The sequence below is a fragment of the Dechloromonas denitrificans genome, assembly GCF_001551835.1.
GTDB lineage: Bacteria > Pseudomonadota > Gammaproteobacteria > Burkholderiales > Rhodocyclaceae > Azonexus > Azonexus denitrificans.
In genome coordinates this window covers 164,705-220,271 of the sequence record NZ_LODL01000010.1, presented here as the reverse complement: position 1 = coordinate 220,271, position 55,567 = coordinate 164,705, and the positions used below count along the sequence as shown (strand labels likewise).

General features: G+C 59.6%; 59 protein-coding genes (1 of these 59 only partly in view). 37 read left to right on the top strand and 22 right to left on the bottom strand.

Going from position 1 to position 55,567, the window contains the following annotated elements; genetic code table 11:
- The 3 genes in view from AT959_RS05305 to AT959_RS05295 are tightly spaced (at most 31 nt apart) and all read right to left on the bottom strand, a layout consistent with a single transcriptional unit that may run on beyond the window.
- On the bottom strand, positions 1-764 hold the 5' portion of the coding sequence (locus AT959_RS05305) for a ferredoxin--NADP reductase (protein WP_066881341.1). The gene continues 13 nt to the left of window position 1, outside the view; 764 of the gene's 777 nt are visible here — the first part of the coding sequence; the start codon lies at positions 762-764; its stop codon lies beyond the left edge, outside the window.
- 31 nt (positions 765-795) lie between these two features.
- Complete coding sequence (locus AT959_RS05300; protein WP_066881339.1) at positions 796-1,482, bottom strand: response regulator; 687 nt, start codon at positions 1,480-1,482, stop codon at positions 796-798.
- Positions 1,482-2,969 (bottom strand): DUF4118 domain-containing protein, encoded by a 1,488-nt coding sequence (locus AT959_RS05295; RefSeq protein WP_083518222.1) that lies wholly within the window; start codon positions 2,967-2,969, stop codon positions 1,482-1,484. The genes AT959_RS05300 and AT959_RS05295 overlap by 1 nt, the downstream gene beginning before the upstream one ends.
- Positions 2,970-3,089: 120 nt before the next feature.
- Here AT959_RS05295 and AT959_RS05290 point away from each other — a divergent pair, with 120 nt between their 5' ends.
- The 4 genes from AT959_RS05290 to AT959_RS05280 all read left to right on the top strand — a co-directional run bounded on the left by AT959_RS05290 (position 3,090) and on the right by AT959_RS05280 (position 4,752).
- Positions 3,090-3,464 carry a hypothetical protein gene (locus AT959_RS05290; RefSeq protein ID WP_066881337.1) on the top strand — a complete coding sequence of 125 codons (375 nt, stop codon included), beginning with the start codon at positions 3,090-3,092 and terminating at the stop codon, positions 3,462-3,464.
- A gap of 160 nt (positions 3,465-3,624) precedes the next feature.
- Complete coding sequence (locus tag AT959_RS21010) at positions 3,625-3,786, top strand: hypothetical protein (RefSeq protein ID WP_157651215.1); 162 nt, start codon at positions 3,625-3,627, stop codon at positions 3,784-3,786.
- 126 nt (positions 3,787-3,912) lie between these two features.
- Positions 3,913-4,338 carry a flagellar basal body L-ring protein FlgH gene (locus AT959_RS05285; protein ID WP_066881335.1) on the top strand — a complete coding sequence of 142 codons (426 nt, stop codon included), beginning with the start codon at positions 3,913-3,915 and terminating at the stop codon, positions 4,336-4,338.
- A 96-nt stretch (positions 4,339-4,434) separates the two neighbouring features.
- Positions 4,435-4,752 carry a hypothetical protein gene (locus AT959_RS05280; RefSeq protein WP_066881333.1) on the top strand — a complete coding sequence of 106 codons (318 nt, stop codon included), beginning with the start codon at positions 4,435-4,437 and terminating at the stop codon, positions 4,750-4,752.
- A 33-nt stretch (positions 4,753-4,785) separates the two neighbouring features.
- Here AT959_RS05280 and AT959_RS20780 read toward each other — a convergent pair whose 3' ends face one another.
- Both AT959_RS20780 and AT959_RS21980 read right to left on the bottom strand, forming a co-directional pair.
- Positions 4,786-5,733 carry an aminotransferase-like domain-containing protein gene (locus AT959_RS20780; protein ID WP_276203670.1) on the bottom strand — a complete coding sequence of 316 codons (948 nt, stop codon included), beginning with the start codon at positions 5,731-5,733 and terminating at the stop codon, positions 4,786-4,788.
- A complete protein-coding gene (locus tag AT959_RS21980) occupies positions 5,648-6,256 on the bottom strand; it encodes a GntR family transcriptional regulator (protein WP_088178942.1) in 609 nt (202 codons plus the stop codon). Before AT959_RS21980 ends, AT959_RS20780 begins: the two co-directional genes overlap by 86 nt.
- A gap of 121 nt (positions 6,257-6,377) precedes the next feature.
- Between AT959_RS21980 and AT959_RS05270 the strand changes: the two genes are divergently transcribed.
- The gene (locus tag AT959_RS05270; protein ID WP_066881331.1) at positions 6,378-6,827 is read left to right on the top strand and encodes a carboxymuconolactone decarboxylase family protein; all 450 of its coding nucleotides are present in this window, start codon (positions 6,378-6,380) and stop codon (positions 6,825-6,827) included.
- Between the two features lie 369 nt (positions 6,828-7,196).
- Here the strand turns inward: AT959_RS05270 and AT959_RS21750 are convergent, their stop codons facing one another.
- Complete coding sequence (locus AT959_RS21750) at positions 7,197-7,481, bottom strand: hypothetical protein (protein WP_240481733.1); 285 nt, start codon at positions 7,479-7,481, stop codon at positions 7,197-7,199.
- A 27-nt stretch (positions 7,482-7,508) separates the two neighbouring features.
- Here AT959_RS21750 and AT959_RS05265 point away from each other — a divergent pair, with 27 nt between their 5' ends.
- From AT959_RS05265 to AT959_RS05250, 4 genes are read left to right on the top strand one after another with little or no spacing between them, the layout of a single operon-like run.
- The gene (locus tag AT959_RS05265; RefSeq protein ID WP_240481732.1) at positions 7,509-9,092 is read left to right on the top strand and encodes a secretin and TonB N-terminal domain-containing protein; all 1,584 of its coding nucleotides are present in this window, start codon (positions 7,509-7,511) and stop codon (positions 9,090-9,092) included.
- Entirely contained in the window at positions 9,092-9,571 is a 480-nt protein-coding gene (locus AT959_RS05260) for a type II secretion system protein (protein ID WP_066881327.1), read from the top strand. The genes AT959_RS05265 and AT959_RS05260 overlap by 1 nt, the downstream gene beginning before the upstream one ends.
- A 2-nt stretch (positions 9,572-9,573) precedes the next feature.
- The gene (locus AT959_RS05255) at positions 9,574-9,948 is read left to right on the top strand and encodes a type II secretion system protein (protein ID WP_066881325.1); all 375 of its coding nucleotides are present in this window, start codon (positions 9,574-9,576) and stop codon (positions 9,946-9,948) included.
- A gap of 26 nt (positions 9,949-9,974) precedes the next feature.
- On the top strand, positions 9,975-10,466 hold the full coding sequence (locus AT959_RS05250; RefSeq protein WP_066881323.1) for a type II secretion system protein: 492 nt from the start codon (positions 9,975-9,977) through the stop codon (positions 10,464-10,466).
- On the opposite strand, the gene AT959_RS05245 is transcribed toward AT959_RS05250, so the two are convergent.
- Positions 10,441-11,064, bottom strand: a complete 624-nt coding sequence (locus tag AT959_RS05245) for a lytic transglycosylase domain-containing protein (protein WP_066881321.1) — start codon at positions 11,062-11,064, stop codon at positions 10,441-10,443. The two genes, AT959_RS05250 and AT959_RS05245, sit on opposite strands and share 26 nt — an antisense overlap.
- A gap of 113 nt (positions 11,065-11,177) precedes the next feature.
- On the opposite strand from AT959_RS05245, the gene gspG reads away from it, so the two are divergent.
- The 8 genes from gspG to AT959_RS05205 all read left to right on the top strand — a co-directional run bounded on the left by gspG (position 11,178) and on the right by AT959_RS05205 (position 17,450).
- Entirely contained in the window at positions 11,178-11,612 is a 435-nt protein-coding gene (gene gspG, locus AT959_RS05240; RefSeq protein ID WP_066881319.1) for a type II secretion system major pseudopilin GspG, read from the top strand.
- Entirely contained in the window at positions 11,609-12,805 is a 1,197-nt protein-coding gene (locus AT959_RS05235) for a type II secretion system F family protein (RefSeq protein ID WP_240481730.1), read from the top strand. The genes gspG and AT959_RS05235 overlap by 4 nt, the downstream gene beginning before the upstream one ends.
- Positions 12,802-14,490 carry a GspE/PulE family protein gene (locus AT959_RS05230; RefSeq protein WP_066881315.1) on the top strand — a complete coding sequence of 563 codons (1,689 nt, stop codon included), beginning with the start codon at positions 12,802-12,804 and terminating at the stop codon, positions 14,488-14,490. Before AT959_RS05235 ends, AT959_RS05230 begins: the two co-directional genes overlap by 4 nt.
- The gene (locus AT959_RS05225; RefSeq protein ID WP_066881313.1) at positions 14,471-15,229 is read left to right on the top strand and encodes a hypothetical protein; all 759 of its coding nucleotides are present in this window, start codon (positions 14,471-14,473) and stop codon (positions 15,227-15,229) included. The genes AT959_RS05230 and AT959_RS05225 overlap by 20 nt, the downstream gene beginning before the upstream one ends.
- A complete protein-coding gene (locus AT959_RS05220; RefSeq protein ID WP_066881311.1) occupies positions 15,222-15,746 on the top strand; it encodes a PilN domain-containing protein in 525 nt (174 codons plus the stop codon). The genes AT959_RS05225 and AT959_RS05220 overlap by 8 nt, the downstream gene beginning before the upstream one ends.
- Positions 15,728-16,291, top strand: a complete 564-nt coding sequence (locus tag AT959_RS05215) for a hypothetical protein (protein WP_066881309.1) — start codon at positions 15,728-15,730, stop codon at positions 16,289-16,291. Before AT959_RS05220 ends, AT959_RS05215 begins: the two co-directional genes overlap by 19 nt.
- A complete protein-coding gene (locus tag AT959_RS05210; protein ID WP_066881307.1) occupies positions 16,288-16,782 on the top strand; it encodes a hypothetical protein in 495 nt (164 codons plus the stop codon). Before AT959_RS05215 ends, AT959_RS05210 begins: the two co-directional genes overlap by 4 nt.
- Before the next feature lie 101 nt (positions 16,783-16,883).
- The gene (locus AT959_RS05205) at positions 16,884-17,450 is read left to right on the top strand and encodes a phasin family protein (RefSeq protein WP_066881305.1); all 567 of its coding nucleotides are present in this window, start codon (positions 16,884-16,886) and stop codon (positions 17,448-17,450) included.
- An 89-nt stretch (positions 17,451-17,539) separates the two neighbouring features.
- Here the strand turns inward: AT959_RS05205 and AT959_RS05200 are convergent, their stop codons facing one another.
- Positions 17,540-18,265, bottom strand: coding sequence for a hypothetical protein (locus AT959_RS05200; protein WP_157651213.1), 726 nt, complete (start codon positions 18,263-18,265; stop codon positions 17,540-17,542).
- 91 nt (positions 18,266-18,356) lie between these two features.
- On the bottom strand, positions 18,357-19,904 hold the full coding sequence (locus AT959_RS05195) for an alkaline phosphatase (RefSeq protein WP_066881301.1): 1,548 nt from the start codon (positions 19,902-19,904) through the stop codon (positions 18,357-18,359).
- Between the two features lie 131 nt (positions 19,905-20,035).
- Between AT959_RS05195 and AT959_RS05190 the strand changes: the two genes are divergently transcribed.
- The 6 genes from AT959_RS05190 (at position 20,036) to AT959_RS05165 (ending at position 26,571) form a co-directional block, all read left to right on the top strand.
- A complete protein-coding gene (locus AT959_RS05190) occupies positions 20,036-21,472 on the top strand; it encodes a choice-of-anchor I family protein (RefSeq protein ID WP_157651212.1) in 1,437 nt (478 codons plus the stop codon).
- A 165-nt stretch (positions 21,473-21,637) separates the two neighbouring features.
- Positions 21,638-22,645 (top strand): sulfate ABC transporter substrate-binding protein, encoded by a 1,008-nt coding sequence (locus AT959_RS05185; RefSeq protein ID WP_066881299.1) that lies wholly within the window; start codon positions 21,638-21,640, stop codon positions 22,643-22,645.
- 161 nt (positions 22,646-22,806) lie between these two features.
- The gene (gene cysT, locus AT959_RS05180; protein ID WP_083518220.1) at positions 22,807-23,643 is read left to right on the top strand and encodes a sulfate ABC transporter permease subunit CysT; all 837 of its coding nucleotides are present in this window, start codon (positions 22,807-22,809) and stop codon (positions 23,641-23,643) included.
- 1 nt (position 23,644) lies between these two features.
- The gene (gene cysW, locus AT959_RS05175) at positions 23,645-24,541 is read left to right on the top strand and encodes a sulfate ABC transporter permease subunit CysW (RefSeq protein ID WP_066881295.1); all 897 of its coding nucleotides are present in this window, start codon (positions 23,645-23,647) and stop codon (positions 24,539-24,541) included.
- A complete protein-coding gene (locus AT959_RS05170) occupies positions 24,538-25,608 on the top strand; it encodes a sulfate/molybdate ABC transporter ATP-binding protein (RefSeq protein WP_066881293.1) in 1,071 nt (356 codons plus the stop codon). The genes cysW and AT959_RS05170 overlap by 4 nt, the downstream gene beginning before the upstream one ends.
- Before the next feature lie 24 nt (positions 25,609-25,632).
- Complete coding sequence (locus AT959_RS05165) at positions 25,633-26,571, top strand: CysB family HTH-type transcriptional regulator (protein ID WP_066881288.1); 939 nt, start codon at positions 25,633-25,635, stop codon at positions 26,569-26,571.
- A gap of 19 nt (positions 26,572-26,590) precedes the next feature.
- Here the strand turns inward: AT959_RS05165 and AT959_RS21565 are convergent, their stop codons facing one another.
- Complete coding sequence (locus AT959_RS21565) at positions 26,591-28,414, bottom strand: DNA translocase FtsK (RefSeq protein ID WP_240481728.1); 1,824 nt, start codon at positions 28,412-28,414, stop codon at positions 26,591-26,593.
- 1,126 nt (positions 28,415-29,540) lie between these two features.
- The gene (locus tag AT959_RS21005) at positions 29,541-29,894 is read right to left on the bottom strand and encodes a hypothetical protein (protein ID WP_157651211.1); all 354 of its coding nucleotides are present in this window, start codon (positions 29,892-29,894) and stop codon (positions 29,541-29,543) included.
- A 153-nt stretch (positions 29,895-30,047) separates the two neighbouring features.
- On the opposite strand from AT959_RS21005, the gene AT959_RS05155 reads away from it, so the two are divergent.
- From AT959_RS05155 to AT959_RS05140, 4 genes are all read left to right on the top strand, one after another.
- Positions 30,048-30,722 (top strand): hypothetical protein, encoded by a 675-nt coding sequence (locus AT959_RS05155; protein WP_066881286.1) that lies wholly within the window; start codon positions 30,048-30,050, stop codon positions 30,720-30,722.
- Positions 30,719-30,970 carry a hypothetical protein gene (locus tag AT959_RS05150; RefSeq protein WP_066881284.1) on the top strand — a complete coding sequence of 84 codons (252 nt, stop codon included), beginning with the start codon at positions 30,719-30,721 and terminating at the stop codon, positions 30,968-30,970. Before AT959_RS05155 ends, AT959_RS05150 begins: the two co-directional genes overlap by 4 nt.
- Complete coding sequence (locus tag AT959_RS05145) at positions 30,967-32,586, top strand: replication endonuclease (RefSeq protein WP_066881282.1); 1,620 nt, start codon at positions 30,967-30,969, stop codon at positions 32,584-32,586. Before AT959_RS05150 ends, AT959_RS05145 begins: the two co-directional genes overlap by 4 nt.
- A 96-nt stretch (positions 32,587-32,682) precedes the next feature.
- Positions 32,683-33,219, top strand: coding sequence for a hypothetical protein (locus tag AT959_RS05140; protein WP_066881280.1), 537 nt, complete (start codon positions 32,683-32,685; stop codon positions 33,217-33,219).
- A gap of 249 nt (positions 33,220-33,468) precedes the next feature.
- On the opposite strand, the gene AT959_RS05135 is transcribed toward AT959_RS05140, so the two are convergent.
- The 10 genes from AT959_RS05135 to AT959_RS05095 form a co-directional block, all read right to left on the bottom strand.
- Positions 33,469-34,545: a DNA-binding protein gene (locus AT959_RS05135; RefSeq protein WP_066881278.1), complete on the bottom strand. Its 1,077-nt coding sequence runs from the start codon at positions 34,543-34,545 to the stop codon at positions 33,469-33,471.
- A 427-nt stretch (positions 34,546-34,972) separates the two neighbouring features.
- On the bottom strand, positions 34,973-35,398 hold the full coding sequence (locus tag AT959_RS05130; protein WP_066881276.1) for a hypothetical protein: 426 nt from the start codon (positions 35,396-35,398) through the stop codon (positions 34,973-34,975).
- Between the two features lie 28 nt (positions 35,399-35,426).
- Positions 35,427-36,371: a cation diffusion facilitator family transporter gene (locus AT959_RS05125; RefSeq protein WP_066881275.1), complete on the bottom strand. Its 945-nt coding sequence runs from the start codon at positions 36,369-36,371 to the stop codon at positions 35,427-35,429.
- Complete coding sequence (locus AT959_RS05120; protein ID WP_066881272.1) at positions 36,368-36,583, bottom strand: hypothetical protein; 216 nt, start codon at positions 36,581-36,583, stop codon at positions 36,368-36,370. The genes AT959_RS05125 and AT959_RS05120 overlap by 4 nt, the downstream gene beginning before the upstream one ends.
- Before the next feature lie 18 nt (positions 36,584-36,601).
- Positions 36,602-36,907, bottom strand: coding sequence for a zinc ribbon domain-containing protein (locus tag AT959_RS22090; RefSeq protein WP_083518218.1), 306 nt, complete (start codon positions 36,905-36,907; stop codon positions 36,602-36,604).
- An 86-nt stretch (positions 36,908-36,993) separates the two neighbouring features.
- A complete protein-coding gene (locus tag AT959_RS05115; protein WP_066881270.1) occupies positions 36,994-40,176 on the bottom strand; it encodes a CusA/CzcA family heavy metal efflux RND transporter in 3,183 nt (1,060 codons plus the stop codon).
- Positions 40,177-40,192: 16 nt separating this feature from the next.
- Positions 40,193-41,797, bottom strand: a complete 1,605-nt coding sequence (locus tag AT959_RS05110) for an efflux RND transporter periplasmic adaptor subunit (protein ID WP_066881268.1) — start codon at positions 41,795-41,797, stop codon at positions 40,193-40,195.
- Positions 41,798-41,806: 9 nt separating this feature from the next.
- Positions 41,807-43,129, bottom strand: coding sequence for a TolC family protein (locus tag AT959_RS05105; RefSeq protein WP_066881266.1), 1,323 nt, complete (start codon positions 43,127-43,129; stop codon positions 41,807-41,809).
- Positions 43,130-43,254: 125 nt separating this feature from the next.
- Positions 43,255-43,599: a cation efflux protein, CzcI family gene (czcI, locus tag AT959_RS20335; RefSeq protein WP_083518217.1), complete on the bottom strand. Its 345-nt coding sequence runs from the start codon at positions 43,597-43,599 to the stop codon at positions 43,255-43,257.
- A gap of 136 nt (positions 43,600-43,735) precedes the next feature.
- Positions 43,736-44,113, bottom strand: a complete 378-nt coding sequence (locus tag AT959_RS05095) for a hypothetical protein (RefSeq protein ID WP_066881261.1) — start codon at positions 44,111-44,113, stop codon at positions 43,736-43,738.
- Positions 44,114-44,258: 145 nt separating this feature from the next.
- Between AT959_RS05095 and AT959_RS05090 the strand changes: the two genes are divergently transcribed.
- Together AT959_RS05090 and AT959_RS05085 are read left to right on the top strand one after the other, a co-directional pair.
- On the top strand, positions 44,259-44,942 hold the full coding sequence (locus tag AT959_RS05090; RefSeq protein WP_066881259.1) for a heavy metal response regulator transcription factor: 684 nt from the start codon (positions 44,259-44,261) through the stop codon (positions 44,940-44,942).
- Between the two features lie 11 nt (positions 44,943-44,953).
- Complete coding sequence (locus AT959_RS05085; protein WP_066881257.1) at positions 44,954-46,270, top strand: heavy metal sensor histidine kinase; 1,317 nt, start codon at positions 44,954-44,956, stop codon at positions 46,268-46,270.
- A 36-nt stretch (positions 46,271-46,306) separates the two neighbouring features.
- On the opposite strand, the gene AT959_RS05080 is transcribed toward AT959_RS05085, so the two are convergent.
- Positions 46,307-48,547 (bottom strand): heavy metal translocating P-type ATPase, encoded by a 2,241-nt coding sequence (locus AT959_RS05080; RefSeq protein WP_083518215.1) that lies wholly within the window; start codon positions 48,545-48,547, stop codon positions 46,307-46,309.
- A gap of 88 nt (positions 48,548-48,635) precedes the next feature.
- Here AT959_RS05080 and AT959_RS05075 point away from each other — a divergent pair, with 88 nt between their 5' ends.
- The 8 genes from AT959_RS05075 to AT959_RS21560 form a co-directional block, all read left to right on the top strand.
- Positions 48,636-48,971 carry a YnfA family protein gene (locus AT959_RS05075; RefSeq protein ID WP_066881253.1) on the top strand — a complete coding sequence of 112 codons (336 nt, stop codon included), beginning with the start codon at positions 48,636-48,638 and terminating at the stop codon, positions 48,969-48,971.
- 11 nt (positions 48,972-48,982) lie between these two features.
- On the top strand, positions 48,983-49,453 hold the full coding sequence (cadR, locus tag AT959_RS05070; RefSeq protein ID WP_066881732.1) for a Cd(II)/Pb(II)-responsive transcriptional regulator: 471 nt from the start codon (positions 48,983-48,985) through the stop codon (positions 49,451-49,453).
- Positions 49,450-50,733: a site-specific integrase gene (locus AT959_RS05065; RefSeq protein ID WP_083518214.1), complete on the top strand. Its 1,284-nt coding sequence runs from the start codon at positions 49,450-49,452 to the stop codon at positions 50,731-50,733. Before cadR ends, AT959_RS05065 begins: the two co-directional genes overlap by 4 nt.
- Positions 50,734-50,739: 6 nt before the next feature.
- Positions 50,740-53,739: a Tn3 family transposase gene (locus AT959_RS05060; protein WP_066881251.1), complete on the top strand. Its 3,000-nt coding sequence runs from the start codon at positions 50,740-50,742 to the stop codon at positions 53,737-53,739.
- Positions 53,740-53,858: 119 nt separating this feature from the next.
- Positions 53,859-54,356, top strand: a complete 498-nt coding sequence (locus AT959_RS05055) for a lysozyme (RefSeq protein ID WP_205629833.1) — start codon at positions 53,859-53,861, stop codon at positions 54,354-54,356.
- The gene (locus AT959_RS21000; protein ID WP_338032494.1) at positions 54,263-54,508 is read left to right on the top strand and encodes a hypothetical protein; all 246 of its coding nucleotides are present in this window, start codon (positions 54,263-54,265) and stop codon (positions 54,506-54,508) included. The genes AT959_RS05055 and AT959_RS21000 overlap by 94 nt, the downstream gene beginning before the upstream one ends.
- Complete coding sequence (locus AT959_RS05050; RefSeq protein ID WP_066881249.1) at positions 54,505-55,176, top strand: tail fiber protein; 672 nt, start codon at positions 54,505-54,507, stop codon at positions 55,174-55,176. The genes AT959_RS21000 and AT959_RS05050 overlap by 4 nt, the downstream gene beginning before the upstream one ends.
- Positions 55,177-55,179: 3 nt before the next feature.
- On the top strand, positions 55,180-55,567 hold a 388-nt coding region (locus tag AT959_RS21560), incomplete at its 3' end, for a hypothetical protein (protein ID WP_205629832.1).

The window sequence follows — 55,567 nt, the reverse complement described above, 5'->3', positions numbered from 1 at the left end:
AAGGCCCGTTCAATAACGTAATCGCCCATTTCGCCGATGCGGTGCGATATCTCGAAGCCAAAGCCATCCAGCATCGACGATATTTCCTTGAGCATGGCCGGACTGCCGCAGATCATGCCGCGGTCGGTCGCCGGATCAAGCGGTTCAATGCCGAGATCGGAAAAGAGCTTGCCGGACATGATCAGGTCGGTCTGCCGGCCTTCATTGCGGAAAGGCTCGCGCGTCACGGTCGGGTAATAAATCAGCTGTTCGCGGATCATCTCGCCCAGATACTCATGGTCCCGGAGGTCTTCCTCGATGTAGTCATGGTAGGCCAGCTCGTTGGTCCAGCGCACGCCATGAATCAGGATGATTTTCTCGAAGCGTTCGTAGGTTTCCGGTTCGTGGATCAGGCTCATGAAGGGTGCCAGGCCCGTGCCCGTGGCAAACATGAACAGGCGCTTGCCGGGCTTGAGGTCGCGGAGAACCAGCGTCCCGGTCGGCTTGCGGCTGATCAGCACGGGATCGCCCACTTTCAGGTGTTGCAGGCGCGAGGTCAGCGGGCCGTTTTCGACCTTGATGCTAAAGAATTCGAGATGCTCTTCATGGCTGGCGCTGGCAATGCTGTAGGCCCGCGTCAGCGGGCGACCGTCGACTTCGAGGCCAATCATCACGAACTGGCCGCTGGTGAAGCGCAGGCTGGTACCGCGCGTGCAACGGAAGCTGAACAGGGTGTCGTTCCAGTGATGAACGGACAAAACGGTTTCGGTGGAATAGGCGCTCATAGGGATATCTAAAGGGATGGGGAAAAAATGATCAGGGTTGAAAACGATAGCCCACACCAATCTCGGTGAGGATGTGGCGGGGCTGAGCCGGGTTGTCTTCGATCTTCTGGCGCAGGTGGCCGACGTAGACCCGCAGGTACTGATGGTTTTCGACCGCCTGGCCGCCCCATACCTGGCTCAGCAGGTGACGATGGGTCAGGACCCGGCCCGGATTGGCGGCCAGGAAGGCGAGAAGACGATATTCGATCTGGGTCAGGTGAATGGCGACGCCGGCGCGGGTAACCACGCGATTGACGCAGTCGATCAGGTAGTCACCAAAGAGCAGTGTGGGGAGCGATGCCTGTTGGTCGGGTTGCCGCCGTCGCAACAGGGCACGAACACGGGCGAGCAATTCGGCAATGCCGAAGGGCTTGGTCAGGTAGTCATCGGCCCCGGCATCCAGGGCATCAACCTTGCTGCCTTCTTCGCTACGGGCGGAGAGGACGAGAATCGGCGTGGTTGACCAGGCACGGTAGTCGCGGACGAAATCTACGCCATCCCGGTCCGGCAAGCCCAGATCGAGGACGAGCAGGTCAGGCTGGCGGGTGGCCGCCTGGACGGCGGCATGACTGGCGGTGCCCGCTTCGCACACATTGAATCCTTCGCACTGGAGGGCCATGGCGACGGCTTCGCGAATTTGCTGCTCGTCTTCGACAATCAGGATGGTTTCCATATCCATCAGGCTGGCCCATCCATCTGTTCAAAACAAGGGGGATTTCCAAGGGGCAGTCGAACCCGGAAACAGCTACCGCAGCCATCGCGATTGCGGGCCGTGATCGTTCCGCCGTGCGCTTCGACGATGGTCTTGGCGATCGAGAGGCCGAGACCGATGCCGGGAATTTCCGATTCCGTTTTGCCACGCTGGAACAATTCGAACAAGGTCTCGGTGTTTTCCGACGAGATTCCTGTTCCCGAGTCGCAGATGGCGATTTCCATCTCTTCATCGACGCGCTTGAACAGCATTTCAACGGGCGTATCGGCCGGCGAGTATTTGATCGCATTCTCCACCAGGTTCCAGAGCACGCGTTCAATCAGCACGGCATCAATATTGATCGGCGGCAGGTCCTTGGCCAGATCGACCGTAACCGCCCGGTTTTTCCACTGCGTAGCGACCTGCTGCAAGGTTGCGCCAATCACCTCTTCAACCGGCTGCCAGGCCAGATTGAGTTGAAACTTGCCGGCACTGAGCTTGGCCATCTCGAGCAGATTGGTCATCTGCTGGCTGATCGAAACGGCCTGGTTGCGGATCGCTTCCAGCGTTTGCTGCTGCTTGTCGGCCGGAACCTTCCCCAGGGCGATCGTTTCGGCCATCCCGACCAGCGCGGTGAGCGGCGTCCGCAAATCGTGCGATAGCGCTGAGAGTATGGAACTGCGCAAGGCCTCTGCCGCGTGCTTGATCTCGGTTTGGCGAGCTTTCTCGACAAAATACGAACGCTCCAGGGCGACGGCAACGATCGAGGCGACGGTTTCAATATGCTCGACCGCATCCTGCGAGCCTAGCGTGGAAGACTCGACTTCGAATCCGAGCACACCTTGACTGCTACTGGCAGCGGCCAGCGGAATCAGGGCATAGAACCTTCCTTGACTAGTCGGGCGGGACAGAAGTTCATGTCGTTCGATGCATTGTTTGAGCAAGGCCGGCGAAGCCGGCCCGGAGGCAGACTCAAAATCTGCGGGGAAATAGACACGGATCTGGCGAGCCCCAAATGATGCAGCCAGGAATTGCGTCGCCAATTCGATGACCACGTCCGGGGTTGTCGCTCCGGCCAATTCCTGGGTCAGTTCATACAGCTTCGTACTTTCGACCGACTTGCGGCTGGTAAAGTCGGCATGCTGCTTCAGCCTGGAGGTCAGGTGGCTGACGATGAGCGCCACAACGAGCATGATGATGGCGGCCAGCAGGTACTGTCCTTCGGTAATGGCCAGGGAGAAATGGGGCGGTACAAAGAAGTAGGCGTAGCACAAGGATGCCATCAAAGCCGTCACCACGGCCGGGCCACGACCGAAACTGACCGCCATCACGACTACCGCCAAGACATAGAGCAGCGCCACATTCGAAAGGTCAACCAGATTGCGCAGTGGACTGATCAACAGGCTACCGAGGCATGTTCCCAGAACGCCCCAAAAGTAACCAATCGCCTGGCTGGATTGCTGCAAAAATCTCATAGCCCCGGATGCTATGAAACCGGGTATAAAAATGCCATCAAAAGAATGCGCTCACCCAGCGAAAACCACCCCGGGATGCCATTTGGGATATTATGGAGTGTCAACAACCGAGGAGCTCACATGATCGTTCGCAAAATTGCAGTAACCTGCTTGTGTCTGGTCGCCTTGCCGGTGTTCGCCGCAGCCGCCTTGCCGCCGAAGATGGCTGGCATCCAGCAAACCAAGGATGGCGCCAGCAACAAAGTGGAAGCCGAGTTGATCCAGATGCAAGGCAGTGAGATGGCCAAGCTGAAGGTGACCTTCAACGATGCTTGCACCCGTTCGGGGGAAAGCCTTGCCAACTTCAAGGGTGGCGTCTGGCAGTTCGTCATCCCGGGCAACGCCAAGTGCGAAGAGGTTTCCGTCCAGTTGCGGCCGGTCGAGGGCAAGAATCGTCTGGAAGGCGAGTTCAGGTCGGGCATGAAGGGTGGCACGATCTATTTCGAGTGGAAATAATCCGGCGACCGCAATCCGATCAAACGCCCCGCGCTTCGCCAGGGGCGTTTTTGTTTCCGGCCGACGCGCCCTTGCCTGGAAACATCTAATTGTCGAACTGAACGAATCTTGATCATGTCGAATTAGAGGTAGTAAAGCAGTGAGTCGATAGGAGAAAGCCGTGCTTCAAACCATTCTCGATAACCGCCTTCTTCTTGCTGCCATCGTTCTGCTTTTCTTGCTGGTGGTGCCGGCGCTGATCATGTGTGGCGGCAAACTGCGCAATTCAGCACGCCCGGATCGGCGAAAAAACCGAAGAATCGGCGTCGACCGCAGGGCTTGAGCGCTTCCCGAGGCGACATGCTTGTCGTGCTGATCGAGGAGAGCATTCTTGCCGAGAGCTTCATGAAGCTTGCTCAAGCATTGACGCTTTACAATGAAATCCGTTCGTTTTCCGGGAAATTTCAAGATGAAACATCCTTCGCTACTGATCCAGGCTGCCTTGTGCATGGCACTGGCGTCCTGTTCCAGTTCTCCGCCAGCGCCGCAGGCGAGCGCGCCCCAGCCTTCGGAAGCGCCCATTTCTCACCGCAACGGCCAGCTTGACCTCGCCTTGGCCAGTGGCAACTACAGTTGCGAACTCGGCAAGAGCGTCAAGGTCGAGCGCGAGTACCGGGAACAGGTGAATTACCGCATCCAGCTCGGCTGGAATGGCCGGAGTTACCAGCTTGAGCGCGACAACTCCTTCTCTGGATTACCGCGCTTCAAGGACAAGGCCGGCAAGATGGTCTGGGTCGATCTGCCGTGGAAAGGCCTGCTTCTGGATGGCAAGACCAGCAAGCCGCTGGCCAATGATTGTCGTATGCCCGGCTCGGCAACACCGCCCGCCGCCTGATTCCAATTGCAAAAGCAAAAAGCCGACGAAAGCATCGGCCGGCATACATGGATGTAACAGTTCAAGTTTCATCGCTCTCGGGAGGCAAGGATCGCCATGCGTTCGACCGTTCTGCTGCTGGGCCTGGTTTCGACGGCATCGCTGTCGGGGTGCGTCACCGTTAACGATATGTATCTGGCCGACGGCTCGATCGGTCACAAGATTACTTGCGATGGCAGGGGGCGCAGCATCGACACCTGTTTTGAAAAGGCTGCTGAGTTATGTGGCGCCCATGGTTTCGAAACCGTTACCCGCGAGGGGCTGTCGACCGGCCGTTCAATCGAGAAAGGCAGTACGGACCCGAATTCCGGCGCCTTCAGCACCCGCAATATTCTGGTCCGTTGCAATGACCAACGGCCCATGCCGCGCTATTGACCAGGCCGGCGACGCAGTCCGGAAGAATGCTCGCTATCTGAGACAGCGCTCCAGGGCTTGGCCCATGGCGGCGACGCCAGCGCGAATGGCGGTGCCGTCAAAGGCCGAAAAGCCCAGCACCAGCCCGGGCGCCGGCATTTGGTTCACCCGATAGAACGATAGCGGCCGGGCTTCTATTCCCTGGCTGGCCAGGTATCTGGTGACCTCAAGATCGTTGGCCTGCGCCGGAAGGAAAGCGGTCGCATCCAGCCCTGTCGTGATCGGGGGCACCGAGACAAGGCCCTGGAGCTGGATTTGACACGCCTGCTGGAAGATTTCCGCCCGCTCCCCGTAGAGCAGGCGCATGTGGCGCAGATGGCGGGCGAAATGCCCTTCGGCAATGAATAGCGACAGCACTTCCTGTTGAAACATCGAGATATGCCGGCAAGTCACCGAAATGGCCGAAGCAAAGGCGTCTACCAGAGAATCCGGCACCACGAGGTAGGCCAGTCGCAGGGAAGGGTAGAGCAGTTTGCTGAAGGTGCCCATGTAGATCACCCGATCGCCCTGATCCAGGCTTTTCAGGGCTGACAGAGGCGTGCCCTTGAAACGGTATTCGCTGTCGTAATCGTCTTCGATGATGGTTGCGTTACAGGCTTCCGCCCAGGCGAGCAGGGCCAGGCGACGTTCGATCGACATAACGCCGCCGAGGGGCGACTGGTGGGCGGCAGTGACGTAGGCCAGACGCATGTCGGGGGTCACCGGCAAGGCGGGCTCCGTCTTCATGCCGCAGTTGTCCACGGCCACGCCGATCACCTTGGCGCCGGTCAGCCCGAAGACATGACTGGCCCCGGGATAACCGGGGTCTTCGACCAATACCGAGTCGCCCGGATCGAGCAGCAGTCGAGCGCACAGGTCAAGACCCTGTTGGGCGCTGCCCAGGATCATGACTTGCTCGGCGCGGCAGACGATCCGCTGGGAATAGCGGAGATGATCGGCAATAGCCTGTCTTAGCGAGCGGAGGCCGGTTGCCTCGCCGTAACCCATCGCTACTGGATCGGTGGCTTTGCTGCAGCTTGTGCCAGATGGCAACGGGAAACGCATGAAGGTCCGGTTGATTGGCGCGAAAGGTACGCAACGGCGTGGCCGCCTCAAACACGGGGAAGGGACTGGCGGCGAGCCGCTCGCCCTGTACGGAAAGGCGCGTTTGGCCGAGGGGTGAGGCTTTCGCCGCGGGCTTCTCCTGTCCCCGGTCGGCGGCGGGCAGGGCGCAGGCAACCGTGGTGCCGCTCCCCGCGGTTCCGGCGAGGTAGCCTTCTGCAGCCAGTTGCTCGTAGACCGATAGCACGCTTCCTCGCGAGATGCCTTGCTGCCTGGCCAGTTCGCGCGTTGAGGGCAGGCGTTGCCCCGCCTTGATCCGCCCCGAAAGGATCGAGGCCCGCAGTTCGGCATAGAGCCATCGTTGCAGCGTACTGCCAATCGGCCGGGGGCCGATGCCGAGTTCAAGTTCTTGCGCGCGTCGCATCGCTATTGCTCAATAGTGGACTAATAAATTACACGATAAATGGACATGGCAATCCTACCACTCGTTCAGTAGTATCAATCAGCCCGGCGCGGGCCATCACCTACGTAACAAAGGATTAAAAATGGAACAGCGATTCGATGTAAGCAAACTCATTCCCGACGGCTACAAGGCCATGTACGGGGTCCACACATATGTTCAGAATTCCGGGATGGATCTTGGTTTGCTTGAATTGATCAGGCTGCGGATTTCGCAAATCAACGGCTGTGCCTTCTGTGTCGCCATGCACGTCCCGCTGGGGCGCAAGTTCGGTCTCAGCGAGCATCAGATTCATCTGCTAGCCACCTGGAAGGAAGCCCCCGTCTTCAGTGCGAAAGAGCGCGCTGCACTGGCTTGGGCCGAGGCGGTCACGGTGCTGGTAAGCCAGGATGTGCCGGATGCCATCTATGCGGCGTTGCAGTCGCACTTTAGCGCGGAAGAAATCGCCAAACTGACCTTTTGCATCGCCGAAATCAATGCCTGGAACCGTTTGATGGTGGCATCGCGGACGCCGCCGGCAATCGCCGACGCCTGATCAGGAGGCGGGCGGGAGAGCCGCTTGGTTCGCCCGCTTATTCACATTTCCTGTGGATAAGCCTGGGAGTATGACTGGAGTAGTTGTGCTAATGCCTTGTCGGAGAAGGGATTTGCGTCGCCCGCCTAATAAGCGGGCGTTTTCTTTGACGGCATGCCCCGGTTACTGCCGCAACTAGATCTGCTCGGAAGTGCCGCCATCGGTGAAGTACAGGCTGCCCCAAGTAATAGCTCTGTAACCCATTTTTCATAGTATCGGCTGTTTGGTGTCTTCCCTGAAACGCGAATGCGATCTCAAGCCGCTATATATTTGCCACCTGCTTATAGCCTTGTAATACCGCTTGTTCTGTTGGCCGGTTGTGCCAATCAGTCATTTCTCGATGGTATTGCAGCAATCGGTGATGGACGGCGGGATGAAGGCGTCGCCCGACTGGAACAGGCCGCTCGCGAAAAGCCGCGCGATGCCGAGATCAAGGCCGCCCTGATCAACAACAAGTCTGCTGCCATTAACGATCACCTGACCGAGGCCGATGCGCTGCGCGCGCGCGGCCAGTTCGATACGGCCGAATCTGTCTATCGGCGCGTACTGGCATTCGATGGGCGCAATACGCGTGCCCTTCAGGGGATTGAACAAATTGCCGTCGACCGTCGCCATTTCTCGTTACTGGCCCAGGCTGAGCAGATGCTGGCCAAGAACGACCTGCTGGGGGCCGAGCGCTTGGTGCGTACCGTGCGGGCGCAAAGTCCACGCAATGGCGAGGCACTTCGCTTGCAGACCGCCATCGACCATCGGCGTGCCGACGAGTCGGGCGGCATCGCCTCGGAGGCGACGCGGGCGGCATTGAGCAAGCCGGTGACGCTGGAGTTCCGCGATGCCTCGCTGAAATCGGTCTTCGAGGTCCTGTCTCGTTCTTCCGGGCTGAATTTCGTTTTCGACAAGGATGTCAGGGGCGATCTGAAGGTCACCATTTTTGTGCGCAACAGCCCGCTCGAAGACATCCTGCGCCTGATTCTCGGCACCAACCAACTGGAAAAACGGCAACTCAACGACAACAGTTTCCTGATCTACCCGAATACACCGGCCAAGGCCAGGGAGTATCAGGAACTGGTTGTGCGCAATTTCTATCTGGCCAATACCGACGTCAAGCAGGCACAGACGCTGGTCAAGACAGTCGCCAAGAGCAAGGATGTGTTTGCCGACGAGAAGCTGAACCTGCTGATCGTCAAGGATACGCCGGAAGCCATGCGCCTGATTGAACGCCTGATCGACTCGCTCGATCTGGCCGAGCCGGAGGTGATGCTGGAAGTCGAGGTGCTGGAAGTCAGCCGTAGTCGGCTCAACGAGTTCGGCGTCGACTGGCCGGATTCGATCGGCTACGGCTTGTTGCAGGATTCTTTGACCACCACAACGGCGACGGCCGCCGGCTATACGACAACGACGACGCCGGGCGGCACCTTGGCCAGCGGCTACGTCAATCTGCGCAACCGCTCCGCCTTGACCAGCTTTGTCGCCAACCCTGCCTTGACGCTGAACCTGAAGGGGCAGAACTCGGACACCAACGTGCTGGCCAACCCGCGCATCCGGGTCAAGAACCGCGAAAAAGCCAAGATCCATATCGGCGACAAGCTGCCGGTATTCACCACTACGGCCACCGCCAATGTCGGCGTCTCGGCCTCGGTCAATTATCTCGATGTCGGCCTCAAGCTCGATGTCGAGCCGAATGTAACCCTCGATGACGAGGTGTCGATCAAGGTCGGGCTGGAAGTGAGCAGCGTCATCAAGGAAATCACCGGCCCCTCCAATTCGCTGGCCTATCAGGTCGGCACGCGTAGTGCCAGCACCAGCCTGCGCCTGAAGAATGGCGAAACCCAGGTACTGGCCGGCCTGATCAGCGACGAGGAGCGCAAGGCGACCAACCATCTGCCAGGCCTTGGCGAGATCCCGGTGCTTGGCCGTGCTTTCGGCAGCCACAAGGACACCTCGACCAAGACAGAAATCATCCTCCTCATCACGCCGCGTATCGTCCGCAACATCCATCGTCCGGACTACGCTCAGCCGACCATTGCATCGGGCACCGAGGCGGCGGTCGGGGCGGCGCCGTTGACCGTACGCAGTCAGGGCGGCCGTGCCTTGAGCATGAGCGGGCGGGGTGGTAGCGGCCCCGCTCCGGTGCAGGCAAATACCAGCGACAGCGAAGCTCCGCCGGAGGCCGATGATCCGCCGGTGCAAGTCGGTCAGCCGAATGCCGCGCCGAAAGGGGAGTAATGAAACCGCTGGCTAGGCGCGGTTTTACCCTGGTCGAACTGGTGGTCACCGTGGCCATCGTCGGAATTCTTGCGCTGGCGGCAACGCCGTTACTGGAGACAACGGTGCGTCGTCAGCAAGAGAGTGAGTTGCGTGCTGCACTGCGCGAGATTCGCGGCGCGATCGATGCTTACCGGCGGGCCGCCGACGATGGAAAAATTGCCCGGAAGATCGATGAAAGCGGCTATCCGGCCCGGCTGGAGGACTTGTACCAGGGCGTCGAGAACCGCCAGGACCCCGGCAAGGGCAAGCTCTACTTCCTGCGCCGCCTGCCACGCGACCCCTTCAATCGAGACGCCGGCCTGAGCCCCGCCCAGACCTGGGGCAAGCGCAGTTACGCCAGCCCGCCCGAAGCGCCGCGCGAGGGGGCTGACGTCTTCGACGTCTATTCCCTGTCCGAAGCGCGCGGCGCCAACGGCGTGCCTTACCGGGAATGGTGAGCATGGGCCGGCGCGGTTTCACCTTGATCGAACTGCTCGTGGTCATGGCGGTGATCGCCACGCTGCTGACCATCGCCGTGCCGCGTTATTTTCAGCACCTCGACCGGGCCAGGGAGGCGACCTTGCGCGAGTCGCTGGCCGTGATGCGCGATGCCATCGACAAGTTTCGCGCCGATACCGGCCACTATCCGGAAAGCCTCGACGATCTGGTCAATCGGCGCTATCTGCGGCGGGTGCCGCCGGACCCGATCACCGAGCGCAGCGATAGCTGGGTGCTGGTCAGCCCGCCCGACGAACCGGGGCAGCGCAAGGTCTGGGATGTGCAGAGCGGTGCCGAGGGGCTGGGGAGCGATGGCAGCGAGTACCGGGCGTGGTAGCTGATTGCTGCGGTCAACGCCGAAAAATGGCCAAAAATCAAATCGGCGTCACCTACCTTGGCTTGCTCTTTACCGTAGCCCTCGGCAGCATCGCGCTGGCCGGGACCGGTACCTTGTGGCAGATGGAAAGCCGGCGCGACAAGGAAAAGGAATTGCTGTTCATCGGCGAGGAATACCGTCGTGCGATCGCCAGCTATTACGATAATTCACCCGGCGATCCGCAGTATCCGGCCCGTCTGGCCGATCTTGCCCACGATCCGCGTTTCCCGATGCCGGTGCGCCATTTGCGCCGGCTGTACAGCGATCCGATGAGTGCCGACGGGCAATGGCATCTGATCAGTCGCCAGGGTCGGATCGTCGGAGTCGCCAGCCGCTCGCTGCAGGCACCGATCAAGATCGGTGATTTTCCCGCCGAGCAGTCGGATTTCGAAGGCGCCTGCCGTTATGCCGACTGGCAGTTTGTGCACAAGGGCGGGGCCAGCCGGCGCCGCATTACCGTGGACGAGGACGAGCCTTGATTCTGTCGTAATGGGCGAGAACGAGCGGTACGTAGCGCTGGGTCTCGCCGTAGGGCGGTATCCGGCGGCCGTGACGCAGCACCGCGTTTTCGCCGGCGTTGTAGGCGGCCAGCGCCAGTTCTACGTTGTTGTCGAACATGGCCAGCAGATCGCGCAGGTAGTGGGCGCCGGCACGGATGTTACCCGCCGGATCGTCGGCCCGGTTCAGGCCGTAGCGGCGGGCGGTGGCGGGCATCAACTGCATCAAACCGGTCGCGCCCTTGGGCGAAACGACGCGTTCCCGGTAGCCGGATTCGACTGAAATGACGGCATGCAACAATGCCGCATCGACCCCGCTGCTGCGGCTGGCGGCATGGATTTCCTGATGGAAGGGACGCTGCTCGAAGGGCAGGGCGAAGACGCCGCGCGGGAAGCGCAGGCCAGCCGTCGCCGGAGCCAGACGGTCGCGCAGGAGCAGTCGATAGCGCGGGTCGTCCGGTACGTTACTGAAGCGCTCGATGCCATCGTCGCCAACGTAGCCGTAGATGCTCCCGTTGGCAGTTGCCGACAGCGGGGCGAGCAGGGACAGCAGCAGGAGAGCAAGGTGGGGCAGGGGCATGGAAACGCTAGATTAAGGGGGCTGTGTTACAGCTTCTTGAACATGCCAGTGTCACTGCCTTGTAATGTGAGCGCCATAACATCGCTTGTCTTGTCCATGCTCCAGCACACCCCGTGGCATCTTCCTTCCGTTCGCAACTTCTTGGTCTCCAGCGTGGTTTCACGCTGCTCGAACTGCTCGTCGTGATGGTCATCATCGGCTTGCTGGCCGGCTATGTCGGGCCGAAGTACTTCGCCCAGATCGGCAAGTCCGAAGTGAAGGCGGCGCGTGCCCAGATCGATGCGCTGGAAAAGGCGCTCGATCACTACCGTCTTGATGTCGGGCGCTATCCGAACGGCGAGCAGGGCCTGGCGGCGCTGAACAAGCGGCCGGCCAGCGAAAGCCGGTGGAAAGGCCCCTATCTGCGCAAGGAAGTGCCGGCCGATCCGTGGGGCGGCGCCTACCAGTATGTGCAGCCCGGCGAGCATGGCGAGTTCGACCTTTTTTCACTGGGCAAGGACGGCAAGCCTGGCGGCGAAGGTGAGGCTGCCGATATCGGCAACTGGTGAGCATCGCCCGAATGGAATTCGATGTGGTCGCCGTCCTGCCCGGGCAAAAGCTCAGTCGCTTGCGCGTTGCGGCCGACAGTGCGGCAGCCTTGCTGCAGGCACCGGCGCTGCAAGGGGCGGTAATCATTTCTTCCGTGGCAGTTGGCCGGATCGCCGGTCAGCGCGTCGGAAAATTCCAGTTGCCGATGTTCACCAGGCAGTTGCTCTCTTTGCTTGAAGCAGGGCTGAATGTCGTCGAGGGGCTGGAGACGCTGGCCGAACAGGATCAGGGCGGTGCCTTCGGTGAGGTGCTGAATGGCCTGCTGGCGTCGCTGCGCCAGGGTTTGTCGCTATCACTGGCGCTCCAGCGCTATCCGGCGATTTTTCCGGAACTCTACATCGCTACCGTCAAGGCCAGCGAACGGACGGGGGGCATGCCGGAGGCCTTGCGCCGCTACATCGCCTTCGATGAAAAATTGCGTGAATTGAAAAAGAAACTGCTCGGCGCGGCGATCTATCCGATCCTGTTACTGATCGTCGGCGGCCTGGTTACCTTTTTCCTGCTCGGCTTTGTCGTGCCACGCTTTGCGCTGGTCTTTGCCGACAGTGGCCGGCAACCGGAGGGACTGTCGGCGCTGTTGTTCATATGGGGCGGTTTCGTCAACCAGCACGCGGCCGGTCTGCTCGTTGGCTGTGCGCTGGCGACCGGGACAATGAGCGGCCTGCTCTCGCTGCCTGCCGTTCGGGCGGGGCTGGGCCGCCTGCTGTGGCGTTTGCCCGCCCTCGGCGAACGCCTGCGCATTGTTTACCTTGCTCGTTTCTACCGCACGGTCGGCATGCTGTTGCGGGCCGGCATCCCGCTCCGCTCCAGCCTGCTGATGATTGGCGATCTTCTGCCCGGGGCGCTGCGTGCCGGGCTGATGCAGACGGTCGGCGATATCGAGCAGGGTCTGGCTTTTTCCGATGCGGCGCAACGCGGTGGCTTGAGTACACCGATCGCCCGGCGGATGATCGCCGTCGGCGAAAAAAGCGGCCAATTGGGTGCCATGCTGGAGTCGATTGCCGCTTTCTACGATGAGGAGATCGGTCGTCTGGTCGAGACCTTCAGTCGTCTGTTCGAGCCGCTGCTGATGGCTGGCATAGGCGTTGTGATTGGCGGCATCGTGTTGCTTCTGTACATGCCGATCTTCGAACTGGCCGGAAATTTCCAATGAACTCGCCCAGCGATCTGATGCGGCGTGATGCCTTGCTCGCCACGGCCCGCCAACTGGCGGCCAGTGGTGGATTGCCGGCTGTTCTTTGCGGGTTGCAGGCCGAACATGGAATGGACGAAAGCACGGCGGCCGAACTCGCCGCCACCGCTTTTGGGATCCAGGCCGTACGACTGGGCGACTTGCCGGAGCAGGCGCTGGCGTTATCACTGGCCTCGTTCGCTGATTATGTGCGACGCCAGGTGTTGCTCCTCGAGGTCGATGAGGGCTGCCTTGCCGTTACCGCCAATCCCTTTGACGCCGGCTTGCGCGACTGGCTGGAAGGTCTGCTGCCGCTGGCCTGTCGGGTTGATTGGCGGCTCGCGCCGAATTCGGTGGTCACGGCCTACCTGGCCCGCGAAGAGGCGCGGGTCCGCACCCTGGATGCCGGTTTCTCCAGCGCTTCAGTCGTCGCCATCAGCGAAGGTGGTGGCGAGAAGCTGTCGTTGCAGAGCATTGCCGAGGAGGGCAGCACCATCGTCCGTCTGCTGCGGTCGACGCTGCACGACGGCCTGAAATCAGGGGCCAGCGACATTCATATAGAGGCAGGCCAGCGCGGGCTGAGCATTAAATACCGCATCGACGGCGTGCTCAACTTCGCCAGCGCCATCGATGGCAGCGATACCGCCGAACAACTGATTTCGCGCATCAAGGTGCTCTCCGAACTCGACATCGCCGAACGTCGGGTGCCGCAGGATGGTCGTTTCAAGGTCAATTGGCAGGAGCGCGAGATCGACATCCGGGTGTCGATCATGCCCTGCATCTGGGGCGAGGATGCCGTGCTGCGCGTGCTCGACAAGCAGGCCCTGAGCGACCGTCTGGAAGGCTTGCGCCTCGACGTGATGGGCTTCGACGGCGACACCATGCACCGTATCCGCCGCCTGTCGGCCGAACCCTACGGCATGCTGCTGGTCACCGGGCCGACCGGCAGCGGCAAGACGACGACGCTCTACGCCGCGTTGTCCGAGATCAACCGGGGCGAAGACAAGATCATCACCATCGAGGACCCGGTCGAGTACCAGCTGCCCGGTGTGCTGCAAATACCGGTGAACGAGAAGAAGGGCCTCAGTTTCGCGCGTGGTCTGCGTTCCATTTTGCGCCACGACCCGGACAAGATCATGGTCGGCGAAATCCGCGATCCGGAAACGGCGCAGATCGCCGTGCAGGCAGCGCTGACTGGCCACCTGGTGTTCACCACGGTGCACGCCAACAATGTTTTCGATGTGATCGGCCGCTTTCTGCACATGCAGGTCGATCCCTACAACCTGGTCTCGGCCCTGAATGGCGTCGTTGCGCAGCGCCTGATCCGCGTGCTGTGCCCGGCCTGTGCCGTGCCGAGCGCACCGGAAGCCGGGCAGTTGGCCGATGCTGAAATCGACATCCGGCCCGGCGAGGACTGGCTGTTCAGGAGGGCCGTTGGCTGTGGCACCTGTCGCGGCACCGGCTATCGTGGTCGGCGGGCGATTGCCGAGTTGCTGGCGCTCGATGACGAAATCCGCGAACTGATTCTCGCCCGGGCCCCGATCCGCCAGTTGAAGGAGGCGGCCCGGCGCGGCGGCACCCACTCGCTGCGCGAATCGGCGCTGGATCTGGTGAAGGCCGGTGTGACCAGTCTCGAGGAAGCGAACCGTGTCACCTTCGTGGCTTGATAACCTGACCCTGTTCATCCATCCGGCCGGCGTGAGGCTTGAGCGCCGGGGCTGGCGCGGAGCGAGCCAAACCTATGCGACGACGGCTCCGCTGCCGAGCGCCGAGCAGGCTTCGTGGCAGCCGGCCTTGGCCGAGGCCCAGGTGCAGCTGGCCAGCCATGCCCGTCCGGGAAGCTGCCTGCGCGTAGTGCTTGCCGACCAGTTCGTGCGCTATGCCGTGTTGCCGTGGAGCGAAACGGTCGTCGGTCAACAGGCCCGGCTGGCGATGGCCCGCGCCTTGTTGCGTCACAGCCTGGGGGAGGCTGCCGAGCGGCTCGATATCGCACTCGACCGTGCCGTCTTCGGCAGCAACGGGGTGGCGGCCGGCCTGCCGCAGGCATTGCTCCTGGCTTTGCGCCAGGCCGCCAAAGCCGCGAAGTTGCGCCTGACCAGCATCCAGCCGCGCCTCAATGTCGAACTGGCAGCCTGTCGGGACACCCTGAACGATGGCTATATCGTGCTGCCGGATGACGGCTGGCTGACCCTGCTTGGCGTTCATCAGGGAAGCCCCTGCCTGCTGCGCAACCATCGTTCCGCCGAGCCAGCAAGCGATGAACTGCCGGGCCTGCTGGCCACCGAATCGTCGGCGGTCGAGATCAAAAAACTGCAGGTCTTCAGCCAGCAGCAATGGCCGCCGACCTTGGGCGACTGGCAGGTCGAATGTCGCCTGCCGATGTTTGCCGGGGTGGCGCATGCGTGACCTGGACCTGGACTTTCAGCCGCGCCGCGCTGGATTGTTGCCGGTAGTCCTGCTGCTGACCGGCATCCTGCTCGCGGCCGATGCGTGGCTCGATGCCCATCGTCTTGGCCAGCGGCAAGACGAAGTTGAGGCGCAGTTGCGCCAGGCGCAGCGGCGGGCCGACCGCTTGGTGCGCGATGGCAAGACAGCATCCGGGCCGGTCCTGAACGCTGAGCAGGACAAGGCACTGCGGCAGACTGCAGCCGCCATCGCCATTGACTGGGAAGCGCTCTATCGCCATATCGATCAGGCCACCCAGGAAGATGTGGCCTTGCTCGCCATCGTGCCCAATACGGCTGGAAAAACGCTGCAGATTACCGGTGAGGCGCGCAACCTGCCGGCCGCCCTGGCCTTTGTCGAAGCCCTGCGCCGGCCACCGCTGGCCCAGGCCACTTTGTTGTCCCACAAGATCAAGACCGAAGACGGGCAGCGTCCGGTCGTCTTTGAAATCAGCGCAACATGGAAGCTCGCGCTTTGAATGGCCTGCTGGCGCGCGCCCGCTTTGCCCTGGCCAATCCGAATTGGCTGCTGCTGGCCGGCAGCCTGCTTTTGCTGCTGGCCGCCACGGGACATCTGCTTCTGCTGCCTGGGCGAGAAACCGCCATCGAAGCCGGCGAAGGGCGCTTGGCCGCGCTTGAGCGAAGCACCCGGCGCCTGCAGATCGAACGTCAAACTGCCCCGGAGCAGGGGCAGCCGCATTTGCTCGAACGCTTTCCCGACGCGAGCCGTCTGCCGGGCGAAGTGGGGCGGCTGCTCAATCTGGCCGAAAGTGGCGGCTTGCAATTCAGTGCAGCCGAATACCGCTTGGTTGCGGGCAAAGAAAAACTGCTTGACCGCTATGTGGTGAGCCTGCCGCTACAGGGGGGCTACAGTGAAATCCGCCAGTTCCTGCTCGGCTTGCGGGACGAGTTTCCGAACCTGGCGATCGAGGATGTCAGCCTGCGTCGCGACACCATTGGTGCCAGCGAAGTTGAGGTGCAGTTGCGTCTGGTTATCTTCATCCGTCGGGTGGACGTGCTGTGAGGCCGCGCCAGCGCTGGGCCATCCTCGGCACGCTGCTCGCCGTGACGCTGGGGGCTGGGCTATTGCTCGAGGATGAAGAAGGGGTTGTTCCTGCCATCGAGGCGGCAACCCGACAGCGCCCGCTCGACGTCGAGCCCGTGGCGCAGCCAATGCTCGAACCCTTGGCCAAAATACCCAACCCGGAGGGCATGGCTGGCGAGGAAGCTGGACCAGCCATCGATCCTTTCCGGCGCAAGAGCTGGTATGTCGCGCCACCGCCGCCACCGCCAGCCAAGCCCAAGGCGCCGCCATTGCCTTTCCAGTACCTCGGACAGTTGCATGAAGATGGCGAGCAGCGTGTTTTCATCAACCATCAGGGGCGGCATCTGGTCATCAAGGCGGGCGATGTCATTGGCGGGATGTACGTGGTGGAAACGCTAACCGCCGGACAGGTTGTCTTCGTCTATCTGCCGCTTGGGGAAAAACAAACCCTGCCGACTGGCGTGCTGTAGGTGTTGAGGCTGGCTGGAGCCGCAGCGTGGCTTTGCAATAACCGTGTAATGCAGGATGAGTAAGGTGTTTGCTGGACCAACCCACCGAGCGGAGAACCTGCATGATGAATGCCGATAAAGTGATTGCGACCCACAAGGCCCAACTGTCTGCATTGCACGAGATGACCAGCAAGGCGCTGGTGACTGTCGAGAAAATCGCCCAGTTGAATCTGGACACCTCGAAGAACTCCCTGGCGCGCCATCACGAGCACACCCACTCGCTGCTCAGCAGCAAGGACATCAAGGAGCTGTCGAAGCTGCACAACAATGCCCTGCACGACCTGGCGGAGAAGGCTGCCGCCTACAATCATGACCTGTTCGGGATCGCCGTTGGCCTTGGCAACGAATTCGGCGAATTGATCGAAGCGCAGATGGCTGACGCGCAAAAGCAGTTCGTCGCCGCTGTCGAAGCAACGATGAAGAACGTGCCGCAGGGAGCCGAGCCGGTCATGGACGTCGTCAAGAGCGCGCTGACCACGGCCAACGAGGCGATGGATTCGGTGCAGAACGTCGTCAAGCAAGCCACCGAATCAGCCCAGGCCCAACTGATCGCTTTGTCCGAGAACACCGTCAAGGCGGCCAAAGCCAGTAAGGCCAAGGCAGAGAAATCGGTCGACCAGGCCGCCTGATTTAGTTGATCAGAAACCGTCAGGCCCGGCGGCATCATCACCGCCGGGCCTGTTTTCATTGATGGCGGGCGGCAAGCCCGGATGGGCGCTCAGTGCGCGTGGTGATGACCGTCCTGCTGCATGACGCGGGCGACGAAGGGATCGCTTTCCATGTCGCCAAAGTCGGATGCATCGATCTTGCCGTAGCTGGCGATGCGTTCATCGGTGGCACGCGGCCAGGTGGCCGGGGCCTCAGTGTGGATTTCCTTCAGGCTGAGTTCCATGCGTTGCTGCGGGCCGATGATCTGCAGGCGTGCCGGCAAGCGGGCCTGTTCCAGCCACCACAACTCGATCTTCTGACCATTCAGGATGCCGCTGTAGCGCACAGCCCTCTGGCCGAACTGCATCCTGCTCGGGCCGCGCTTCAGCGAGTCGAGCAACTCGGGTGAAACGACCGAAGCCAGCTTGACCCAGTCGGGCTCGGCATTGCGCGTGCGAATCTCGCCCGGCGTGTATTCGACGACGCGCTGATCGCGGTGGAAAACGCGACGGTAGCTGTAATCGTTCTTGCCCTGACGCTCCCAGATATTGTTCTGGCCGGTGGCCAGGTCGGCGGTCTCGACCGCATCCGCATCGCGCCACAGATACCACTCGGTCCGCAGCTTGTTGTTGCTCAGATCGAAGCGGGCAGCCAGTGGCTTGAGCGGCTGGCCGGCGGTGGACGATGCGCTGTCCGCCGGTTGATGTCCGTGATGCGCTTCATGGGCTTGGGCAGTGGCCATCACGCTCAGGCCCAGGCCCAGGCAGCCCAAAATCACTGTTTTTTTCAAGTTCACCGCAGCATCCTCTATAAACGCAGCGAGCGCCCCGCCGGGCGCTCATGTTTGAAGCCCCGGGCAGCCGACTGAGGGCCGCCCGGGACAACGGTCAGAAGCCGAAGGCTTCCTTCATCACGTGGTAGATCCAGTTCTGTTCCATGCTGCCGCGAACCAGGTAGGACTTCGGGCCGGTCGCGTAAATGGCAACATCTTCACCGGCGTGGGTTTCCGAACCCATCGGCACGACGGCTTGCTGCAGGTAGTTCAGGGCCGTGGTATCGATGCTGCTCAGGTCGTTGCTGCGCGGATTGCTGGCAGCGCCCGGGCCATTCTGGTAACCCAGCGTGGTGTAGGGCATGCCGTCGCCAGCCTTGGTCGGTGCCGTCGGCGAGCCGTCCACCGCCGGCACTTCCTTGCTCATGCCGAGGATGTCGTTGCCGCGATGCGGGTAGCCGGCGATGGTGAACACGTGGCTGTGGTCGGCGGTGACGATGATCAGCGTGTCGCGCGGGTCGGTCATCTCGTAGGCCTTCTTGATCGCCTTGGCGAACTCGACGGTGTCGAGCAGTGCGCGCTTGGCATTGCCGGCGTGGTGGGCGTGGTCGATACGGCCAGCCTCGACGTGCAGGAAGAAGCCGCGTTTGTTGTTGTCGAGCATGTCGATGGCCTTGGCGGTCATCTCGGTCAGCGACGGTTCCTTGGCGGTGTCGTTGGTGCGGTCAGCCTCGTACTCCATGTGCGAGCGCTCGAAGAGGCCGAGCAGGTGGCTGGTGTTGGTCGGGGTGGCGGCATCGAAGCCGGCCTGGTCGAAGACGAACTTGGCATTGGCACCGCGCGTGCCGACCCATTCGGCGGTCAGGTCGCGGCCATCGGTCCGCAGGCCCTTCTTGGTGGTGTCTTCCGGGTCGAACTGGGTGTTGTGGCGGAAGTATTCGCGGCCACCGCCCAAGGCGACTTTCAGGCTCTTGGCTACGGTCGGCGATACTTCGATCAATTGGCGGGCAATGTCCTTGACCGGGTTGGCCACGCCGGCGCAGGCAGCGGTAACCTGACCGTTGTGCTCCCAGTCGCGGACGGCGGTGTGGGCGTAGGTGGCAGCCGGGGTGGCATGGGTGATGCGGGCGGTGGAGACGACACCGGTCGCCTTGCCGGCGGCAGCAGCCTGCTCAAGGATGGTCGGCAGGCTGTTGGCGGCAATCTTGGCGGCATCGCATTCGCCACGGGCGGTCAGGTGGTTGACCGAGAGCATGCCCTCACGGGCCTTGTAGCCGGTGACCATGGCGGTCATCGTCGGGGCGGAGTCCGATGTCTGCTGGTCCCAGGAGTAGGTCTTGGAGAGGGCCAGGTTGGGGAAGTTTTCGAAGGACAGGCGATTTTCCTCGCCCGGCTTGCCATTCAATTGGCCTTCCAGAATGCGGGCGGCGGTCACGGTCGAGATGCCCATGCCGTCACCAACGAACAGGATGACGTTCTTGGCGTGGCGATGGTTGTCGACGATCCGTTCGCTGTGGCGGATGAAGTGATGGCCCTGCTTGTACCAGTCCTGGACCGACTCCGGCCCCTGGACGACGGGTTCGGCAGCGAAGACGGGCAGGGTGCCGGCGGAAATGACGAGGGCAACGGCCGAAGCAATGGCCTTGCGAGTAAGGTTCTGCATTGACGGGACTCCTTGTTGGGGTTGGGTGCTGTCGGTGCCGCAACGCCGGGCTGGTTTTTTATTGCCCCGCTTGTATTAGCGGGTGTCATCGTAGCCAGGGAATATTGCATCCGCATGTCACGAAAATTTCAGTGTCATTGGCTCAGCTGGCCTTGCTCGCCGTGCTGCTGCCGACCACCCTTCTCGCCGACAACCCGCATATTGGCTTCAGCAAGCAATGGACTTACAAACATGGCGTGACCGCCGGCCAGGTTTCGGAAATTCCCGCTTTCGACAAGCGGACGAATACGCTCTGGGTAGCAGGTGTGGTCGGCGTCGATGTGCTTGATGCCAGGACCGGCACGCTGCTCAAACATATTGATACGAGTGCCTATGGTTCGGTGAACAGTGTCGCTATCAAGCATGGCTTGGCCGCCTTCGCCGTCGAATCAACAAACCGTACCAGCCCGGGTGTCGTGCTCTTCTACGATACCAGGAGCCGTGTGCCAAGCGCCGGCATCAATACGGTCGAGGTGGGCGCGTTGCCCGACATGCTGACCTTTACCCCGGATGGCTCACGTCTGCTGGTAGCGAACGAGGCGACGCCGAGCGTCTATGGCGCCCGCATCGGAACGACTATTCCCTATGTCTATGGCACTTCTGGCAACGACCCGGCGGGCAGCGTCAGCATCATTGACGTGGCCTCGCGCAGCGTCGTTGCTACGGCAGGCTTTAACGGCGTGGCGACCTCGGGGGCCAATCTGCGCTTAACGACCGGCATGGACTTCGAGCCTGAGTACATCGCCGTCAATGAAGACGGCACCAAGGCTTTCGTCACCCTGCAGGAAGCCAATGGCATGGCCGTGCTCGACCTGACGACCAACGAATTCACTCAGCTTATCGGTCTTGGCGCCAAGGATTTCAGCCTGCCAGGCAATCAGATCGATCCGCTCAACGAAGGCACGGTTTCCTTCGCTTCGCACAAGGTCAAGGGCCTCTACATGCCGGATGGCATCGCTGCCTACGAGTGGAAGGGCAAGACCTATCTGGTGATGGCCAACGAAGGTGACTTCCGGGAGGACGACAAGGATCGTTCCGCCGCCAGCACCTTTGGCGCCGTTGCACCGCTCGACAAACTTCGTGTTTCCAACGCCGATTCCTCGGCGAGTGAACTCTATGCGGCGGGCGCCCGTTCCTTCTCGATTCGCGACGAAGCGGGCCGGCTGGTCTACGATAGCGGTGACATTCTCGACAAGAAGGCGGCCGAACTCGGCATCTATGATGACGGACGCAGCCGCGACAAGGGGGTGGAACCGGAAGGTGTCGCACTACTTGATATCGGTGGCCGTACCTATGCCTTTATCGGCCTCGAGCGCACAACGAAAAGCGCAGTCGCCGTGTTCGACGTCACAGTCCCGCACAAGGCCTCCTACGTCGACATGATCGTTACGGATGGCGATGTCGCCCCCGAGGGATTGAGCGCTTTCCATTATCGCGGCGAGTTCTATCTGGCTATCGCCAACGAGGTATCCAATACCACGTCGCTTTATCGAATCGATCGCCTTTCCGCTCACCACCATAAACGCTGAAAGATAAACACCGATCGTTTCATCTCAATTCCAGCAGCCGTTTAACTACATACGAATGAGTTATTGCCCAACCGACCTATAAGCAAATAAAAAATCATTCGTTCTGGGTCTGGACAGGCCTCCCTAGACTCCGCTTCACCCTAATTTGGATAAGCGGAGTTCCCCATGAAGCTAAAAACCGTCGTTTCCAGCCTGCTGGCTGCATCGGTCCTGGCCGGCAACGTGCTGGCTGCCGATATTTCCCTGCTCAACGTCTCCTACGATCCGACGCGCGAGCTGTATCAGGATTTCAACGCAGCTTTCGCCAAATACTGGAAGGCGAAGACCGGCGACAACGTCACCATCAACCAGTCACACGGTGGTTCCGGCAAGCAGGCGCGCGGCATCATCGACGGCCTGGAAGCCGACGTCGCCACCCTGGCGCTGGCCTACGACATTGATGCGCTGGCCGACAAGGCGCTGATTCCGCAGGACTGGCAGAAGCGTCTGCCGAACAATGCGTCGCCCTATACCTCGACCATCGTTTTCCTGGTCCGCAAGGGCAACCCGAAGGGCATCAAGGACTGGAACGACCTGGTCAAGCCGGACGTCGCCATCATCACGCCGAACCCGAAGACCTCGGGCGGCGCCCGCTGGAACTACCTGGCGGCCTGGGCCTACGCCCTCGAACAGCCGGGTGGTAACGAAACGAAGGCGAAGGAGTTCATCGGCCAGATCTTCAAGAACGTCAAGGTGCTCGACTCCGGTGCCCGCGGGGCGACCACGACCTTTGTCGAACGCGGTATCGGCGACGTGCTGCTGGCCTGGGAAAACGAAGCCTACCTGTCGCTCAAGGAACTCGGTGACAAGTTCGAGATCGTCACGCCGTCGCTGTCCATCCTCGCCGAGCCGCCGATCACCGTCGTCGACAAGACCGTCGACAAGCACGGCACCCGCAAGGTAGCCCAGGCCTATCTGGAGTACCTGTACTCGGCCGAAGGCCAGGAAATTGCCGCCCGCAATTTCTACCGGCCGCAGGATGCGAAGATCGCCGCGAAATACGCCAAGCAGTTCGCCAAGACCCGGCTGGTGACGATCGATAAATCCTTCGGCGGCTGGCGCAACGCCCAAAAGGTTCACTTCTCCGACGGCGGTGTCTTCGACCAGATCTACGTGCCGAGCGGCAAGCGCTAAGCGTCTTTGCGCGCAGGGCAGGGCGGGGTGCAGTTGCGGCCCCGCCTTTCTTTATTCAAAAAATGCATTTCTATTTATGAATTAAGTATTTCTACTTATAAACCGGGATTCATAAACTGGCCGCCAACTGCTGCAACGCAGCAAAATTCAGGGAAGGCATCATGGCAATACGCAAGCGTTTCAGTCCGCTGCCAGGTTTTGGCCTGTCGCTGGGCTACACCATTTTCTATCTGTCGCTGATCGTGCTGATTCCGCTCAGCGCGGTCGGCGCCAAGACCATCGGCATGGGCTGGGAGGCATTCTGGGCCGCGGTCAGCAATCCTCGGGTCGTCGCTTCCTATGAACTCAGTTTCGGGGCGTCGCTGCTGGCAGCTGCGGTCAACGTCGTTTTCGGCCTGATTTTCGCCTGGGTGCTGGTCCGCTACCGTTTCCCCGGCAAAGGCCTGGTCGATGCCTTGGTCGACCTGCCTTTCGCGCTACCGACCGCCGTCGCCGGCATCGCCCTGGCCACGATCTACGCCGAGAACGGCCCGGTCGGCAGCTTGCTCAAGCCGCATGGCATCGAAGTCGCCTACAACCCGAACGGCGTGCTGCTCGCCCTGATCTTCATCGGCTTGCCGTTCGTCGTGCGTACCGTGCAGCCGGTGCTGGCCGACCTAGAAAAGGAAGTCGAGGAAGCCGCGGCCGGCCTCGGTGCCTCGCGCTGGCAGACCTTCGTCAAGGTCATCCTGCCCCACGTTTTGCCGGCGCTGCTGACCGGTTTTGCGATGGCCTTCGCCCGGGCCGTCGGCGAGTACGGTTCGGTCATCTTCATTGCCGGCAACGTGCCGATGGTGTCCGAGATCACGCCGCTGATGATCATCACCAAGCTCGAACAATACGACTATGCCGGCGCCACCGCGGTCGCTTCGGTGATGCTGATCTTTTCCTTCGTCCTGTTGCTGATCATCAATGGCCTGCAGGGCTGGATGCAAAACCGTTACTCGAAGGGAGCCTGAGATGTCGGCCACTATCGCTCTGCAACACGGCGCGCTCGAACGCTACGAAACGCCCAGCACGCGCGAACCGCAATGGATCAAGCTGCTGCTGATCGGTATCGCGCTGAGCTTTTTCACCGTCTTTCTGCTGTTCCCGCTGGTCGCCGTCTTCGTCGAGGCTTTCCGCAAAGGCTGGGGGACTTATCTCGCCGCGCTGTCGAGCCACGACGCCCTGGCCGCTATCCGGCTGACGCTGCTGACGGCCGCGATCGCGGTCCCGCTCAACCTCTTCTTCGGCGTCTCGGCCGCCTGGGCCATCGCCAAGTTCGAGTTCCCGGGGAAGCGCCTGTTGATCACGCTGATCGACCTGCCGTTCTCGGTCTCGCCGGTCATTTCCGGGCTGATCTACGTGCTGCTGTTCGGGGCCCAGGGCTGGTTCGGTGAGTGGTTTGCGGCGCACGACATCAAGATCCTCTTCGCCGTGCCGGGCATCGTGCTGGCCACCATTTTCGTGACTTTTCCCTTCGTCGCCCGCGAACTGATTCCGCTGATGGAAGCCCAGGGCTCCGAAGAGGAAGAGGCGGCGGTCGTACTCGGTGCCAGCGGCTGGCAAGTCTTCTGGCACACGACGCTGCCCAATATCAAATGGGGCCTGCTCTATGGCGTGATTCTCTGCAATGCCCGGGCGATGGGCGAGTTTGGTGCCGTCTCAGTGGTTTCCGGACATATCCGCGGCATGACCAACACCATGCCGCTGCATGTCGAGATTCTCTACAACGAATACAACTACGCCGCGGCCTTCGCCGTCGCCTCGCTGCTGGCGCTGCTCGCCATCGTCACGCTGGGCCTGAAGACGCTGGTCGAACGCCAATCCCACAAACAGAAAACCGAATCCCTGGCCCTGGAGAACGCATCATGAGCATCGCGATCCGTAACATCAGCAAGCACTTCGGCGCCTTCCACGCGCTTGACGACGTATCCATCGACATCCCGTCCGGCGAACTGGTTGCACTGCTCGGGCCGTCCGGCTGCGGCAAGACGACCTTGCTGCGGATCATCGCCGGCCTCGAATTCGCCGACTCCGGGCGCATCCTGCTCGAGGGTGACGATGCTTCCGGGCGCCACGTCCGCGAGCGTAACGTTGGCTTCGTCTTCCAGCATTACGCGCTGTTCCGTCACATGACGGTCTTCGAAAACGTCGCCTTCGGCCTGCGCGTCAAACCGCGCAAGTATCGCCCGAACGAGAACGAAATCCGGAAACGGGTCAGCCGCCTGCTCGAACTGGTGCAACTCGGCTGGCTAGCCGACCGTTATCCGTCCCAGCTCTCCGGCGGCCAGCGCCAGCGGATCGCGCTGGCCCGCGCCCTGGCGGTCGAGCCGAAAGTGCTGCTGCTCGACGAGCCGTTCGGGGCGCTCGATGCCAAGGTCCGCAAAGAACTGCGCCGCTGGTTGCGCCAGTTGCATGACGAGATCCATGTCACCAGCGTTTTCGTCACGCATGACCAGGAGGAAGCGCTCGAGGTTTCGGACAGTATCGTCGTCATGAACAAGGGCAGGGTGGAGCAGATCGGCTCGCCCGACCAGGTTTACGACCATCCGGCAACGCCTTTCGTCGCCAGCTTCCTCGGCTCGGTCAATCTGTTTCATGGCCGCGTCGAAGACGGCCACCTGCATGTCGGCGAGCATGCGCTGGCAGTCGGTGCAGGGCATGCGGCAACGGAGCAGGCGGTCGGTTTCGTTCGGCCGCACGAGTTCGACCTGTTGCCGGCGAATGCGCCGGGCACCGGCTTGCCGGGCAAGATCCTGCGCATCATCGCTATCGGTCCGCTGGCCCAGGTCGAACTGGCCCGGCCGAACGGCGAATTGCTCGAGGTGGCAATCCTGCGCGACACCCTCAGCGTGCTCGGGCTGCGCGAAGGCGACGAGGTGTCGCTGCGCCCGAGGAATATCCGGGTTTTCCAAAATAACGAACGACTGGCCGCTTAAGACGGCCGCGATGGAGAGAACACCATGAACTTCCAGCAACTCAGAATCATCCGTGAAACGGTCCGCCAGGATTTCAACCTGACCGAAGTCGCCAACGCGCTGTACACCTCGCAACCCGGGGTCAGCAAACACATCAAGGATCTTGAGGACGAACTCGGCATCGAAATTTTCGTTCGCCGCGGCAAGCGGCTGCTCGGCCTGACCGAACCGGGCAAGGAACTGGTCGGCGTCGTCGAGCGCATCCTGCTCGACACCCAGAACCTGCGCCGCATCGCCGACCAGTTCGCCAGCCGTGAAACCGGCCATTTCGTCGTCGCCACGACGCACACCCAGGCCCGCTATGCGCTGCCGAAGATCATCCAGTGGTTCAAGGCCGATTATCCGAAGGTCCATCTCACGCTCTTGCAGGGCAGTCCGCGCGAAATCGCCGAACTGGTCGAAACCGGCCAGGCCGACGTCGGGATCGCCACCGAAGCGCTGGAAGGCGTGCCGGAGCTGGTTTCCTTCCCGTTCTATTCCTGGCACCACGCGATCATCGTGCCGCAGGGGCATCCACTTCTATCGGTCGAAAAGGTCACCCTGGAAATCCTTGCCGAATATCCGATCATCACGTACCACGAAGGCTTTACCGGTCGGGCCCATGTCGATAAGGCATTTTCCGAGGCGGCCATCGTTCCCGATATCGTTTTGTCGGCCATCGATGCCGACGTGATCAAGACCTATGTCAGCCTCGGCCTGGGCGTCGGGGTCGTCGCTTCAGTGGCCTACGACAAGGAACAGGACCGCAACCTGGAATTGATCCCGGTTCCCGACCTGTTTCCCTCCAATACCACGCGCATTGCCGTTCGCCGGGGGACATATTTGCGCAGCTATGCCCACGCCTTCATCGAAAAGGTTTGCCCGGACGTGGGCGAGGAAAGCATCAAGTCAGCACTGAAGTCGCAAAATGGGGGGGATGCATAGAGAAGCCTTTAAAACATCTTCAATGGCTCGGCACGAGCACGGTTCGGCTACCGTTACTTTCCATCGGGCTAACGAGACCGGCCACTTCCATTTGCTCGACCAGGCGGGCGGCGCGGTTGTAGCCAATGCGAAGATGGCGCTGGACGAGCGAGATCGAGGCACGGCGTGACTCGATGACAATCGCCACCGCCTGATCGTAAAGCGGGTCGCTTTCCTCGACATTGCTGGCACCGCCAGCTTCCGCTTCGCTGCCATCCGGGGCGCCGAGTACGGCATCGATGTAATCGGGAGCGCCGTATTGTTTCAGGTGTTCAGCCAGCGCATGCACCTCGTCATCGGCGACGAAGGCTCCGTGCACCCGTTGCGGATAGCCCGTACCCGGCGGCAGGTAAAGCATGTCCCCTTGACCAAGCAGGGTTTCAGCGCCCATTTGGTCGAGGATGGTCCGACTGTCGACCTTGGAGGAGACCTGGAAGGCAATCCGTGTCGGAATATTCGCTTTGATCAGTCCCGTGATGACATCCACCGAGGGGCGTTGCGTGGCGAGAATCAAGTGGATGCCGGCCGCGCGGGCTTTCTGCGCAAGGCGAGCGATCAGTTCCTCGATTTTCTTGCCGGCGACCATCATGAGGTCGGCAAACTCATCGACCACGACGACAATAAAGGGCAATGTCGTCAGCGGTACCGGACTTTCCGTAACCAACGGATCGGGATCATAGATTGTGCGACCGGCATCCTCCGCTTCGCGGATTTTCTGGTTGAAGCCCGCAAGGTTGCGCACACCGAGCATGCTCATCAAGCGGTAGCGGCGCTCCATTTCCGTCACACACCAGTGCAAGGCATTGGCTGCCAGTTTCATGTCGGTGACGACCGGCGCCAGCAAGTGCGGAATGCCGTCATAAACCGAAAGTTCCAGCATTTTCGGGTCGATCATCACGAAACGAACTTCATCCGGTGTCGCACGGTAGAGCAGCGAAAGGATCATCGCATTGACCCCGACCGATTTGCCGGAGCCGGTCGTCCCGGCAACCAGCATGTGCGGCGCCTTGGCCAAGTCGGCGACGACCGGTTCGCCGGTGATATCTTTCCCCAGTGCCATCGCCAGTTTGGAAGCGTGATGCTGGAAGACATCGGAGGAAAGAACCTCCGAGAGGCGGATCATCTGGCGCTGCACATTGGGTAGTTCCAGGCCCATATAGGTTTTGCCCGGGATGGTCTCGACCACACGAATCGACGTGACACTCAAGGCACGCGCCAGATCCTTCATCAGATTGACCACCTGCGCACCGCGTACGCCGACGGCCGGTTCGACCTCATAACGCGTGATGACCGGCCCGGCACAGGCATCACGAACGGCGACCTTAACGCGAAACTCGCCCAACCGTTCTTCGATCAGACGGCCGTTTTGGTTCAGTGCATCTTGGTCAACTGGTGTTTCCGTCCCGGACGGTGCTTGCAGCAGGGTCAGGGGGGGCGCATAGTTTGCCCAGTTGCGGGGCGCAAAGGCAGCAGATGTCGCAAATTCATCGGTCAACAGATCGCGGCTTGCATTTTCTGGAACGATGCCGAGGTCTGACTCTGGCACTGAAGCAGTAGCGAGCATTCCTACTGAAATCGTCGGCCGGATGACAATGCGCGGTTTGACAAACGGGATCTGGACCATGTCCGGCGCTAATAGCGGCTGTTCATCAAAAGCTTCAGGCGCCTGTTCGGCCGACAATGAGGTGATCGCGGGTATTGCTTCGACCTGAATAGCAGGTGAGGGTGCTGAGCTGCTTGATGCGGAGCTGCCCGTTGCCTTGCCAGAAGAGGCGGCTTCCGGCAGCGTTGTCGGTTCGTGCATCGGCGATCTGGGTCGAGCAGGGGCGCTAATACTTGCCGAGATCGGCTTTCTTGGCGCTTGCGGACTGTGTTGCCGCTTGGTAGGCGAGAGTTGATCGCTTGACGGCGCAGTTCTCCTCTCCACTAATGCTTGGTTCTCGACAAGCATGGGGGCCGCAACCTTCAGCGCTGGAGTGACAAACTGCTCCGCTGATGAAACCGCGTGGGGAACGGGCACCGGCGCAATTACTTCAACATTTTCGACCGGTGCTCCAGGCAAGGACAAATTAGTCGTTGTTTCATCTGCTTTCGACAGTTTCTCGGTCGTAAACTCTGGTGCATACGATCCCGTTTCCTTGGGAATCGTATGTTTGCACAAATTGGCGGGGACCGGTTTGACCAGACTGGCACGAGGCTTTGAGGTCGTGACCGGTGGCATCCGTTTGGCAGTCCCGGCTGAGCGAGCGGCTTGGGACTCGGATGAGAGCTGTGAGCTCGGCTTGGCTGGGCTAGCCATTGCCGGTTGTAACGCACGAAGGGCCTGAATTCGAATTGTTTGCGCTGACGCTATGCCTTGCTCGGAGAGAGAAGCATCCTGAGCGATGTTGGTTGTTTGCCGTCCCGCCCTGCCAGGAAGGTGGCCCCCGTGGATTTTGAGGAGGCGGGCACGAATTACTGCCTCGTCCATTGGTTCGGCATCGGGGCGTCTTTCAGTTACAGGCGGTAGTTGGCGTCCGCGATAGTGGCGCTCCAAATTCTGACGAATCCAGGCGTGATCATCTGCAAGGTGTTGGCGTAAGTCAGCGGCCGTTGCCGGGCTGTTTCGCTTGGACGGCGTAGGCGGAGCAGACTGTGATGTAACGAGGGGGGGCACAACGGCTGCCGCTTTAGAGTTCTCACTGGCTGGCTGGTCACCCTCGAGCGAAGACTCGAACTCCCTGGTCGGTCGTTGAGAATTGAAGAATTGCTTGAAGACTGACCCAACCCGGGTCAGCCCGTTGCTCAGATTGCTTACCAAACCGTCGAGCGGTGTATTGCTCTCTTCACTAGAGTCCGGGTACTGAGTTGCCTTGTGCTTGGGATTCACTGCTGTTCTCTACGGTGGCAAGAGTAAGCTCTACTCAAAAAGGCTCACTTCAAACGCGCGCTTAAAAGGATGGGATTTTATCTGATAGCGCGCTAGTGCATTGCGCACAAATGCGGCTACCCTTCGGCCAGTTCGCATAATTTGTATTACCCGGGGCATTATTGGCCGGGTTGCTTGTGCTGCAAGGGGAGGCGTCGATTACTGGCGCGGTAATGTCTTTGCAGGTGGCGTTAATCAGAAGGGCTTGACCGGGGTCGAGGTTGAGCAAAGCGGCGGCGCGCAAGGCGGCGGCGTTGGACAGGGTTCCTCTGTTCATGGATTGATTCATAGCTTGGCGGGTGATGCCAAGGGCGGCGGCGCATCGGGCGGCGCTGGGGAATCGTTTGACAAGCTGGTCAATCAAGGCGTTTTGCATGGCGGTATCCGAAAGGCGCGGCGGCGGGTGAGCGGCTGGCCGGCAAGTGATGCTTGTCAAATGGAAACGGCTCTTGTTCGTCAAGTTGTAGTTGACGCGCCTGAAACGGGCCAATCAGTTTTTTCTATGCCTCTCCGGTCGGAGGGCTAAACCATGTTTGTCATTTCCAAGTATTCACGCCGGGCGCGTGGGCATGTGGTCGCCTGTGATTTGTTGAGGGCGGTGCTGCATAGCGCGTGTGATTTGGCGGCGGAGCGCCATAACGAGGCGATGTATGCGCGGCTGGCGGAGGATTTCGGCGGCTATCTGGTGACGGATAGTGATCCGATGACTGTGGCGGAGATTCTGGCGACGGATGGCGGGCGGCATTGCGCGCCGGGCTTCGGGCTGTTCTCGGATCGGCGCGGGTTGTATGCGCCGGCCTTTGATGAGCTTTGCACTACTGAGGGGGCCGTTTATGGATGCGCCGGGCTGCATTCCGGCGGGTTCGTGCGTCAATCTATCGCCGTGGTGGTTTCGTGGCGATGCGCCACCGCAAACGGTCGTCGAGCGGGGTGGCAAATGAGCCCGGCGGGGTGGTGTGGCGACAAGATGCCTTGCCTGTGCAATGACTGCTTGAGGGTGGTCATGCTGACGGTCGATGAATGCATTCAGCAGGCGGACGATAGCGGCATGATTCCGTGCGAGTGCGGCGGCGATGTTTGCCCGTGCGGCTACTGCGATTCGATCCTCGCCGGGCTGGTGGCCGGGGTGCGCGATGGTGAGGCGCTGGGGCTGGCCGTGGCTGGGCCGGTGGAATGGTCGCCGGGCAAGGGGTTCGGCAAATGAGCGCCATCCGTCTGAAGCTGGTCGAGTGCCGGGCGATCCTTGGCGGGGAGCGCGATCCTTTCCGCGTGGTGTGGGACGAACAAGCGACCACAAGTGACCGCCGGGTGTTGCTGGCGATGGCTGGGGAGCCGGCGCAATCGGCGGGGCGCTTGGCGGGGCGGGCGTGGTGCGATCTGCGGGCGGATTTGCGCGGGCGGGTGTTGAGCGCGCTGAAGCGCTTCAGCGGCTGGGCGGAGAAGTTGAAATGAGCCGGCGCATGTCGTGCCGGGAGTTCGCGCCGATTGCGAAGGGGATTGAGGCGGCGGAAAAGAAGCGGTCTGAGAAGTGGTTGGCCGGGCGGCTGGATTTGCTGCCGTCGCACTGGGCAAACCTTGTGCGCCGGGAGCATAAGCGGCGCGGCGGGCTGACCGTGCCGGACGCAAACCGCTATGTGTTGGCGGTGACGGCCAGTGCGGCGGGGCGCTTGTCGCTGGCGGCGTCGGATGAAGATTTGAGGAAGGCGGCGAAAGAGGCGGCGGCGGATGCGTCGGCCATTGGCGGCGTGGTCTGTGCGGTGGGCGTGGTCAAGTCGCGGGCGTTGCTTGAGGGGCTGTGCGGGCGCTGGGGCGTGTTGCCGCCGGATGGTGGGGGCGACATGCCGGCCATTCGCCGGATGCTGTGCCCGCGTTGGTGGCTGCGTCGTCTGCGCCGGGCGCATGGGCGGCGCTGTGAAACGGCGGCAATCACGGCGGGCGTCGTCAAGCGGGGCTTGTGGCCGTATGCCTCTCAAGATGCCGTCGAGATGCGCTTGGCCCAGCGGCGGCGAAATGCGCGGTCGATTGAGGCGGCGTATGTGATCTGCGATGCGTCGGGCGAGTCGTTGAGTTTGGCGGAGGTGGTGGCCGGCTCGATTGCCAATCCCGAAGTGAAGCGGGCTGAACTCATGGTGCGGGTTAAGGGCTGCGATGCCATTGCTAGTGAAAACGGCGACGCTTGCGAGTTCTGGACGGTGACCGCGCCCAGCGAATACCACGCAATGAAGATGGCCGGGCCGGTGGCCGTGCCGAATCCGGCCTATACCGACAAAACCCCAAGGGATGGGCAGATTTACCTCTCGAAACTGTATGCGCGGGCGCGGGCGGCGTGGCATCGGCGCGGGCTGGCCGTTTTCGGGCTGCGAACAGTCGAGCCGCACCATGATGGATGTCCCCATTGGCACATGATCGTGTATGGGCCGGCGGAAGATTTGCGGTTGGCGCGCTATTTGATGAAGCGTTACGCCTTGCGCGAAAAGGGTTGGGAAGATGGGGCGGCGGAGCATCGGTTTAAGTGGCTGCCGGCCAAAGCGGGCACCAAGGGCGCGGCCTATGCGGCCAAGTATGTGAGCAAGAATATCGACGGCAAAGGGCTTGAGGGGGATATAGATCCTGAAGGCCAAAAGAAGATTTCCGCCAGCGTCAAGCGGGTCGATGCGTGGGCGTCGAAGTGGTCGATTCGGCAATTCCAGTTCTTCGGTTGCCCGGCGATTTCGGGCTGGCGGGTTTTGCGCCGGATGCGCGGGCCAATAGCGATCGTTGGCAGCATGTTAGAGCGGGCGCGCTCGGCGGCGGATGATTCCGACTTTGCCGGATACTGGCGGGCGGCGCTGGCCGGCGGCTTCTCCCTGATTTATCGGGCGGCTGACCGGGTGACGGCCTACGGGGATGAAGCGGCGGCGCGGATTGTCGGCATTGCGGAAGGGGCGCGGCGCGCCTTGCTGCCAGAGAAGGTTTGGCGCATTGAATGGGCCGGGGCGTCGGCAAAAGGGGGTTTTGGGGTTCCTCGGTCTTGTGTCAATAACTGTACGGGGCACGATTTCGCGGCCTTGGCGGTGGCGAATTTGTAGGGGGCTTGTGGGCGATTTGGATTTTGTGTAGTGTGCGAGCCAGTCCATAAAATTAATTTATGGGCACATAAATTAACTTTTCCAAAGGGGAAAACTATGTCTCGCAAAACGCTTCGTGAAATTTCGCGTCTGTTCAATGTCGAAAAGACCAACACGCCGGGCGCGGTGGCTGTGCTCAAGATCAACGCCTTGCCGGGCGACAAGGGTCTGCGCTTCGTCGGTACTGTTCAGGTCGGCGCGGTCGTCTATGACGTGGCCAGCGATTCCGGCAAGATCAAAACCTTCAGCGATGTGGATTCGTATCTGAAGTTCGCCGCCAAAGCTGCCGAAAAGGGTAACGGCGTCTATACCGTCGAGATCAATACCGGCGAGCTTCTGGCCTCCACCGTGCCCAACGACATGAAGTCTTGGGCCGAGTCGCAGATCGTTCGACTGAACAAGTCGAAGGTTTCGCAACAGGCGCTCATCGTCAGCATTGACGAGCAGCTTGGCCTCATGGTCGGCTGGGAAAACGGCAATTCCGCCCAGCAAGCCAAAAAGCTGGAAACCCAAGCCCAGCGCGCCTGTGTCGTCACCGACATTGCCGCGATTGACACTGAGGTTGCCCGCCTCGCCGTGATTGCCGCGGGCTAATCGTGCCCTTTGATGGTGGCCTGCTGTTGTAGGTCATTACCGGGGTTCTGCTGGCCGGGGCCGTTTATGGCGGCATCCGGTCAGACATTCGGGCCATGCACGAGCATCTCCGCCGGGTCGAGCGATCGGCAGATCAAGCGCATGAGGAGGGTCGGCCGGGATTCATGTGAAATCCTCGAAAAACTCCGCTAACCGACGGATTTGGCGTATGAATCTGGTGTCACCTACTTCGACGGCTGATTACCCTGACTATTTCTCCGGGTCAAAAAGCGACTCTTGGTTTTCAGCACTTTCCTTGCGGTGCCCGCTGCCTTTTGTTGCTGGTGCCTGACTGATGGTGATTCTTTGCAGGATTTGTTCATGGCTGGCCAACACCGCCTTTGCTGCGGATAACTCTGTCTCCAGGCGGAGCCCGGCTTGATTCGCATCCTGCAACTTTTCTGCGTAGCTTTGGTTTTCCACGAGTAATTCATCAATGCGTGCGGCACGCTGGGCCAGACGCTCTTCCTGTTGTTGATTCTTCAGTTCGGAAACAGCCAGATGTTCCCGGGCTGTACGCAGCGGACGAATCTCAGATTCCAAACGATGTAACTCGCTACGAAGATGGGCCTGCTCGCTGGAAAGACGGGCATTATCCTGATGGCTATGGATGAGTTCCTGCTGTTTCGCGTTCACCGTTTCCTTGGCTGCACGCAGTTCGCCCTGCAAGAACTGAATCTGCTGCTCGAACTGCCGCTGGTCCTGCTCCCGTTGTTCCTTCGCCGCCGTGCGGAAATGCTCCAGTGCCTCTCTGGCATGCTGGTGCTTTTCTTCCAGCGATACACGGTGCGCTTCATCCTTTGCCTGTTGCCCCTCCATGTCCTGGATACGCTGAGTCAATTGCGCCTGAACGATTCTCTCTTCCTGAAGCGTACTCAGGATTTCGGTGTGGGCTGCTTTCTCTGCCGCCAACTCCAAGGCCTGGCGTTCAGACTGGCTGCGGAAAGATTCCACTTCATTACGTAATGCGGTGCTGATGTCGTTTAGCGCCGCAATTTCCGCCTTGTGCTTGTCGGTCAGCGCCGCCAAGCGCTGATCGGCTTCCTCATGTAAGCGTTCGGCGAGCCTGGCAGCCAGATCTTGGATGGCTTCGCTGACCGCAACTTGGGCGCCAGCATTCCCGCCTTCCTCTTCCTCGATTTCCTTTAGATAGCGGTGAATCGTACCTTTCGAACCCGTATTGCCCAGTTCACCACGGATGGCGTCGATCGATGGATAGCGCCCCACCGCCAACAGGTTGTTACGCGCTCTGACGACTTCTGATTTGTAGATTCCGGCTCTGGCCATGGCATCCTCGAATTTCGTACCGTATTACGTAATATGATATTACATACTAATTTTACGAAATTCAAGGCAGCAAAAATACAAATTCTAAGACATGATAATGGTTGATTATTTGTTGTGATGAGCGACGGAGCGGAAAAACCATGTAGGGATGGTACGAAATGGAAGGTTTACTTCCGGCTGTGTCCAATTTCCTGGGGGGAGCAGATTACTCGCGACTCCTGAATCAATGTCCCGGCGCATTCCTCGAAACCAAGGGTCGTAGGAGGAAAGGCCTCGGCGAAGCTTGCTAAGGTGGGCCCCGTTGAAGAAGCCAGCCGTCTCCGTATTCGTGCGAAAAACAATCTGTGGGAACTTACCGCCCACGCATTGCACTGCCCACTTGCCTGGGCTGTCAGTGAACGAATGGGCGGTGAGGCGAGCATCTCGCCTATTTCAGGACGAAACGGACGCTCTGGCCGGGCTTGTCGCCGAATTTGACTATGGCGACAGCCTTTGTGCCGGCTTGGATCTTGAAGGCTCCTTGGGCACGCAACTGGTTACCTCCGGCTGGCAGCAAGTTGGATTCGGTCTTGTCTGATGCAGACAGGAGCGTTACGGTAGCCGACGCATTTCGGGTATCGACAGGCTGATCGTGATCGTTCACGTAGAGCGTCAGGGAATCAGCCTTCGCCACCAGCTCGTAGTTGATGTCCTTGATTACCGATACGACCCCACCATGCTGCGGCTTGGCGTCATGGCTATGGGGCTGGCCCGGTTTGTCGTTGTGGGCATGGCCCTTATGGTCGTCCGCAGCGGATGCCAGATTGACGAAGCAAGCGAAGAGTAAAGCAGAGAGTGCCGTGGAAGGTTTCATGAGAGCTCCATGTCGGTTGATAAATCGGTTAATGAAAATTTGGCTTATCGTCGTGCTCGGATGTGCCACTGACGGTGGTGCAAGCTTCCGGTTGGTGCGCACAGGGTTTTGTTTCGCACTGCAGCGTCGTGTGGACCACCTTGAAGCGGTTGGCCAACACCGTCTCTAAGGCGGGCATCAAAGCTTCCTCGGGGGAGTAGGTCTGGTCGTAAACCACATGCGCTGTCAGGCTGGTTTTGCCGGTCGTTAGCGACCACAGATGCAGATCATGGATGCTGAGTACGCCTGGCACGGCTAGCATGGCCTGCTCTACATCTCCTAAGTCGATGCCCTCGGGCACGCCTTCGAGCAGGATGTTCAGACTGTCCTTCAGTAAGATCCAGGTGCGTGGCAAAACCCAGAGGCCAATGGCTACAGCCACAAGCGGATCTACCCAAGACCAGCCGGTTAGCTGAATCACCACCGCGCCCACGATCACGCCGATCGACCCCAGAAGGTCGCTCCACACTTCGAGATAAGCGCCCTTCACGTTGAGGCTATCTGACTGCCCCCCACTCAGTAGGCGGATGCTGATCAGATTGACGATGAGGCCGATACTGGCGACCACGAGCATCCCAACCGAATGGATTTCGGGCGGGGAGGTGAATCGTCGGTAAGCCTCAACCAGGATGTAGAGCGCCACGGCAAACAGCAGCAAGGCATTGAAGGCGGCCGCCAGAATCTCAAAGCGGTGGTAGCCATAGGTTCGCCGGCGATCGGCCGGGCGCCGGGCAATGCGGATCGCCGCCAATGCGATGGCGAGTGCGGCAGTATCGGTCAACATGTGCGCGGCATCCGAGATGAGAGCTAAGCTGCCGGTCAGTACGCCGCCAATGACTTCGGCAATCAAGAAACTGCCGGTCAGTGCCAGGGCAATACGCAGGGCACGTTCGTTGTCGGTGCTTGGGATTCCGTGTGCATGGCTCGCACTCATGCGGCCCCTCCTTTATCGTTGTTGCATCGCTTAATTTTTTGCTTCGGCGTCTGGAGACGACGCTGAAGGCTTTTTGAGTATTTTTGTACCTTGCCGCGCCTGCCTTCCCACCAGCAAACCCATCCGTAAAGCGCCAGAAATGTCAGCATCAGCCCCAGAGTGAGCATGAGGAGCTGAAATTCAAGGTGGCTGTGGATCAAGTGTTCAAACATGAGATGACGGCACCAAGGTCAGGTCTGCTGCGCCTTGCCGCAATTCGGGCAAAACTTAGTGCCCGGGGCGAGGTTCGCATTGCAGTCCACACAATTGCCGGGCACCAAGGCTGCGCCACATTGGGTGCAGTAGCGTCCCCCAAGATTGGTCGCAGAGCCGCACTTCGGGCATGGGCGGCCACCGGTAGTGCTATTGGTGGGGAGCGCTGAATTTGAGGGATAACTATTTCCCCAGCCATGATGCCCGCTGTTCCGATCACGGCCATGATGATCTCCGCCATGCGAACCGGCGACTCCTCGCAATAGTTTTTCAAAAAATCCCATAACAGCCTCCGTTGTTGAGTAGATGAAAGAGTGACCGACGGCTTATGCCGATCGGGCATTAAGCCCCCGGTCACGAACGGAAAACGCTAGGCCTCAGATGGCTGGTCTGTTGATTTCGTGAAGTCCTCCTCATCGGCATCTTTGCCGTGAGCAAGGCGGTATAGCAGCGGCAACACGAGAAGCGTCAGCGCCGTCGATGACAGGATTCCGCCAATCACCACGGTAGCAAGCGGGCGTTGGACTTCCGCTCCAGTGCCTGTTGCTATTGCCATAGGGACAAACCCGAGCGAGGCGACCAATGCCGTCATTAGTACAGGACGCAATCGAGTCAGCGCCCCTTCGTGAATCGCGTCATCAAGGGAACGTCCTTCTTCACGCAAATTACGGATGAAGGAAATCATCACCAGACCGTTCAGCACCGCCACGCCGGACAAGGCGATGAAACCGATGCCGGCTGAAATCGAGAGCGGAATGTCTCTCAGCCAAAGCGCAACGACACCGCCCGTCAACGCGAACGGAATGCCGGTAAACACTAGTAGCCCATCCTTCACGTTGCCGAACATGGCGAACAGCAGCGTGAAGACTAACAGCAAGGCAACAGGAACTACGATCTTGAGACGGTTGGAGGCCGACTCCAGTTGTTCGAAGGTGCCTCCCCACGCTGTCCAGTAGCCGGTCGGAATCTTGACCTCGGACAGACGGGTCTGCGCCTCGCCAACGAAGGAGCCAATATCTCGTCCTCGAACGTTCGCACTGACGACCACGCGACGCTTACCGTTTTCCCGGCTGACTTGGTTCGGTCCAGGAGCGATCTCCAGGCTGGCCACTTCGCCAAGAGGAATATAAGTCGTACGTACATCCCCCCCGTTGCCTGTCGTTACTTTGGGCAAAGCGATCGGCAAACGCTTCAGCGATTCGAGATCCGAGCGCAGGTTATCCGGCAAACGTACGACAATATCGAAGCGGCGGTCACCTTCAAACATGGTTCCAGCCTCTCGACCACCAATCGCTGTCGAAATTGCATCCTGAACGTCACCAATATTGAGTCCATATCGAGCCGTTTTCTCCCGATCGATATTCACGGTCAGCATGGGCAAGCCCGTCGTCTGCTCGATCTTGACCTCGGAAGCGCCGGGGATTTTCTCCAATACAGCAGAAATCTTGCTGGCCGTATCGTTCATCACATCCATGTCGTCACCGAATATCTTGATGGCGACATCGCTGCGTACCCCCGAGATCAGCTCATTGAAACGCAACTGGATCGGCTGGGAAAACTCGTAGGTATTCCCCGGCATTTTTCCAACGGTCTTTTGAATAGCAGCCAGCAGTTCGTCCCGTGATTTCCGTGGCTCAGGCCAATCCGTTTCAGGTTTCAGCATGATGTAGCCATCCGAAATATTGGGTGGCATCGGATCTGAGGCGATTTCAGCCGTTCCTGTTCTCGCAAAAATTCTGTCGATTTCCGGATGCTCCGCTTTTAGCCGCTGTTCCAACTGTTGCTGCATGGCTACTGACTGCGAGAGGCTGGTTCCAGGAATACGCAGTGCCTGAATCGCGAAGTCTCCTTCGTTCAAACTCGGCACGAATTCGCTCCCCATGCGCGTTGCGACCAAGCCTGAGAGAAGAACCACGACCGTCGTAAAGACCAGTACGACCGGTTTGTTCGCCATGACGCCAGCGAGAACCGGCTCATACCAGCGCTTGGCTGCCCGCATCAGGAAGTTTTCCTTTTCGTCCACTTTTTTACCAATAAACAGTGCGACGGCAGCGGGGATGAAAGTGACGGAGAGGATCATGGCACCTACGAGCGCGGTGACCACGGTGAACGCCATGGGGTGGAACATTTTTCCTTCAACACCGGTGAGCGCGAAGATCGGCAGATAGACGATCATGATGATGAGTTGACCGAATAGCAGCGCTCGGCGAGCCTCTTTGGAAGCAGCAAAGACCTCGTGAAAACGCTCGGTCCGGGTCAATGGTCGCCCGTGATGCGCCTGGGCATGGGCCAAACGGCGAACACAGTTCTCTACGATGACGACGGCACCATCGATGATGATCCCGAAGTCGAGAGCACCGAGGCTCATCAGATTGGCGCTAATCTGGTAGGTCACCATTCCTGAAAAGGTGAAAAGCATGGAGAGCGGGATCACCATGGCGGTAATTACAGCCGCCCGCATGTTGCCGAGAAATAGGAAGAGAATGACGATGACCAGGATCGCTCCTTCCAGAAGGTTCTTCTTTACGGTATTGATCGCTTTGTCCACCAGGACAGTGCGGTCATAGACGGTCACCGCTTTGATTCCTTCTGGCAGATTGCGGTTGATTTCGGCCATTTTCTGGTCCACCGCACGCGAAACGGTACGACTGTTCTCACCGATCAACATGAACACTGTACCCAGAACGACTTCACGCCCGTTATCGGTGGCGGCGCCAGTACGTAGCTCACGACCGATGCCGACCTCCGCCACGTCGCGGATACGGATCGGCACGCCTTGGACATTGCCCAGGATGACGTTTCGAATATCCTCTATGCTGCGCACTTGGCCTGGGGCACGAATAAGATACTGTTCGCCGCGCTTCTCAATATATCCTGCTCCAACGTTACTGTTGTTGCGGTCTATGGCGATTACCACGTCCTGAAGTGTTAGACCGTAGGAAGCCAGCTTTTCCGGGCTGGGTGCGACCTGATACTCTTTGGCGAAGCCACCGATCGAGTTAATCTCAGTCACGCCCGTCACGTTGCGCAATTGCGGCTTAATGATCCAATCTTGAATCTCGCGTAGATCGGTCGGCGTATAGGGAGTGCCATCCGGTTTTTTAGCACCGTCTTCTGCTTCAACCGTCCAGAGATAGATCTCTCCCAGTCCGGTAGAGATCGGCCCCATTGCCGGCGCTATTCCAGCAGGGAGTTTTTCCTTGGCTTCCTGAATCCGCTGATTGACTAGCTGGCGGGCAAAATAGATGTCCGTTCCATCCTTGAAAATCACCGTAACTTGAGACAGACCGTAGCGCGACAGCGAGCGTGTCTGTTCCAGATGTGGCAGACCGGCCATGACGGTCTCGACCGGATAAGTCACCCGCTGCTCGACTTCCAGCGGCGAATAACCCGGTGCAGCCGTGTTGATCTGCACCTGGACATTCGTGATATCAGGAACCGCGTCGATCGGCAGGCGCTGGTAGTTATAGATGCCCAGGCCGGCCATGCCAAGCACGGCCAGCAAGACCAGCCAGCGGTGCTCAATGGCAAGGCGAATGATGCGTTCAAACATGTTGTTCTCCCTCGCCTTAGTGGCTGTGCTCGGCACTACCCTTGCCGAGTTCCGACTTCAGGACGAAGCTGCCCGAGGCTGCGTAAGGGGTTCCGGCTTTCATTCCACTCACCACTTCGATGTATTTCCCATCGGAACGCCCCAGTGCTACCGGTTGCGCAACGAAGCCGTCCGGCACCTTGATGAAAACGATGCTCTTGTCGCCGATCGTTTGGATAGCTTCGGTAAGCACACTGACGGGAACCTCGGCTTCGCCGGAAACAACTTCGATATTCACGAACAGGCCAGGACGCCAGGCCATCTTCGGATTGGCCAAGGTGACCCGTGCTTTGGCCGTGCGCGTATCCTGCCCAAGCAATGCCCCCACGTAAGAGATACTGCCTTCGGCTTTCGAGTCGAAGGCAGTTGCCTTAACAACAACCTTTTCACCCACCCGAATGATGTTCAAATCCTTGGCGGGAACGACAATCTCGGCCCATACGGAAGACAAGTCGGAAATCGTAAATATACTGGCATCTTCTTTGACTGCCTCACCGAGCGCGATGTGTTTCTCAACAACCATGCCATCGAAAGGTGCGCGGATTTCGTAGCGATTGAGACTACCCGAAACCGTAGCGCTCGTTCCGAGTGCAACCAGCTTTTGCTGACTGTTGGCAACGGCGATTTCAGCCTCCCTTAAAGTCTGTTGGGCTTGTAGGTAGTCCTGTTCAGCAGAAATTTTTTCTTCCCAGAGCTTCTTCTCGCGCTCGTAGGTCGATTTGGCCAGCGAAAGGCGCCTTTGTGCCGCCAGCAGTTCGCTACGTTGCTCGGAAAGGCCGGTACTTGCGATTACTGCCAGAACCTGGCCGCGCTTGACCGTCTGGCCCAAATTGGCGGGAACACTCTCGACGACACCGGCAAGACGAGGCACGACATGCGCGGTGCGGTCTTCGTTGAAGCGTATTTCGCCGGGTAGTTGCGCGGCGGTTTTGATTTTGGCTGGCGTGGCCTTCTGGATGCCGATGGCGGCAGCCTTGACTTGCTCGTCCGTCAGTTCGATTTTTCCTTCTTCTCGCGTATCGATGAACAGGAAGGGGGTATCGCCCAGACGCGCCGTGATCGCCGCTTCGAATACGTGGGGTTCTGCAATCGGACCTGTGCTCTTCAGGTAGTCCTTCTCGGCGGCAAAGAGAATTTCCTGCTTCTCTCCCCCTGGTCGCGTCAGCGTGATCGAGACTTTGGCCGCGCTTGGCGCGAGGGGCTTGTCTTGCTGGAACAACCAGACACGGAAAGTCGGCTCGCCGCCATCTTCGGACAGCAGCAACTCCAAGCCAAAACCATCCTCGGTAAAAAGCCTGCCTCCATGCGGCCCCGACTTCGGTGCATCCTCATGATGCTCCAAATCGGCGTGTTCCTTGGCATGGTCGTGTCCATCACCGGCTTTGCTGCCATGATGCTCGACATCGGTATGTCCCTTGGTTTCAGCGTGGCTGGAGTGCTCATGCGGTTCTCCATCCGGCTTCGAGGTACTGCTTCCCAGTATCCAGGTGCCAGCAACAATTCCTGTCGCCAGGATTAAAGCAATGGCAGTCCCTTGTTTTTTGGTGAGATTGAAGGTGCTCTTGTTAAAATTGATTTTCACGACTGGCTCCTACGGACGACTGGGTGCGGCGGATGACATCGAATCGAAGGAGCCCAGAATGCGCTCCAGTTCGGCAGCGGTCCGATGCGCGTCGGACAAACTTCTCAAGTATTGGGCTCTCGCCTGAAAGAAAGTTCGTTGGGCATCCAGGACTTCCAGAAAACTGAATTTCCCCAGTTCAAATCCTTTGCTGGCAGCCTCATAGGCACTGCGCGCACCCGGCATGATTTCGCTTTGCAGGGTTTGCGCTTCAACGACCAGCGCCTTCAGACGCTCCTCATTTTGCGTTACCTCCGTGCCCAAACGAAGCTCGGTAGCACTAAGTTCGTCGCGTGCCTTGTCGGCTCGCTTCTGCGCCTCAAGCACATTGCCCTGGTTACGGTCGAAGATCGGGAAGGGAATTGAGACACCGACAATGGTTTGATTGCGCCCAAGTTCTTCAGCTTTTTTGGAGCCCAGGCTGAAGGTTACGTCGGGAATCCGTCGCGAACGCTCCAAGTCGGCAAGCGCAGAAAAGCGATCGGCCTCGTGGCGTGCCCGAAGAAGCGCCGGTGAGCCATTCAAACGGCGCTTGATTTCTTCGGCAGAGCGGACTGGCGGCAAAACATCGGTACGTCCTTCGGCCTTCTCGAATCGAGGCGTCGAACTCCCCCAACTTGCGGCTACACGCTTGCGGGCGGTTACCAGTTCTCGTTGCGCCTGGTTCAACTCTACCCGGGCGGAAGCTTCCGCCACACGGGCCTTGGTTTCCTCCACCGGAGAGATTTTGCCGGCGGTTACACGCCGTGAAGCCGCCTGGCTGGCGCGTTGTGCAAGGCTCAGCAAGTCCTCAGCTTGTTGAACACGCTCCTGAGCAACCAGGACATCGAAGAAGGCACCGATTACTGTTGCGCGGACATCAAGGCGTTTGGCTGCCAGGTCGGCGGCTGCCACATCGCGGCCACGCTCGGCAGACGTAATTCGGGCGGAGCGCTTGCCACCGAGTTCGATCCGTTGGCTGACCTGGATGGTTGTGGTCCGAGTGGCTTTATTCTGCGTATCTTCGACAGAGGTCGAAATTTCCGGATTGGGCAGAACGCCCGCCTGGATCACGGCACCTTCCACGGCACCCAGTTCATTGGCAGCGGCAGACAATTCCGGATTGGATGTCAGCGCGAGATCAATCGCCACCGACAGGGTCAAGGAACCGGTTGGTTCCTTGGTGAGCGCAGGTGCAAACGTCGTTGCAGGCAGCGCGTCCTGCATCTGTGCCGAGAGGTTGGTGCTGGCAAACACCGTGAGTCCGAACAAGGTTCGGAGCAGCAACGTGGCCGCTAAATTTCTTGGGTACATCCGATTCTCCAGTGATGAAATACACGTTGGGGAATCGGCGGGGCGCCATCCGGCAAGCAGAAATGGCACAGCGCGCGGCTCAGGCCGCAGCAAACAGGTTTGGGAAAATGTCCCAGCCCCGCCGATCAGGCGGAAATGGACCAGTTGGGACGTTCGGGCTGCTCGCCGGGCGGAGAAGTCAAAAACGGAACTGTCCGAAAATGATCAGCAGAAACACCGATTTCGGGCAGCGAACTGCTGAATGCGGTCAATGCGGCAATACAGCCTGCATGACAGACAGCACAATCATTGTCCACATCGGACGGAGAAGCTTTAGCCAGTTTCTGGTTATCTTCAGCGTGATGCTTATGGTCGTGATGACCGAAGTGCTGCGTCGAGCCCGTTTCGTGCTGGCAATAGGTCGCCGCCACCGCCCAGGAAATCTGGAGTGGCAAGACAATCAACAGGAACATGGATAGCCAGCGACGCATGAAGTGAATAGTAACAGAACAGAAGTATGTTCAAAACCAGGTCTGCAGACGACGTTGCACTGTGAGATGGGATGGCGATGACCAGGGTTTCTCTGGTCATCGTCTGATGGGTAACATATCTGTCTTCAGGACGGTATTAACCCCCCTGATACAATGCATCGCGTTGCTTCCGTTCTTCAGGCGTCATTTTCGTGGATGGTGCAGGGGTGTTGTGCTGGAGTTTGTCGACATGCTGCCATTTCCCATCGCGATAGGCATATTCGTGCGGAATCAGCGCCCAGCCTTGGTCACCGCCCACGTAACGATACTGGCCATCAGCGCTAACCGGATTGCGTTTGAAGTTATCGAGTTCCTGTTGCACTTGCGCGGCGGATTTGCTGCCCGAATCATGCGCCGGGTAGAATTTTGTCGTACCCTCCGGCGTGCTGTGCATGACCGAATCGGCCAACACCTGCCCTGACAGGGCCAAACCAGCACAGAGAACGGGGATGGAAAGGGCTTGTTTGACGTTCATGATGGAACTCCTTCATTGATGTTTCGGTTCATCGGGTTTGGGGTATGCCGAACAACTGAACGGCATGGATGAACTATAAAAAATCAGCACTGACAGAACGCCAACAGGAAGTTTACAAAATTGACATCTTTCGATTCGTGAAGAAATGAAACTATTGGTTGTCGAAGATGAGCAAAAGCTCGCCCAATACCTGCAAAAAGGATTGGGTACCGCAGGCTTTGTCGTTGACCTTGCCCACGACGGCGTAACGGGACTCCACATGAGCTTGGAGTTCGATTACGCGGCCATCATCCTCGACTCCATGCTGCCCGGCATGGACGGCCTCTCCTTGTTGGCTGCCTTACGCACGAAGAAGCAAACACCTGTATTGATGCTGACCGCGCTGGGTAAAGTGGAGGACCGGGTTAACGGTTTGCAAACTGGCGCCGACGATTATCTGGTCAAGCCGTTTGCCTTTTCCGAGCTGATTGCTCGAATTCATGGGCTGTTGCGCCGGTCGGCGACGCAGCAACCGGAAGCCACGTCGAACCGTCTTGCACTACACGATCTTGAAATGGACCTGGCCCGCCGCAAGGTTCTCAGGAATGGTCAGCGCATCGATCTGAGCGCCAAGGAGTTCCTGCTGCTTTCTCTGTTTCTCAGGAAACAAGGTGAGGTGCTGTCGCGAACCGAGATTGCCGAGCAGGTTTGGGATATGAATTTCGACAGCAACACCAACGTCGTCGAAGTTTCGATCAAACGACTGCGCGCCAAAATGGATACGCCCTTCGAGATACCGTTGCTGCATACCGTACGCGGTATGGGTTATGTCCTTGAACTGCGCGAATGAGACCGGGAAGGATGATTAATTCGACGCTGAGCGGTCGCCTCATACGCTGGCTCGCTTCGCTGAGTCTGGGTGTTCTGGGATGTTTGTGCCTCGGCGTTTTTTTCTCAGTCAAAGCCAATCTTGAAACACAACAGGACCAGCGTCTTGAAAAGCTCAGCACGGCAATTCGGCACCTGTTTGAAGAAACACCTGGACACCTGCAACCGGGGTCGCTTGAACACGACCTGGATGATCTTCTGAAAATCAATCGGGACTCGCATCTCAAGTTAATCGATAGGCTAGGTGAGGCTCGCTTCATCTCGACGCCAAGTGCATGGCCATCAAAAGCTCGCTTTTATTCGTTTGCACTCCCCGATGAAGCGCAGAGGACAGATTTTGCCGTTGCCGAATTGGCACTTGAGACTGCGCCCGATGAAGCGATTCTGGATCGCCTCACAGCCATCCTCTGGGGGGCTGCCTTGATCGGGAGTGCCGCAATCACCCTGGGCGGCTACCTGATCGTTTATTTCGGACTGGCCCCCATTCGAACGCTGGCTGAGCAAACGCGCAGTCTCGCAATCCTTTCCCTAGACACGCGCTTGGAAACAGAGGGGATACCTGCCGAGTTGCAGGTTCTCGTCGATCATTTCAACGACTTGCTGAATCGACTGGAAAAGGCCTATCAGCAACTCGAAGGGTTCAATGCCGACGTTGCGCACGAATTGAGAACCCCATTGGCGAACATCATCGCCAGCAGCGAGTTGGCCTTGCGTAGCAACGACAAGGACGAACACCTGCGCGATTGCATCGGTTCGAATCTCGAAGAAATGCACAGGCTGTCGGGCATCGTCAATGACATGCTGTTTCTGTCGCAAGCCGACCGGGGTGCTAAAGCCCGGCGGATGCCCGTTCAAAGCCTTGCCCAGCTCTGCGCCGAAGTGGCCGACTACTACGAAGCGGTGCTGATCGAATCTGACCTTCAATGGTCTATCGAAGGCGATGCATCAGGCCTGTATGACGCGGCGCTGCTCCGGCGCGTGCTGTCCAATCTGCTGAATAATGCGGCTCGGTATGCCGATCCCGGAAGTTCAATCGTGATTCGTATCGTCGTGGAAACTCATGGACACATCAAGCTCTCGGTGATCAATCGCGGGGAGCCGATTTCTGCTGAAAGTCTGCCTCATATCTTCGACCGCTTTTTCCGCGTAGATGCCTCACGTAGCCACGGCCATCAGAATCATGGACTGGGTCTCGCCATCGTTGGCGCGATTGCCCGGATGCATGACGGGGAGGCCTTCGCAAAATCCGCCCATGGTGAGACAGAAATAGGCGTACGACTGGCCGGCTGATGGCCCCGCTGCTTTTTGCCAACCAACAACGGGTCTTTAGTCTTTGATTTGCGGTGCAGAGGTTCGCAACATCCGCAGACCGTTGGCGACGACCAGCAGGCTGGCGCCCATGTCGGCAAACACCGCCATCCACATGGTGGCATTTCCGAACACCGCAAGCCCGAGAAATACGACCTTAATGCCCAAGGCCAGTGCGATGTTCTGCCAGAGTACGGCATGTGTCTGGCGAGACAAACGGATAGTTTCCGGGATGCGCCGCAAATCGTCGTTCATGATCACCACATCGGCTGCCTCCATGGCGGTATCGGTGCCGGCAGCGCCCATGGCGACACCGATATCGGCGCGTGCCAGGGCGGGCGCATCGTTGATGCCGTCGCCGGTCATTGCCGTCGGTCCATAGCGCCCCTGCAGTTCTTCGATGGCAGCCAGCTTTTCTTCCGGCAGCAGATTGCCTCGTGCATCGTCGATTCCCGCCTGGCGGGCAATACTGGTTGCGGTTGCTACGTTGTCGCCGGTGAGCATGACCGACGTGACACCCAGACGATGCAGATCGGTAATCGCTTCCCGCGAGCTTTCCTTGATGGTGTCGGCTACTGCGAAGATGGCCAGTACCCGACCCTCGGTAGCCAGCAGAGTGGCGGTTCGCCCCTGATTTTCATGAACGGCAAGACGCGCCTCGATCTCGGGGCTGCACAGTCCACGATCCTCGATCAAGCGATGATTGCCAAGAATCAAGGTATGGCCGTCCAGGCGGGCCTCGATGCCGCGACCGGGAAGAGCAGTAAAGTCGGTGAGGCCGTTTTCCGGTAGGTTCAGGCTGGTGGCGATAGCCTTTGAAACGGGGTGGTCCGAATGGCCGGCCAGGCTGGCCGCCCAGGAAAGAATCCTCGATTCAGGTTCGGCGGCCGACAGCACTTCCGTGGCGACCAGTCGAGGTTTGCCTTCGGTGATGGTGCCGGTCTTGTCCAGGGCGATGGCGCGCAGCTTGCGAGCCTCTTCCAGATAGACGCCGCCCTTGATCAGGATGCCGCGCCGAGCGGCTGCGGCGAGTCCGCTAACCACCGTGACCGGCGTGGCGATGACCAACGCGCAGGGACAGGCGATCACCAGGAGAACCAGCGCCTTGTAGAGTGCCTGAGTCCAGCTCCAGGCGAACAGCCAGGGGCCACCAACGGCCACGGCCACGGCAACCGCAAAAATGGCCGGCGTATAAATCGCGGCAAAACGATCCACGAAACGCTGGGTGGGCGCCCTGGTGCCTTGGGCTGCCTCCACGGCATGGATGATGCGGGCCAGGGTCGTGTTGTTGGCGGCAGCTGTCACCTCGAATTCCAGCGTACCAGTCTCGTTGATGGTGCCGGCGAAAACGGGATCGCCTGTCGCCTTGTCGACAGGAATGCTCTCGCCGGTGACCGGTGCCTGATTGACCGCACTGCTGCCAGCGGTTACTCGCCCATCCAGTGGGATGCGGGCGCCGGGCTTGACCCGGGCGAGTGCGCCAATGGCAACCTTGTCGGCCGGCATCTCCTGCCAGCTACCATCGCCTTGGCGAATCTCTGCGGTTTCCGGGGCCAAGGCGAGGAGCCCCTTGATGGCGTTACGTGCTTGATCGACGGACCGGGCCTCGATTAATTCGGCGATGGCGTAGAGCGCCATGACCATGGCGGCCTCCGGCCATTGACCGATCAGGAATGCGCCAGTCACGGCGACGCCCATCAGGGCATTCATATTCAATTGGCCGCGCCGCAATGCCGCCAGTCCCTTGCGATAGGTGGAGAATCCTGAGAAGGCGATAGCAGCCGCTGCTAACGCCATACCCAGGCTCTTGAACAGGAGGGTATCGGGTGCGAAGAAATCCAGAGCCTCGGCTCCGATGGCCAATGCCAGGGCGATCAGTGCCTTGCTGATTTCGCCGAGGCCTGATGGCATTTCGGTCTTCTGTTCATGCTCGATGGGCAACACTTCAAAGCCAAGCTGGCGGATGGCCTGTAGTCCGCTTTCCAGGGCGAGTTGCTCGCCCTCGATGGTCAAGGTCCGGGCAGCCAGTTCGAAACGTAGCGACCGAATTCCCGCGATACCAGCGAGCGCCTTGCGAATATCGTTTTCTTCGTTCGGGCAGTCCATGGCGGGAATCCGAAAAATGCTCGAATGCCCTGAGGCGTTGGATACGGCGACAGGCAGCACATCCTGGATGGAGGTCGTATCCGTCACACAGCCACCAGAACACGCGCAGCGTTCAGGCTCATTGGGTTGTTGCTTCTCGGCATGAAGGGGCATGGCCATCTCCTGTTTGTTGATGCCATTAAAAACCCTTGAGTCGCTACAAGGTCAAGCAGCTAGAATAAAATGATTCAAGGAGAAAAGCATGTTGGAGTTCCTGAAGATATTGAGTCTGTTCGTCGTCACCGCACTGGCCGAAATCATCGGTTGCTATTTGCCCTGGCTGGTGCTGACGCAGGGGGGCCAGCGTTGGCTTCTAATCCCGGCTGCCATATCACTGGCTCTGTTTGCCTGGCTCCTTACATTGCATCCGGGTGCCGCCGGCCGCATCTACGCTGCTTATGGCGGTGTCTATGTTGCGATCGCCTTGCTGTGGCTATGGCAGGTCGATGGAATTCCCCTGACACGTTGGGATCTGCTGGGCAGTGCCGTATCTCTCGGTGGAATGGCCATCATCGCGCTCCAACCTGGCCGGTCGTAAGGATGACTGGAATGAAAATTGGCGAACTGGCGCGTTTGGCGGGAAGTAATGTGGAAACGATCCGCTACTACGAGCGGGAAGGACTATTGCCGATACCAGGGCGGAGCGAGGGAAATTACCGAATCTATGGGCCGATGCACCAAGAGCGACTAACCTTCATTCGGCACTGTCGTGGCTTGGACATGACACTCGACGAGATTCGGACGCTGTTGCACTTCAAGGAATCGCCGGAGGAAAACTGCGGCGAGGTAAACCGTTTGCTCGATGATCACATCGGACACGTCGTTCGTCGAATCGGTGAACTCCAAGCGCTGGAAAAACAGCTCCAGGAGCTACGCGGCCGTTGTCTAGATGAGCGTCGAGCCTCGACTTGCGGGATTCTTGAAGGCTTGTCGCAGTCAGGTATCAACGAGAGACCTATGGAAAATCACATTCCAGGCGTGCACGGCACCACCTTAAAATCTCCCAAAGAATCAGAATGAGCCAAGTCGACATTTACCTCGATGCGGCCGAACGGGCCAACACCCGACGCAGCTATGCGTCAGCCATCCAGCACTTCGAAGTCGAATGGGAAGGCTTGTTGCCGGCGACCATCGATTCGATTGCCCGCTACCTCGCGGTATACGCCGAATCCCTGTCGCTGAACACGCTGAAGCACAGACTCGCGGCGCTGTCGCGGTGGCATCAGGATCATGGTTTTCCGGACCCGACCAAGGCCCTGAAGATCCGGCAAGTGTTGAAAGGTATCCGAACCCTGCATCCGGCCCAGGAGAAACGGGCCAAGCCGCTGGAACTGGAAATCCTGCGCGGTGTTGCCGACTGGCTGACATCAGCCACGGCAGCAGCGGTTAGCCGGGGGGATTCGGCCAATGCCCTACGACATACCCGTGATCGAGCCTTGGTTCTCCTCGGTTTCTGGCGCGGGTTCCGCTCCGACGAACTGGCTAACCTTCGCATCGAGTTCATGGAGATCAAGCCCGGCGAGGGGCTGACCTGTTTCTTGCCCCGCAGCAAAGGGGATCGCAACCTGGAAGGCCGAAGCTACTCCTGCCCGGCGCTGTCCCGACTGTGCCCGGTCGAGGCAGTCGAAGACTGGCTGGCTTTGTCCAAACTGACAGCGGGACCGCTATTCCGCAAGATCGACCGCTGGGGGCACCTATCCGAGGCTGAACTGACCCCGAGCAGCATTATTCCCGTGCTTCGAAAATTGCTTAGCCAGGCCGGCGTGGCCGATGCAGACTCCTTCAGTAGTCACTCGCTACGCCGGGGCTTTGCCCAGTGGGCAGGTATGAGCGGCTGGGATATCCGGGAGTTGATGAGTTACGTCGGCTGGCGCGACGTGAAGGCAGCCATGCGCTATCTGGATGGGGTCAGCCCTGACCAGAAAGCGCGATTCGAGCAGGGGCTGGATCGGATGTTGCCGGAAACAATGGGCGTTTCGACGCCGCAGTTGCCGGGCTTGCCTGAGGTCGCCCTCACAACGATTGAGGTTACCATTGATCTGTCGCCCTTCAACGGAGGTCGACGTGGTGTCGCCAATGCCTTGCGGGATATGGCAAGTACCTGCCTTGCCCGATTTCAGGCGCAACCGCTGGATCAGGATGGCCGTCGATACCGGATTTCCGTCCCGACGCCTTCTATCGACACCCTGGACGACCACCTATACACCTTGCTCGACGAACTCCATCGAATTGCCGATGCCCGTGAGTGCTTCCTGGAGGCAGTATGCCGCGATCCGGTGAGCGGCAAGCATTGGGACTGATCCGGCATGACCCAACTTCACGAGACCGCATATCCCCGGCTGAAGGCAGACCCCTCAGCACAGGATCTCGACGAGGTTTATACACTGACGCCCGATGAAATCGCGTTCATCGACAAGGCGGTCAAGCGTCCGATTGCTCGCTCGGCTGCCTTCATCTACCTGAAGCTGTTTCAGCGGCTTGGGTATTTCGTCCACATCAGGGATGTACCGTCAGCGATTCGCCAACACATTGTGGCCCAAACGGGGCATCGGCCAGCCAGGGCCGATGAACTTCGGCAGTTCGACCGAACGACGGCGCGCACCACCCTGATTGCTGCCTTGCGACGCTACCTGAATGTTCGTCCGCTGAACGATCAGGCCCGTGCCTGGTTGCGGCATATCGCAGAAACGGCTGCGGACAGCCGACATGTCGTGGCCGACATCGTCAACGTAATGCTTGAAGAACTGGTGCATCATCGCTACGAGTTACCCGGTTTCTCTACACTCGATCGGCTGGCCATTCAGGCTCGGGAAAAGATCCACGACGTCCATTTTGCGAGTATTGCCGACCAACTTGATGCCAAGGTGAAAACCTTGATCGACAACTTGTTCAAGGTCAAGTCGGGCGAGACCAGCAGTACCTGGAACCTGCTCAAGCGCGAACCCAAAAAGCCGACCAACAAGGAAACCCGCTCCTATCTCCAGCATATTCGCAGGCTCCAGTTGCTGGTCGACCAACTACCCATCCCCGACATTCCCGTTCCGAAACTCAAGCAGTACCGCTACATCGCCCGTTCACTGGATGCGGCAGAAATGGCAGAGTTGAAGCCCCAGAAGCGCTATGCGCTGGCGGTCATCTACATCCGCTCGCAATTTGCCCAGACGCTCGACGATGCGGCCGACCTGTTCGTCCGCATGCTCCAGAACCTCGACAATCAGGCGCGCAACAAGCTGGGCGAATACCAGCAGGAACACATCCAGCGAACCGATCGTCTGATCGGCCAGTTGAAGGAGATGTTGCTGGCCTACCGGATCGATGGCTCGGATCATCAAAGGGTAGAGGCCATCGGTGGCAGCCTGATTGCCGATGTCGATGACCTGGTGGCCATCTGCGATGAGCACATGGCCTACGCTGGACGCAATCATCTGCCGTTCCTCATCCAGCCCTACAAGATGGTTCGAGCTCAGCTGCTGAACTGTATCGAAATCGTCAATCCGCAGAGTAGCAGTGAAGACGATACCCTGATCCGGATGATGAAAGCGTTGCAGGCGCTGCGTGGCATCCGGCATGAAGTCGTGCCGCTGTCGTTGGTCGGGTTGAATGCCGAGGAGGATTTCCAGTGGCTCCCCTCGACTTGGCGGAAACTAGTCATCTCCGAGCGCGCCGACGGTCAGGTTGTTGCCATCAACCGCCGTTACTTCGAACTGGCGGTCTTGTATGCGATCCGCGATGAACTGAAGTCGGGCGATCTGTTTATCCAGCATGGCGAACGTTACGACGACTACCGGGAGCAACTGGTTGACGACGACACCCTGAATCGTGAATTGGCGCAGTATGGCGAGGTCACCGGTGTCGAAACGGACTCCAGGGTCTTTACCGAGTCCTTGAAGGCGGCTTTGCTGGAGACGGCTGAGGCTGTCGATGCTGAATTTCCCGAAAATGCCTATGCCGAAATCGTCGATGGCAGGCTGATCCTGAAGAAACCGCCAGCCAGTGAACCGCCGCCGGGAATCAGGGCGATCGACCAGCTGATCACCGAGCACATGGAAAACATCAGTATCGTCGACGTACTGATCGACACGGAGCGCTGGCTGCAATTGCACAAGTTGTTTCGGCCTTTGATGGGAACCGAAAGCCGGATCGAAGAATTGCGGCCACGCGTGATCAGCACCTTGTTCTGTTATGGCTGCAACCTCGGGCCGACCCAGACGGCGCGCTCAATTCGGGGCATGAGCCGCAAGCAGATCGCCTGGCTCAACATCAAGTACGTGACGGAAGAGGTGCTGGAAAAAGCCATCGTCAAGGTCATCAATGCCTACAACAAGTTCGAATTACCTGGCTACTGGGGATCAGGCAAACATGCCTCGGCCGACGGCACGAAATGGAACCTTTACGAGCAGAACCTGATTTCTGAACATCACATCCGTTACGGCGGCTATGGCGGTATCGGCTACTACCATGTTTCCGACAAGTTCATCGCACTGTTCAGCCATTTCATTTCCTGCGGCACCTACGAGGGCACTCACATCCTCGACGGGCTGATGACCAACACCTCGGATATCCGGCCGGACACCATCCATGGCGACACCCAGGCCCAGAGCTACACGGTGTTTGCGCTTTCCCACCTCTTGGGCATCAAACTGATGCCGCGCATCCGTGGCATCAAGGATCTGGTGTTCCATCGGCCCGACAGCAATAAGAAGTTTACCCATATCGACCGGCTTTTCAGCGACGATATCAACTGGCAGATGATCGAAACCCATTTGCCGGACATGCTGCGCGTGGCAGTTTCCATCAAGCTCGGAAAAATTTCCGCCTCGGCCATCCTGCGTCGCTTGGGAACTTACAGTCGAAAGAACAAGCTGTATTTCGCCTTCAAGGAACTCGGCAAAGTAATCCGAACCATGTTCCTGCTGAAATACGTTGGCGACGTCGAACTTCGCCGACTCATCCACGCGGAAACCAATAAGTCAGAGCAATTCAATGGTTTTGAGAAAAAACTATTCTTCGGCGGAGAAGGGGTGATTGCCGAAAACCTGCGCCATGAACAGCGCAAAATTATCAAATACAACCATCTTGTCGCCAACCTGGTCATCTTGCACAACGTGGTTGGGATGAGCCGGGTGCTGAAGCAACTCCAAGCCGAAGGGGCTGTAATCAACCAAGAGGTGCTGGCTGGACTGGCGCCGTACCGATTGGAGCATATCAATCGTTTCGGCGACTATGTGCTGGATTTCCGGCGCAAGGTTGAGGCACTGGATGAAGGATTCCGAATTCTGGAGATCGAATCGCCAAACCAAACCTAATGACCAAGCAAGAGCATGTCGGCAAAGCTGATTTGCTCATCGGCCAAGAAATTTTCTTTTTAAGAACAGCTCGCTAAGCGGCTTTTTCGAGGATTTCGCACGATTCCCGGCCAACCCTCATGAGCGCATTGACCGTTACGGCATGGGGCGGCGGCATGATGATTGATAGCGGCGGCGCGGCCTTTCTGGCGGCGGCGATCATCCGAAAGCATGAGGGGCTGCGTTTAGCCCCTTATTTTTGCCCGGCGGGCAAGCTGACCGTTGGCTATGGGCACGTGATCCTGCCGCATGAGGTCGATTTGAGGGCCGGGGTGACGGCAGAAGAGGCGGAGGCCTTGATGCTGCGTGATCTGGCGTGGGCGCTCTATGCGGCGCGGGACGTGGGCCGGGTTTTGGCCGGTGGGCAGGCGGCGGCGCTGGCTTCGCTGGTTTTCAACATCGGGCCGGAAGCGTGGCGCGGTTCAACGATTCGCCGGATGGTGATGGCCGGTGACATGGCCGGCGCGGCGGCGCAGTTCTCCAGGTGGAACAAGGCCGGCGGCAAGGTGTTGCCGGGGCTGGTCGCCCGGCGGGCCGACGAAAGACATTATTTCGAGGGGGATTTATGGATTGGCTGAAAAAGCGGGCGGTTGAGCCTTCAACGTGGCGCGGGCTGGGCTGGGTGCTGGTTGCGGCGGGGGTGATTCCGCCGGGGTCGGTGGATGCGCTGATCGGGGCCGGCGTGGCGCTGGTCGGGCTGGTCGAAGTGATCCGCAAGGAAAAAGCATGATCGTTACGCACATCAAACCGGTGGGCTGGGTTGATACCGAAGAAGATGGCGTGATTCAGCCGTCTGAGGTGGCAGAGTTGGTGCATCTGGTTACGCTTGAGCCGGAAGATATTGAACTGCTGCGCGGGCCGGCAGGGCCGGCGGGGATCGATGGTGAGCCGGGTGTGGCCGGGGCGGCGGGCGCGGTCGGGCCGCAAGGGCCGGTGGGCGCGGTCGGCAAGATGCCGGCGGGCGCGGTGTCGTTCTTTGCGACGGCGGCGGCTCCGGCGGGCTGGCTGATCTGTAACGGGCAAACGATCTTGAGGGCAGACTATGCGGCGCTGTTCGCGGCCATCGGAACGATGTACGGGGCCGGGGATGGGCTGACCAATTTCAAGGTGCCGGATTTGCGCGGCGAATTCTTGCGTGGTGCTGATCTTGGGCGGGGTGTTGATCCGGCGCGGGCGCTGGGGTCTGGGCAGGATTCTGATAATAAATCGCATAGGCACGGGTTGCACCACTCGAATTCAGGCCTGACCGCACAGAGTCCGTGGGATGCGATTTATGTGACAAAGGCACAGAACGTTGGGTTAGCACTATCAGAGGGTATTGTTTCAGTTGATTTGAGCGGAGGGTTGGAGTCAAGGCCGCGAAATATCGCCATGCTGCCCTGTATCTGCGCCGGCTAAATTATGTTCTCAAGTGTCTTTTCTTCTGCCTTCGCCGGGCGTGCTGTTGCTGGCTACATTGGCCCGGTCATGGCTCAAACGGCGTTGGCCGATGGCGCGGCGGCGCGGGCTTCTGGCTCGGGCTTGCTGATCGGCGGCAGGCGGCTGATTGGCCCGGCGGGCAAGGTCTATGCCTTCAAGTCGCCGGCCAGTGCTGCGACGTGGGCGGAAAACGCCAAAGGGGCAGAGTTGCGGGCGCGGGCGCTGGTCACCGGTGATCCGCTCAAGCTGGCGGCGTTCGTTGAGCGCAAGCGGGCGGCGCTGGCCGTCATTGCTGACCGGGTGACGGCGGCGGCGCTCAAGGTGCCCGATGATGGCCGGCGGGCCGCGTTGCTGGCTGAAGCCGGCTTTT

Excerpts from the sequence above, each read along its gene's own strand:
- AT959_RS05300 (WP_066881339.1), bottom strand. The coding sequence starts at position 1,482 with ATGGATATGGAAACCATCCTGATTGTCGAAGACGAGCAGCAAATTCGC.
- AT959_RS05295 (WP_083518222.1), bottom strand. The coding sequence starts at position 2,969 with ATGAGATTTTTGCAGCAATCCAGCCAGGCGATTGGTTACTTTTGGGGC.
- AT959_RS05290 (WP_066881337.1), top strand. The coding sequence starts at position 3,090 with ATGATCGTTCGCAAAATTGCAGTAACCTGCTTGTGTCTGGTCGCCTTG.
- AT959_RS05285 (WP_066881335.1), top strand. The coding sequence starts at position 3,913 with ATGAAACATCCTTCGCTACTGATCCAGGCTGCCTTGTGCATGGCACTG.
- AT959_RS05280 (WP_066881333.1), top strand. The coding sequence starts at position 4,435 with ATGCGTTCGACCGTTCTGCTGCTGGGCCTGGTTTCGACGGCATCGCTG.
- AT959_RS21980 (WP_088178942.1), bottom strand. The coding sequence starts at position 6,256 with ATGCGACGCGCGCAAGAACTTGAACTCGGCATCGGCCCCCGGCCGATT.
- AT959_RS05270 (WP_066881331.1), top strand. The coding sequence starts at position 6,378 with ATGGAACAGCGATTCGATGTAAGCAAACTCATTCCCGACGGCTACAAG.
- AT959_RS21750 (WP_240481733.1), bottom strand. The coding sequence starts at position 7,481 with ATGGCGACGGTCGACGGCAATTTGTTCAATCCCCTGAAGGGCACGCGT.
- AT959_RS05265 (WP_240481732.1), top strand. The coding sequence starts at position 7,509 with ATGCTGGCCAAGAACGACCTGCTGGGGGCCGAGCGCTTGGTGCGTACC.
- AT959_RS05260 (WP_066881327.1), top strand. The coding sequence starts at position 9,092 with ATGAAACCGCTGGCTAGGCGCGGTTTTACCCTGGTCGAACTGGTGGTC.
- AT959_RS05255 (WP_066881325.1), top strand. The coding sequence starts at position 9,574 with ATGGGCCGGCGCGGTTTCACCTTGATCGAACTGCTCGTGGTCATGGCG.
- AT959_RS05250 (WP_066881323.1), top strand. The coding sequence starts at position 9,975 with ATGGCCAAAAATCAAATCGGCGTCACCTACCTTGGCTTGCTCTTTACC.
- AT959_RS05245 (WP_066881321.1), bottom strand. The coding sequence starts at position 11,064 with ATGCCCCTGCCCCACCTTGCTCTCCTGCTGCTGTCCCTGCTCGCCCCG.
- AT959_RS05230 (WP_066881315.1), top strand. The coding sequence starts at position 12,802 with ATGAACTCGCCCAGCGATCTGATGCGGCGTGATGCCTTGCTCGCCACG.
- AT959_RS05220 (WP_066881311.1), top strand. The coding sequence starts at position 15,222 with ATGCGTGACCTGGACCTGGACTTTCAGCCGCGCCGCGCTGGATTGTTG.
- AT959_RS05215 (WP_066881309.1), top strand. The coding sequence starts at position 15,728 with ATGGAAGCTCGCGCTTTGAATGGCCTGCTGGCGCGCGCCCGCTTTGCC.
- AT959_RS05205 (WP_066881305.1), top strand. The coding sequence starts at position 16,884 with ATGATGAATGCCGATAAAGTGATTGCGACCCACAAGGCCCAACTGTCT.
- AT959_RS05195 (WP_066881301.1), bottom strand. The coding sequence starts at position 19,904 with ATGCAGAACCTTACTCGCAAGGCCATTGCTTCGGCCGTTGCCCTCGTC.
- AT959_RS05185 (WP_066881299.1), top strand. The coding sequence starts at position 21,638 with ATGAAGCTAAAAACCGTCGTTTCCAGCCTGCTGGCTGCATCGGTCCTG.
- cysT (WP_083518220.1), top strand. The coding sequence starts at position 22,807 with ATGGCAATACGCAAGCGTTTCAGTCCGCTGCCAGGTTTTGGCCTGTCG.
- cysW (WP_066881295.1), top strand. The coding sequence starts at position 23,645 with ATGTCGGCCACTATCGCTCTGCAACACGGCGCGCTCGAACGCTACGAA.
- AT959_RS05170 (WP_066881293.1), top strand. The coding sequence starts at position 24,538 with ATGAGCATCGCGATCCGTAACATCAGCAAGCACTTCGGCGCCTTCCAC.
- AT959_RS05165 (WP_066881288.1), top strand. The coding sequence starts at position 25,633 with ATGAACTTCCAGCAACTCAGAATCATCCGTGAAACGGTCCGCCAGGAT.
- AT959_RS21565 (WP_240481728.1), bottom strand. The coding sequence starts at position 28,414 with ATGCACGAACCGACAACGCTGCCGGAAGCCGCCTCTTCTGGCAAGGCA.
- AT959_RS21005 (WP_157651211.1), bottom strand. The coding sequence starts at position 29,894 with ATGCAAAACGCCTTGATTGACCAGCTTGTCAAACGATTCCCCAGCGCC.
- AT959_RS05155 (WP_066881286.1), top strand. The coding sequence starts at position 30,048 with ATGTTTGTCATTTCCAAGTATTCACGCCGGGCGCGTGGGCATGTGGTC.
- AT959_RS05150 (WP_066881284.1), top strand. The coding sequence starts at position 30,719 with ATGAGCGCCATCCGTCTGAAGCTGGTCGAGTGCCGGGCGATCCTTGGC.
- AT959_RS05145 (WP_066881282.1), top strand. The coding sequence starts at position 30,967 with ATGAGCCGGCGCATGTCGTGCCGGGAGTTCGCGCCGATTGCGAAGGGG.
- AT959_RS05140 (WP_066881280.1), top strand. The coding sequence starts at position 32,683 with ATGTCTCGCAAAACGCTTCGTGAAATTTCGCGTCTGTTCAATGTCGAA.
- AT959_RS05135 (WP_066881278.1), bottom strand. The coding sequence starts at position 34,545 with ATGGCCAGAGCCGGAATCTACAAATCAGAAGTCGTCAGAGCGCGTAAC.
- AT959_RS05130 (WP_066881276.1), bottom strand. The coding sequence starts at position 35,398 with ATGAAACCTTCCACGGCACTCTCTGCTTTACTCTTCGCTTGCTTCGTC.
- AT959_RS05125 (WP_066881275.1), bottom strand. The coding sequence starts at position 36,371 with ATGAGTGCGAGCCATGCACACGGAATCCCAAGCACCGACAACGAACGT.
- AT959_RS05120 (WP_066881272.1), bottom strand. The coding sequence starts at position 36,583 with ATGTTTGAACACTTGATCCACAGCCACCTTGAATTTCAGCTCCTCATG.
- AT959_RS22090 (WP_083518218.1), bottom strand. The coding sequence starts at position 36,907 with ATGGGATTTTTTGAAAAACTATTGCGAGGAGTCGCCGGTTCGCATGGC.
- AT959_RS05115 (WP_066881270.1), bottom strand. The coding sequence starts at position 40,176 with ATGTTTGAACGCATCATTCGCCTTGCCATTGAGCACCGCTGGCTGGTC.
- AT959_RS05105 (WP_066881266.1), bottom strand. The coding sequence starts at position 43,129 with ATGTACCCAAGAAATTTAGCGGCCACGTTGCTGCTCCGAACCTTGTTC.
- czcI (WP_083518217.1), bottom strand. The coding sequence starts at position 43,599 with ATGCGTCGCTGGCTATCCATGTTCCTGTTGATTGTCTTGCCACTCCAG.
- AT959_RS05095 (WP_066881261.1), bottom strand. The coding sequence starts at position 44,113 with ATGAACGTCAAACAAGCCCTTTCCATCCCCGTTCTCTGTGCTGGTTTG.
- AT959_RS05090 (WP_066881259.1), top strand. The coding sequence starts at position 44,259 with ATGAAACTATTGGTTGTCGAAGATGAGCAAAAGCTCGCCCAATACCTG.
- AT959_RS05085 (WP_066881257.1), top strand. The coding sequence starts at position 44,954 with ATGATTAATTCGACGCTGAGCGGTCGCCTCATACGCTGGCTCGCTTCG.
- AT959_RS05080 (WP_083518215.1), bottom strand. The coding sequence starts at position 48,547 with ATGCCCCTTCATGCCGAGAAGCAACAACCCAATGAGCCTGAACGCTGC.
- AT959_RS05075 (WP_066881253.1), top strand. The coding sequence starts at position 48,636 with ATGTTGGAGTTCCTGAAGATATTGAGTCTGTTCGTCGTCACCGCACTG.
- cadR (WP_066881732.1), top strand. The coding sequence starts at position 48,983 with ATGAAAATTGGCGAACTGGCGCGTTTGGCGGGAAGTAATGTGGAAACG.
- AT959_RS05065 (WP_083518214.1), top strand. The coding sequence starts at position 49,450 with ATGAGCCAAGTCGACATTTACCTCGATGCGGCCGAACGGGCCAACACC.
- AT959_RS05060 (WP_066881251.1), top strand. The coding sequence starts at position 50,740 with ATGACCCAACTTCACGAGACCGCATATCCCCGGCTGAAGGCAGACCCC.
- AT959_RS05055 (WP_205629833.1), top strand. The coding sequence starts at position 53,859 with ATGAGCGCATTGACCGTTACGGCATGGGGCGGCGGCATGATGATTGAT.
- AT959_RS05050 (WP_066881249.1), top strand. The coding sequence starts at position 54,505 with ATGATCGTTACGCACATCAAACCGGTGGGCTGGGTTGATACCGAAGAA.